The sequence below is a fragment of the Parahoeflea alexandrii genome, assembly GCF_027214025.1.
Classification (GTDB): Bacteria; Pseudomonadota; Alphaproteobacteria; order Rhizobiales; family Rhizobiaceae; genus Hoeflea; species Hoeflea alexandrii_A.
Map to the genome: position 1 here is coordinate 623192 of NZ_JAPWHB010000001.1, position 56218 is coordinate 679409.

Sequence of the window (56218 nt, forward strand, 5' to 3'; positions counted from 1 at the left end):
GCGGATAGAGCAGCTCAGCTTCTTCAACCGTTACGCCTCCCCATTCTGTTATGGGTTTGCCCTCGAGGACCGTTCCTCTGTCGCTGGTGAAGTGCCCTACAATCAGTCTTTCGCCATCAGGGATACACAGCTCCAATGGTCGCTCTCCGGCGGGCCGGACGAGGCGACGCTCGATGTGACCTCGCTTCGAACCGGCAAACTGATCGCCACAATGCATCTGAACTGCTTCTTTTGTTCCGGTGACGAGGACAATTGCTCCGCTGACGGGGTTTATGTGCTGCGGCAGAGAGACGTGCCCGAGGCCCCGGCCATTTTTGCGGTGTGCCACAAGGGGGCCCATTCGCAGACATTGCAGCTGGTTGATCCAACGCAATTTGGCTCCGAGATCAGGCTGGAGGTGACGGGAAACTATTACCTTGATTGGAGCATCAAGGACGGACGATTGCAGGTCCTGCCAGACGGGGAAATGCCGCGCGCGCAGCTTTGGCCCGGGGATTGATACCGTGTTGTTTCTCAAAATTCCCGGGCACCGCAAGAATCAGCCAAAAAATTATCGGCCATAGAACGCTACGCCGGACATGCAAAACGACAGTCTCAAACAAGTCTGCTTCACTGGATTGTGGGAACCGCCCGGAGCGGTTTCTTGCGGGGAACCAAGCCAATGCAACGTATAATCGCCGCCACCCTGATACTCATTGCAATGGCATCGCCCAGCGCAGCGCGCGATGGAGTTTGGCAATACCTCGCTCCAGGCCATGGCAACGGCCGGCTTGATCCGATGCATGGCGCAAAGGTCTCATATAACGGGTCTGCGGCAGGCGTTTTTTACAATGACGAAACAAACCGCTGGGAGTTTTCAGCTACTTTCAAAGGCAATGTCACAAGCGGGGATTTCTATTTGATTACGGAATACGACGCCAAGCAGGAAAGGGCGCGCTCATCTTCCAGTGTCAAATTGCATTATCAGCAAGGGACGTATTCCGTGAAATATCTGCCGTCTCAAAGAGCAACGACTTGGGGCGTTTATGTGTCCAACAGGTTTATTGAAGACCTCCAGAAAGCTGACCGGCTTATATTGAAGTCATCCGGCAGCGAGGTGGTATTTCCATTGCAAGGCTCGGCCAAGGCGGTAACCGATGTTTATGTGGGTCTTGGCGAAATCGAGCCCGATAATGGAGTTATCAGCAACCGTGAGGCGCGGGTCCAGGGCGAAGGTGCAGAGCAAGACTACACTGACTCGCACAGCCCAACCGACGAACCGGTCGGCGAGGCTGATGTGGCAGGGATGATCGCCGCCTTGAAGGAAAGCACCGCAGCGATGGATTTCGAACAGACATGCAATCGCGCCCGTCGCGGCGACACGGATGCTGCGGCGGAGCTTCGCGATTCTCGACTTTACTTCCAGTTCATGCTGCCAATGCCGAAGGATCCCACAGCCGTGTGCTCGGCCATCGCATCTGGCGCGCTCAAGACGACGTCAGATGAGATCAAGACCAAAGAGCCGGCATTTTCGGAATCCGGAGGAAAAATCTCCGCGAGGCTGGCTGCAAAGGCCCTTCGTAACGCGGGGATGGATAAGGATTACATGGCTCACTGCGGCGACTTCTATTCGTCATTGACAAGCGATGAGGTCACACGGATGAGCACGGAAGATCTCGCCGATGCTGCGGGACTTGATGTCGCGCACAGTGTGTTTGCGGACGAGGTGTTGCGGAAGGCCGGCATATTGAAAGAGAGAGAGCTCACCGAGAGCGGATCGCGCAAAAGAATTTGCGCCGAACTGGGCATTTTCAGGAAATAGCCAGCGTTATTTGTCGCGCTTCCCAAGACTTCTATTCGTTGATGTCGTGAAGCCCCGTGGCGTCGTAACGCCAGGTTTCGGTAGGGTTATCACAGCCATCGGAAATCTTGATATCAAGTTCGTCGGCTCGGTGCTGCGTGACTGTAACGGCCGCGCGACAGATCGGTATCGTCCAGGAAGCGAAGGATGAAGAAGGAATAATGAAAAGCGATGCACCTTTATCGGCCGACACCCAGATTTCCATGACCAGGACGCTTTGTGCGTCGCCCTCAATCACAACGTCATAGAGCCCATGGAACATCCTTTGTCCATGTGGCAGCAGCAGGTTACCGGTTTGCTCAGCGTGTTGCAGGCAGGCATTCGCAGATGTGTCCGGAAACGAAACCAAAAGAAACAAAGCGAACGGAGCTGCCCATTTCCACCAGTGGCGGGATGGTTCTCTTGGGCGCAACCGTCGAACTTCGCTCAGGATGGAGCCAATGGTTGCCGCGCCCGTGGAATACTCGCCCGCGGAGTTTTTCTGGCGCTCGCGCAGCCCTTCCAGCCCGATAATGATTGCATCAATTTTAACTGTTCCCGATTGACCGTTTCCGAGCAGAGGCTGGATGCTTTTGCGCGCAGCGAAAACCGCTTGGCGTCCAGTATTTGCGTCATAGCTTGCAGCTTCAATGGCGTCCTGCTGATCGAGAATGGCTTCTATTTGGTGATCTAACCTGCTTTGCTTCATTGCCCCGCCTCTTTGATTTCTCAGCACCGCTGACTAGTTCCGCAATAACGGACAGCAGCCTCTTGTATATCCACAAAAGCCTTCAGTTGGCGTCAATGCTGAACCGAAAAAATTGCTTTCTGATCGATTCGTAGGTTCCATTGGCCCGTATCAGGGTGAGAGCTGAATTCAGCATGTTCAGAAGGTCGGTGTCCTCGTGCCGTACAGCGATGCCGTAGCCTTGGGTCATTGCTTTTTCAGCATTGAAGTAGCCATTGGTCTGGCAGCAATTGCCCGCTTCTGTCTTGACCCATTCGTAGGCCACCACTGCGTCGACGAGACCCATTTCGATCTGTCGACTTTCCAAGGCGGACTCCAGGCTCTCCGGGTCGTAGAACGTCTTGAGATTGGCTTCACTGAAGTAATATTTGGCATAGGCCTCTTCGGCAGATCCTTCGATGATCCCGACAGTTCGGCTAGCGGTATCCCTCGATCTTTTTATCGTGAAACCTGAATCCTTTCGGATCAATATTGCATGCGGAACGAAATAATAGGGCTCTGTAAAGGCGAAGAACCGCTTGCGCTGGTCAGTAATGCCCATGGAGTTGACAAGGACGTCAACGGTCGGTTCGCTTACTTCTTTCTCTGTGATGTCGGACCCAATTTCCCACGCGCCATTGAGGGCGACATTGATCCGATCAAAAGAGACGGCATAGAACTCACAATCGACATTCATCTTGGCACAAAGCGCCAAGGCTATTTTGTAGTCGAAGCCGTCGAGGTTTCCGTTAGCATTTCTGTAGAAGAGTGGAGGGAAATTTTCGTCCACACCGATCCGGAGTTTTGTCCAGGTTTTTGCGGCAAGCGGGCCACTCGCGGCAAAAACGGCAACAAGCAAAACCGCAAGGCCACTGAGAATACGTTGCAACATCTAAATCCCCTTCATGAAGGCACAACATAACGATTCTGAGAAATGGAACAGTCGGTGGAACCAGCGCCTATCGCCCTCCGGTGAGAGCTGCGAACGTCAAAACCGCGACCACGATGGCTCCGAGAAGGAACATCCAGCCATTGCGAGTCATAAAGGGGACAGGGTCCTTTCCGAGCGCTTTCTCGGTTTCGGGAACATTCAATTCGGCGCCGCGCTGGCAGATTTCACATGCCAGGAAATACTGCCTCTTGGTCACCCATCGCAAATAATAGAGATGAGCGTAGCGGTAGCGAAGCAACAGGTTGAATGGACGATCTTTCTCACACACCGGGCATTCTTGAACTGATTGTTGCCCAAGGTCGGCTCCACCAGCTCCCGTGCCCCAGATGATCATTGCTTGTCTCCTTGTATTCTCGATGAGGCAGCTCAAAAGGCGTAGACGGATCGATTCCGCTACGCACAGCGCCGAGTGAATAATCCCTCACTTAGAAGCACTTACGGCACGTTCGCGCATTCCCCATATGGGGAATGCCAACGGTGCTCCGCTCATGTAGCCTGATCTTGACAGCGTGGGATGCGGTCTGTCGAGTTGGGTGGCCGAGGCGGGAATGTTGCAAACACGCGACTGTAAATTGGTCGCAGCACTCACAATGTTTGAAGGCCGGATTTTGAACGCCGGGAACCTTCAAGTCGAGAGTTTGACAACTCACTCACCAATGCAATGAGCGCTGATGTGACCTCTAATCACCTACCATCTGTTCGAACAAAGGAGACATGATGATAGCGCACGCAATTCTGCGCCCCTTCCGCTTCCTCTGCGTCATGGGGCTTATCTGCCTGACTGTCCCAGTCAACGCCACTGCCGAGGATGAATTGGCGGAGCTTGAAAGTTCACTCCGTCGCGGCCTCATTATGTTTACATTAGCCACCAAGGCCTTTGAGGACGACCAAAAGGAAGATGGCTATTATGAGAGGCTTGAGGCCATGCGTCGGGCTGCCGGCGAGGTCAAGCGTGATGCCAACTTCATCCTCAAGCGGAAACCCGGACACAGTATTGAACTCTCTGGCGAAATGGTCTCCGTCGAGGAGGCCAAGGCCTTTGCGATGCAGGGGCTGGAGAAGGGCAATTCCATTCTGCGATACGATATCTCAGAGGAAGTGGACATGCTGCAATATCGGCAGCCAACTGATGCTGACTATCCGCGGCTTGTGCAGCTGATGGTCGATGGCTCCATTGAAGACATAACGGCCGAGCTCGAGCGCACCCATTCTCCCGACGTCAACTTCAAAGGCTACACGGCGCTTATGGAAGCATCCAAACGTGGCCGCACTGATGTGGTGTCGCTGCTGGTCAAGGAATATGGCGCCGATCCGAGGTTCCGCTCCGCAACGGCAACTCCGATGTCCATGGCAGCGCAGAACGGCCATGTGAAGACCATCCGGCTGCTTGCCAAACTCGGCGCCGATGTCAACGGGCGCGACACCCGGACTCTGGCAACACCACTGATTGAGGCTACCATGAAGGGCAACGCCCATGTCGTTCTGGCGCTGCTTGAGGAAGGCGCAAAGCCCGAGGCGGCGAACTGGGAAGGCGCCACATCGCGTGCATGGGCCCGGCACGAGGGATACACCAGGATCGATCGGATACTGGAGCCTTACATTGCCGGACCGCTAGCTCGGGTCAAGCTTGCCGATGCGCTTGAGGGTTTCGACCGGTTCGATTCGAGAAACATTGCCTATCTCGAAGACGCCCTTCTTTCATTCTCCACGGATCTCTACACGTTGAAGTCTGCCGGCGGCGACATTTCTTGCGACACCGCCACCGATGTCGCCAAGCGCGGCGAGAAGCTTCGCGGCAAATTGGAAATTTACGGCAGCAAGAAGTTCATTGCCGACTTTGCCGGATATTTCGACGATCTCAAGGAGATGTGGCCGAAAGGCTGTCCCAAGCCGTGACCCGAATTATTTGTGCCTAGCCTATTGCAATGCAGAACGCCCGCATTTGCCACACGGCATATTGACGCCGGACAAGGCCTATGAGGCCAAAATAGAACCCATGCGAATGGCAGCCTAAACAACACCTTGATTCACCTTTATCAGGCTGCAATCTGGTCGGAAATGCAGGACCACCTCTGATGGATGAGCCGTTACGATCTTAACGAATTCGAATGGCGCGGTATCGTGCCACTACTTCCGAACAAGCATCGGCGTACAGCGTATTGATGACTGCCGAGTTCTGAACGGCATCGTCTGTGTGTCGCGTTGAGGGTTACCATCACGCCTGGCCAGACCCATGAAATCCACGCGGCGGGGGAATTGCTCGACGGGATTTAAAAGAGGTAGTTGGTACTCGCCGACAACGGCGTATGACAACGACTGGCTGCGCGATTTTGTGTCGCTGCAAGGCGGATGGGCAAACATCCCAACGAAATCCAACCGGACAAGCCTGACCTGCTACTTGCGTTGGCTTTTAAAAGCAGCGCAATCTGATCGAATGCTTCATCAACAAACTCAGATATTACAGACTCATAGCCATGCAATGCGACAAACTAGGTTCAAACCGCCTCGAAATGGCCCGGCTCGCGTGCGTCAGGCTACGCCTAAACCATCACGAGTCCATGGACTTATCTATGGCTATTCATTTTCCAGTTCCCGTGGAGCCGAAATGAACTTTTTTGTAAAGTCGCAAACTTCTGATACCAACAAATCGGTCTTACAAAATGCGTACAAAATATAATCATCAGCATAACTAACTGATTTAATGCATTTTTAATAGGTCAAATTCTCCAAGCGCTAATTCGCCCGGACGACATTGGAAACCAATTGGACGGGGCTTCGGCCCCGTTTTTTGTACCTGGAAGCAAGAGAGGATCCCGGCGCGCCCTGGCCGCCTGCCCGCCCGGCGTCTTGGCTATCGGCTGGGATCGGATGCCGCGATGGCCGGCTCGGTTGCCACAGCGACAGCCACGGGCCGCCGGCGCAGCAGGCGCAGGCTCCAGCGCGACAGTGGCGCCTCGATGATCATGTGATAGGCCGCAGCGCCCGCGACCGTGAAGACGGTCATGATCAGGTAATGCACCTGCCAGGGCAGTTCGACCGTGGTCACCGCCGAGATGACATGCTTGATGTAGAGCGTGATGACGAAGACATGGGTGAGATAGAGCGCATAGGACCATTCGCCCAGGCGCGCCAGCAGCGTGCTCCGGAAGGTGAGAAAACCCAACCCGCCATAGAGCACTGCCGCCGACGGTATGCCCCAGAACAGCACCCGCAGATCCCCTACCGGTCGTTCCCATTGCAGGAACAGCAGCACGGCGCCAGCGCCAAAGACCGCCAGCGGCGCCAGGCCGGGGCCTGGCTCACGGGTCCTGCTCCAGGTGGAGTAGACCAGAATGCCGAAGATGAATTCGAGCAGGATCGGATCGGTGTAGAAGGCAAGTGTCGGACCGGACGGGCGCAGCCACGCGCCCATTGCGACCAGGGAAATCATGATGAGCGACGTCCCGTACAGTCTGCGGTCGGCGAACAGACCAGCCGTCAGCGCCACGATCGCATAGAAGAAGATCTCGTAATTGAGCGTCCAACCCACCACCAGCAGCGGACCGGTGTTGCCATCGCCATGATCCAGCGCCAGGAAGGAAAGCGAAGCCAGCAAGGTGTGGAGATCGGCCGTGGTGGAATTGAACAGGGAAGGCCTGAACCAGGCCAGCGCGAAGACTGCCAGCGTGATCACCCAGTAGGCCGGAACCACCCTGGCAATGCGCCGGATCCAGAATTCGCGGCCATCGAAGGGCCCGGGCCGGGCCACGATCATCGCCATGACAAAGCCGGAGATGACGAAAAACAGATCCACCCCGGCGGCGCCGACATGGTCGACTCGCTCGGGATCCAGCCCCCAGGTCTGCTGCGACAAAGCTGAAATATGATAGAAAACCACCGCCAAGGCTGCGGCCGCACGCAAATACTGGACGGAATACAACGTCTCCGAAGAGGTAGATGAAGACTTTGCTTCGGCCATCGCCAATTCCGTCTCTTGTGGTTTTGAGACACTGTCCCGTTCGGCCATCCTCTATCAGACAAAGCTTTACAAAGCCTAGAACAGTCATTTTTCATGGTAAATTGCAGCGCCTGGCATCGTACGGGCAGCTTTATCCTGCCGCTCGATTGGGGTAGACAGGTCCGGCATCGATCTTTCGCGTCCGGGACCTGACCATGGCCAACAAATCCATCGACCACGCCTTCACAGCCCGTTCGCTGACCTCGGCTGCGACCGACCCGACCTATGCGGGCGCGTTGTCGTTCATGCGGCGCAAATACACCAAGTCGCTCAAGGGGGCCGATGCGGTGGTCTGGGGCATTCCGTTCGATGCGGCGGTATCCAACCGCCCCGGCGCGCGCTTTGGCCCGCAGGCGATAAGGCGGGCTTCCGTCATCATGGACAACGATCCGCAATATCCGTTCGACCGTGACCTGTTCGAGGCAATGGCGGTGATCGATTACGGCGACTGCCTGCTCGACTACGGCAATCACCAGAAGACGCCCGCCACGATCGAGCGCGAGGCGGCGAAGATCCTGTCTTCCGGCGCATTTCTGATGAGCATGGGCGGCGATCATTTCGTAACCTGGCCGCTTTTGAAAGCGCATGCGGCCAGGCATGGATCGCTGGCGATGGTACAGTTCGACGCCCACCAGGACACCTGGTTCGACGACGGCAAACGGATCGATCACGGCTCCTTTGTCGGCCGCGCCGTGCGCGATGGCGTGATCGACCCGACACGCTCGATCCAGGTCGGGATCCGGACCCACGCGCCCGAGGATTGCGGTATCCGCATCCTCTATGGTCACGAGGTCGAGGACATGACGGCTGCCCAGATCGCCAGGACCATTCTCGACCACGTCGGCGACGCGCCGTGCTACGTCACCTTCGACATCGACTGTCTCGACCCGGCCTTCGCGCCCGGCACAGGAACCCCGGTCGCCGGCGGGCCGTCCAGCGCGCGGATGCTGTCGGTGCTGCAGAAGCTCGGGGGGCTTGATATCAGGGGCGCCGATATTGTAGAAGTCGCTCCAGCCTATGACCACGCGGACATTACCGCGATAGCCGGAGCTTCCGTCGCCATGCACTATCTGGGACTGCTTGCAGAACGCCGATCACGACGATAACCCTCGCGACGCGATTCAAGCGCTTCGGATAGTGAGTCCGAAACGCTGCACAAGTCCCTGATTTTCATGCATGAACGGAGAAGCCCGATGGCTCCCAAGATTTTCATTGACGGCGAACATGGAACAACCGGCCTGCAGATCGTCTCGCGGCTGCAGACCCGGACCGATATCGAGCTGATGTCGATGCCGGCCGAGCAGCGGCGCGATCCCGAGGTTCGGAAGGCATTCCTGCGCGCAGCCGATATCGCCATCCTCTGCCTGCCCGACGACGCGGCGCGGGAAGCCGTGGCACTGGCAGCCGATGCCGGAACACGGTTCATCGACGCCTCGACCGCGCACCGGAGCAATCCCGACTGGGCGTTCGGCTTTGCCGAACTGTCGCATGCCCAGGAAAAACGCATCGCCGGAGCGCAGTTCGTTTCCAATCCGGGCTGCTATTCGACCGGCGCCATCGCCCTGATCTCACCGCTGGTGGGCGCAGGACTGCTGCCTGCGGATTATCCCGTGACCATCAATGCCGTGTCGGGCTACACCGGCGGCGGCAAGCAGCTGATCGCGCAGATGGAAGATGCAGGCCGCGACGATGCGATTACCGCCACCTATTTCGCCTATGCGCTGACCCTGGCGCACAAGCACGTGCCGGAAATCATGACCCATACCGGGATCTCGCGGCGGCCGATCTTCACGCCGGCCGTCGGCCGGTTTGCCCAGGGCATGCTGGTCAATGTGCCGCTGCATCTCGACCTGATGAATGGCAATCCGTCGATGACGGATGTTCACGCAGCACTCGCGGATCACTACTCGAGGGGTGGTGCGGTGAGCGTTGTCCCGCTTTCCGAGAGCGCCGGGCTCCCCCGGCTCGACCCGGAAGAGATGACCGGAACCGACCGCATGAAGCTCTATGTCTGCGGCACCGAGGGCACGGGCCAGGTCAACCTGGTCGCCTCGCTCGACAATCTCGGCAAGGGCGCTTCGGGCGCCGCGGTGCAGAACCTCGATCTGATGATCGGCGCCTGAGCGGCTTCAGGTCCTGACTTCCACGGCGGTCTCGAAAGGGTACGCGCCGTGGAACCCGCGCCAGTGGGCAACGGCAAATCCGAGAACGACAACAGCCCAGCCCTGATGCAGCAGCGCCCAGCCAACCGGCACCTGGGTGAGGATGACGACGATCCCGATCATCGCCTGAACCGTGACCATGGCGAACAATACCACCGCGCGGCGGCAATGGGTGCTGCCCCGGCCCCGCCGGATCGACGCAACCATGTGCCAGAGCGTCAGGGCAAAGAGCAGGTAGCCGCCCAGACGGTGGACAAACTGCACGGTCAGTTCGTTTTCAAAGAAATTGCGCCAGGCCGGCGAGATCTCCAGAAGTCCCGCAGGTACAATCGCGCCGTTCATCAGCGGCCAGGTATTTGACGCCAGGCCCGCGTCGAGACCAGCGACGAGGCCGCCGAGATAGATCTGCACCAGAACGAGGCCGGCAAGGGCCCCTGCCCCGCGTTGCAGGCCGATGCTGGGAACCGGATCGTCCGAATGCCGGGCAAGACCCCGCATCACCCAGACAATCGCCGCGAAAATCAGACAGGCGAGCGTGAGGTGGGTGGCCAGCCGGTACTGGCTGACATCGACCCGGTCGACCAGGCCCGAAGCCACCATCCACCAGCCGACGGCGCCTTGCAGCCCGCCCAGAACCAGAAGCCCGAACAAGGGCCAGCGCAGGCGCTTTTCAACACGTCCGGTAAACAGGAAAAACAGGAACGGCACGCCAAACAGCACGCCGACGCCGCGGGCCAGGAACCGGTGCGCCCATTCCCACCAATAGATGGTCTTGAACTCATCGAGGCTCATGCCCTTGTTGATCAGCTGGTATTCGGGGATCTGCCGGTAGAGCTCCAGCTCCTCCTGCCATTCGGCCTCACTCAAAGGCGGGATGACGCCATGGATCGGTTTCCACTCGGTGATCGACAGACCGGAATCGGTCAGACGAGTCGCCCCTCCTACCAGCACCAGCGCAAGAATGGCGACCAGCACGATGGAGAGCCAGACCCGCTGCGCCGCCCGGTTACGCCGGATGCGCTGCTGCTCGGCGATCACTGGACTGGGCACCGGAGTGGCGCCCGGCGACAATGTCTGCTGGTTTTCAGTGTGCGGAGCGGTGGTACTGGCAGTCATGGACGGCATCTTCCTTCAAACAACACGGCGGACATGTGCACCACAGCTTGGTGCAAGGCAAGGGCTTGGGCTTTGCGGCATGCCGTCGCGGCGCGACTGCCGATCCCGCTTTCCCTTGCGTTCGGTCGCAAAGCCGCTATGTCGATGGCTGCACCCGTTGGAACGCACACAGTCACAAGGCCTGCCCCATGCCCGTTCGTCTCAAGAAGCTCATCGGAATGGTGATCATCGTCGCGCTGGTGGTGATTTACGCGCTTGTCGCCACAACGATCGCCACCTACCGCCTGGCGGAATCGGCCTGGTATGTGCACCTGCTCTATTTCCTGTTCACGGGCGTTCTCTGGGTGGTGCCGGCCATGTTCGTGATCCGCTGGATGGAAGGCCCGGCGAAGAACAAGCAGGCCTGACGTCCTGCCGCATTCGCCTGCGCGCCCGGCCAGTGGACCGGTCGGGGCGTTAACCCCGCGTTAGCCTTCCGTCAGGCTTTTCTGCACCGGGCCACCCCTGTTTACCCGATTTTTGACACTCCGGCGTCATGCTCCGCGCGAGAACCAAGAACTCCCGAGAGCGTTGATACCATGGCAAATGCACAGGACATTCCCGCGCCGCTGGCCTCGGCCACAAAGCGCGCCCATCCGACTGCAGAGCGGCTATCCGCGCGGGTGACATCGAGCCTGGAACCCGTCGCCGACCTGTGGCAGGCACTGGAAGCCGATCCGGCGATGACGTTTCACCAGAGCCGTGCCTGGGTCGAGGCATGGGCTCAGGGGACCGGCGCCGAGCTCGCTGTCGTGACATTGGAGCAGGATGGCACTCCGTTTGCCATCCTGCCGCTCGAAATCGACAAGATGGGCGGCCTGAAAATCGCCCGTTTCGCGGGAACCGCCTATTCGAACGAAAACACCGGCCTGATCGACAACGCAAAACAAAACCGCATCGGAGCGGTTTCCGCTGCCCAGCTGGCCGCCGCGTTGAGCCGGGCCGGCCTGGCAGCCGACATCGTGCTATTTGACAAGATGACGCAGGAGGCCGCCGCCCGCGTTCCGTTTTCGGCGTTACCGCGGGTTTTCCACCAGAATCCGAGCTTCCAGCTTCCGCTGTTCGAGGACTTCACCGCGGTGTTGGCGCAGATCAATGGCAAGCGCCGCCGCAAGAAGTTCCGCGTCTCGGAGCGGCGGCTTGAAGCCATGGGCGGATACCGGCACATCACCGGCAATACCGATGCCGAGGCAATGCGGCTGCTCGACACATTCCTTGAGCAAAAACCGGTCCGGCTGACGGCCCAAGGGCTTCCAGACGTGTTTGCGGATCCCGGCATCCGCGCCTTCCTGCGCCGGCTTGCGACCACCCGGGACGCGGGAGGCAGGCCAGCGCTCGAACTTCACGGCATCGAGCTTGCCGGCGGCGAGCATGCGGGCCGGATCATCTCGGTTGCCGGGCTGACCATCAAGCACCGCCACGTCACCTGCCAGTTCGGCTCGATCGACGAAGAGGTCGCCACCGACGTGAGCGCCGGGGAACTGCTGTTCTACCGGATGATCGAGGGCGCTTCGGCGGCCGGTCACAAGGTTTTCGATTTCGGTGTCGGCGACCAGCTCTACAAGCGCTCCTGGTGTCCGCAGCGCACGGAACTGGTGGATTGCTACGTGCCACTCAACCTCAAGGGACGGCTGGCCGCCCCGTTGATCGCCGGCCTGATCCGGCTGAAGCGGACCGTCAAGACCTCACCGACGCTGCACAGGCTTGCCGCGCGGGTGCGCGGCCTGACGGTACACAAGCCGACAGCCGCGACTGAAGCCGACTGAGCGCAAGGATCCGCGCGTGATCAGCGCCGTCTGGGTTCAGGCCGCCGTGCTGCGGTTGCCAAGCGGGCTGACCGGCTGGCCAGGCGTCATCAGCAACACATCCGCAAAGCCCTGGGCGTTGAACTCCGCCAGCAATTCGGCGACTTCGGCTTCGTCGGAGCGCAGGATGGAAAGCACGATCTCGCCGCGTTCGGCGCGGGCGATGCGCGCCACCGAGGCCGCATCCGCAGCACCGCATTCGACAATGACCAGATCATAGGCCTCTGTCAGCGCATCGATGATCATCGGCAGACGGTCGATGGCGCGCATGGCGCGCCGGGCGTTGGAATTGCCGCGCGGAATGATGTGGGCTGCCGACAACCGATCGGGATGGATGGAGTCGGCAATACTGATTTCGCCGCACATCAGATCCGTCAGGCCCGGAAGCCGCAGGGATTCCGCCATCAGTTCGGTCGGGCACGCCGATCCGGTCAGATCGATCAGCAATGTCTTCAGGCCGTCGCCGGCGACCGTCCGGGCAAGCATGACGGCGGCCGCGGATCCTTCATCGCCTTCGGGCGAGACGCAGACAGCCACCGGGATCACGTCGGTGACCAGCTGCTCGGCAACCGCCTCGACACTGAAATCATCGGCGTCATTGGAGATATGCGGCAATGGTCGCGTGGCTTGCGCCGACGGCTGCACTGATGCGGCGCTTGAAGCCGCCGAGGCCGCCGTCTCGGCGGACGCCTGGTCGGCGGAAGCATCCCGCACCAGCCCGGATGAGGGCCGCAGGGCCCGGCCGGAAAAGAGTTCGCCCAGCATCACGCCGATCGATGACAGCAGAAATGCCGCGAGCGCCGAAACCACGATGATCGGTCCGGTTTTCGGGAAATAGGCTTCCGATGCCGGCACGGCGCGGGAAATCACCCGTGCATCGGCCGGCAAGGCCTTGGGTTCGGTACGCGAGGCTGCCTCGCGATAGCGGCCGAGATAGGTTTCCAGCAATTCGCGCTGGGCCGCCGCTTCGCGTTCGAGCGAGCGCAATTCGACCGCCTCCTCGCCTTCGCGGGCCGAGCCGGCTTTCAGCTGGTTGAGCTGGGCCGTCAGTTCCTGCTCGCGAATGCGCGCCACCCTGGCATTGCTTTCGAGGCTCGAGAGCACCTTGCGGATTTCCTTGAGGATCTGCTGTTCTACATCGGCCAGTTGCGCGCGCAGCCCCTTCATGCGCGGATGCGCTTCCAGCAGCGTGGTCGATAGATCCGCAAGCTGCGCCCGGACGTTGCCTTCGCTTTCGCGCAACCGCTGGATGACCGGTGAATCGAGCACATCGGACACTGCGTCGACGGCCTGACCGTTCTCAAGCGCATTGCGCACGGATTGCGCACGGGCTTCGGAGTCTGCCCGTTCCGCCCTGACACGGCTCAGTTCGGTCGAGATGTCAGACAGTTGCTTGGCGGCGATGGTGTCCTGCTGGTTGACCAGCAACAGGCCTGTGCGGGCGCGGTATTCGGCGACCTTGCTTTCGGATTCGCGAACCTTTTCACGCAACTTGGCAATTTCAGGCTCGAGCCAGGCGCTGGCGTCGGTGTTGCTTTCAAGCTTGGCGCCGGACTGGGATGCCAGGTAGGCGTCGACCAGGGCATTGGGCACCTGGGCGGCAAGCGCCTCGTCTTCCGAGGAGAACTCGATGCCGATCACGCGCGATTCGGGCACCGCATAAACATCGAGCTTCTTGTAGAATTCCTTGAGGATGCGCTCTTCGGCGGGCACATCGAGCGGGTTCTTCTTGAGGCCGAGCATGACCAGGAGATCGCTGATCGCCGAGGGATTGGCGGCGGGATCGAATTCCTCACGTGAGGAAAGATCGAGCGTGCGCGCCACCTGCTTGATCAGATCCGTCGACCGGAGAATTTCGACCTGGCTTGCGACCGCGCGGTCATCGAACGTGGTGTCTGCCGCCGGCTGGTTCTGATCGCTTGAATAGACCGGTTCCCGGGTTTCGATCAGAAGCCGGGTTTCCGACTTGTAGAGCGGGTTGAGCATGCCGGTGACGATGAAGGCCAGACCAGCCGCTGCGGCGGTGAGACCCGCCACAAGCGCTCTCTTCTCCCAGACCGCCTTTACCAGGCGCCCAAGGTCAATATCCACATCGGGTTGTGTCATTGGCGAGACAGACATGCGCAGCTACTCCGTACTTGTACTGACCGGCAAGCGTAAAGGAACATGGTAACGCAAGGGTTAAAGGCAAAGTCAGGGTTCCTTTACCTTTGACGCCCCTTCCCGCCAGACGTGTATTCGGGGGCGTTCCGAGCGGCTTGACGTAAAAAACACCGGAGTTTTACCAGCCGTTAACCCTAATGGATCGATAACGGGTTTCGAATTTTGCACGTTTCGCGTGGAGCACGGAAAAGAATGAAACCCGCCAAGTCCAAAGCGACACATCTTCTGGCGGCCGTCATGACCGCGGTCATGCTGGCAGGATGTTCCGGCTATCAGCCGGCGCCGCGGGCATTCCATGAAGCCGTGATGCAGCCCTACCGGCTTGACGCCGGCGACCGCCTGCGCGTCACCGTGTTCGAGCAGACCGGACTGACCGGCACCTACACCATCGACCAGTCCGGATACATCGCCTTCCCGCTGATCGGGGCGGTGCCGGCGCGCGGCCGCACCTTGCAGGAACTCGAAGGCAGCATTGCCGCAAACCTCAGGCAGGGCTATCTTCGCGATCCGGACGTGTCGATCGAGATCGACCGCTACCGCTCCTTCTTCATCATGGGAGAGGTTGGCCAGTCAGGCCAGTATTCCTACGTCGCCGGTATGACCGTGCAGAACGCAATCGCCATTGCCGGCGGCTACTCGTCGCGGGCAAACCAGCGCAATGTCGACATTACCCGCAACATCAACGGCAAGATCATGACCGGACGGGTCCGGATTACCGATCCGATCCTTGCGGGCGACACCATCTACGTGCGTGAGCGGCTGTTCTAACCTCATGGCAGCACACGAACCCTTGCGGATCCTTCATTGCTTCCGGTCGCCGGTGGGTGGAATTTTCCGCCACGTCCGGGATCTCGCGGAAGAGCATGCGAAGGCCGGACACCAGGTCGGAATCCTGTGCGATTCCACCACCGGCGGCGCCTATGAGGACAAGCTTTTCGAAACGATCATGCCACACCTGGCGCTTGGGCTGACACGGTTGCCCATTCGCCGGTCGCTGGGGCTATCCGACATCACCTCGGCGTTGAAAACCTTCGGTGAAGTCAAGAATTTGCAGCCTGATGTGTTGCACGGACACGGCGCCAAGGGCGGCGCCTTCGTGCGGCTGATCGGCTCACGGTTACGGGTATCAAGGTCTCGCGTTGCCCGTTTTTATTCCCCGCATGGCGGGAGCCTGCACTATGACGAGAAGACCCTGCGCGGTCAGGCCTATTTCGCCATAGAGCGCCTGCTCGAGCGCTGGACCGACAGCCTTGTGTTTGTCTCCGACTACGAGCGGCGTACCTACGAGAAGAAGATAGGGGTGCCGCGCACTGCCTGGCGGCTGATCCACAACGGGTTGCGCGATAACGAGTTCGAACCGGTGGCGAACGCCCCGGATGCGGTGGATTTTCTCTATATCGGCATGATGCGCGACCTCAAGGGCCCCGATGTCTTCATCGAGGCGCTTCGGCGTGCCGAACAGCTGACCGGGCAGCCCCTGCGCGGCGTCATGGTGGGCGATGGCGAGGACAAGCCGCGCTACCAGGCGCGGCTCGATCTGCTTGGCATGGGCGACCGGGTGAAGATGCACGACGCCATGCCGGCGCGTGAAGCCTTCGCGCTGGGCCGGACGGTCGTCATCCCCTCGCGGGCTGAATCCATGCCCTATATCGTTCTCGAAGCGGTTGCCGCGGGCAAGCCGGTGGTCTCCACCGAAGTCGGCGGCATCCCCGAAATTCTGGGCAAGGGGTTCGCCGGATTTGTCCCGCCGGGGGACATCGAGGCGCTGGCCGGCGCCATGGCCCACGCCATCGCCGATCCGCAATGGCTGCCGGACGCCATGCCGGAGATGACGGGCTTTCGCGCGAATTTCTCGGCCCAGACCATGGCCGATCGCATGGCAACGCTGTACCAGGATTGCCTGGACGGACGACTGCGGGACAGTCGGCAGCACGGAGCGTCAAGCCTTTCTTAGGGAGCGCGTGCTATCCCGGTGGAGTAAAACTCCGGGGAGAGTTCGACCGTGAACAAGTTCGACCGCGATGACGCGTTCAATTCCGAAGGCATCCGCAAGGCCATGGCCGAGATCAAGGTCAAGCCGAGCCTGAAAGGCGCGGACGGCCAACCGGTCGTGGAAATGAGCCGCCTGGCGCGCCAGACCGCCAACCGGCTGTCGCAGGAAAACTACTCCCCGACGATGATCATCGGCTCGCTGCGGCTGGCGGAATTCGCGCTGCTGGCGCTGACCGGCTTCATTGTCCATGCGCTTTATGTCGGCCTTTCCCTGGAAACGACCCTGTATCTGTACGCTCCGGCGATCCTGATCGGTTCGACACTGACCGTGCTGCTGATCCAGATTGCCGACGGCTACCAGGTCCCTGCCCTCAGAAGCGCGCTCAGGACATTGCCCAGGGTGCTCAGCGCCTGGTCCATCGCCTTTGCAATCATCGCGCTTTTGGCATTCTTCATGCAATACGGGCTGGTGTTCTCGCGGTTCTGGTTCGCCGCCTGGTACATCTCCGGAGCCATTGCCCTGGTCGTGCTGCGCAACGTCGTTTCCTTCGGCATCCGGCGCTGGGCCAGGAACGGGATCATGGAGCGGCGTGCAGTGATCGTCGGCGGCGGCGACATCGCCAAGGCGCTGATCCGCTCGATCGAGCAGGACGCCGACAACGATATCCGCATCTGCGGCTTCTTCGATGACCGCGACGAGAAGCGTTCGCCGCCGATCATCGCCGGCTATCCGAAACTCGGGAACATCGACGCGCTGGTGGAATTCGCCCGCATGGCGCGGATCGACATGCTGATCATCGCGATGCCGCTGCACGCGGAATCGCGGGTGCTGGAGCTTTTGAAGAAACTCTGGATCCTGCCGCTCGACATCCGGCTTGCGGCGCACGCCAACAAGCTCAGGTTCCGGCCGCGCGCCTATTCCTATGTCGGCGCGGTTCCGATGCTCGACATCTTCGACCGGCCGATCACCGACTGGGACTCGGTCGCCAAGCGGGCCTTCGACATCTTCTTTTCGCTGCTGGCGATCGCGCTTCTCTGGCCGGTCATGGTCGGAACGGCAATCGCCATCAAGCTCGATTCCAAGGGCCCGGTGCTGTTCAAGCAGAAGCGCCACGGCTTCAACAACGAAGTCATCGAGGTGCTCAAGTTCCGTTCGATGTACACCGAACAATGCGACCCGACGGCCCGCGCCGCAGTCACCAAGGGCGACCCGCGCGTCACCAAGGTCGGGCGCTTCATTCGCAAGTCCTCGATCGACGAATTGCCGCAATTCTTCAACGTGCTGCGTGGCGAACTCTCACTCGTGGGACCACGGCCGCACGCCGTTGTCGCAGCAGCGCATGACCGGCTGTTTGCCGAAGTCGTCGACGGTTACTTCGCCCGCCACCGGGTCAAGCCGGGCGTCACCGGCTGGGCGCAGATCAACGGCTGGCGCGGCGAGATCGACAATGACGAGAAGATCAAGCAGCGCACGGCCTGCGATCTCTACTACATCGAGAACTGGTCGCTGCTGTTCGACCTCAAGATCCTGTTCCTGACGCCGCTCAAGCTGCTCAACACGGAAAACGCCTATTGACCAGCGCCGCCCTGCCAGCCCCTGTCCTGTTTCAGCCGCAGCGCGCGGCGATCTCGATGCTGGCGTCGTTGCTGGTGGCTTTCGGCGTGTTCCTGTCCGGCTTCGTCATCAACGAGCCCGCGCCGTATGAACTCTTCCTGGTCGTGCTGATCGGCATCTGGGCGGTCTTCGGGTTGCGGCTGTCCAGGCACATCGCGCCGCTGATCGTGCTCTATGTGATCTTCAACATCGGCGGCATGTTCTCGATCCTGACGATGGACAACGTCAAGGACACGCCGATGTATATCGCCGTGTCGCTGTTTCTCGCCTTCACCTCGATGTTCTTCGCCGCCATCATCGAAGCCGACCAGCGGCGGCTGGCGCTGATCTTCCGGGCCTATGTGGCGGCTGCGATCATCACCGCGCTCCTGGGGATCCTTGGCTATCTCGGCGCAATTCCGGGCGGCGAGGTGTTCACCCGCTATGGCCGGGCGATGGGCGCGTTTCAGGATCCCAACGTGTTCGGACCCTACCTGGTGCTGCCGGCGCTTTACCTGATGTACGGGCTGCTGACCGGCACGCTGAAGGCGGCACCCTTGCGCGTCATCGGACTGATGATCCTGGCGCTCGGGGTGTTTTTCTCGTTCTCGCGCGCGGCCTGGGGCCTGCTGCCGATCACCATGGTGCTGCTGGTGACAACCATGCTGATCAAGGAACGCACCGGCGCCTTCCGGCTGAAGATCCTGGTGATGACGCTGATCGGAACTTTGCTGCTCGTCGCGGCGATCATCGTGGCGCTGCAGTTCGACCAGATCGCCGACCTTTTCTCAGACCGCGCCAAGCTGGTGCAGTCCTATGACGGCGCGCGGCTTGGCCGCTTCGAGCGGCACGCCATCGGCTTCCTGATGGCGATGGAGCATCCGCTCGGCATCGGGCCGCTGGAATTCGGCCTGATGTGGGGCGAGGACACGCACAATATCTGGCTCAAGGCGCTGATGGATTACGGCTGGCTGGGCTTTGTCAGCTACGTGACGCTGATCGTCTGGACCCTGGTGCTTGGCTTTCGCTTCCTGCTGCGCGACCGGCCCTGGCAGCCCTACCTGATGCTCGCCTACATCGTGCTGGTCGGGCACACGATCATCGGCAACGTCATCGACACCGACCACTGGCGGCATTTCTACCTGCTGATGGGAATCGTCTGGGGATGCATCGCGCTGGAAATGCGCTGGCAATCACGGCTGCGGGCCGAGACCCGCATACAGGCAAGCCCCCTGCCCGCCTGAGGTTGCGGCACGGCAACTGCCGGCACCGCCAACAGGCGGCGCTGGACAAGGTCATCAGACATTTTTGAAAATGGTCGGAGCGGCGGGATTCGAACCCACGACCCCTTGTCCCCCAGACAAGAATAGTGCGTTAGCTGGCTATTTATGGGATTGCACAGATCACAAATTACTATGTTTTTACAATGCTATCTAACCCTTGCCCACTTGATAAGTTCGCGCCGTCACCCTAAGTACTGGCTACAATGTGGCTACAAGGGATGATCTCATGGCGCGAATGCGGATTACTCAATCGGCCGTAACTGACATCATGGCCGGTGCGATTCCTAACAAGACATCCTATTTTTATGACGAGGATGTAACTGGCTTTGGCTTCTATAGAACGCCAGGGAACACCGGAACTTTTTTCGCGGAATACCGGCCGGTTGCAGGAGGATCTAAGAAACGGATCAAGCTTGGACGGGTGGGCACGCTAAAGGCGAGCGAGGCGCGCGAAGCAGCGCGGAAGGCGATCGCCAACGCAGCGCTTGGTAAAGACCTTGCTACGGATCGCGCCACCGAACGCGCAAGCCTTACGGTGAAGGAACTCGTTGAGCGATACATTCTGGAATACGTCGCGACGAAAAAGAAAAAGGCGTCCGCCGATTTTTATCGGGTGATGCTGTCAAAACATATTGCCCCGCACATCGGATCAAGCAAAGCCACAACGCTAAGCCGTACAGACGTACAGCGCGCACATACAGCCATGTCTAAGACAGCCAAGGTATCAGCCAACCGAGCAATAAGTTTGCTTGCTGCGGCCTACGTGTGGGGCGCTAAGAACGAGCTTATCCCCACCGGAACTAATCCTGCTCACGGTGTGGACCTGAACAAAGAGTCTGCCCGCGAGCGGTTCCTCACCGAAGCGGAAATGGTGCGGCTTGGCGAAGCGATGCGGGAAGCGGAGACGGTAGGGTTTGAGGCCAACACTACCGGAGCAAAACATTCGCCAAAGGGTCAGCGAACCGTCATGCACCCTTCCGTCACCGGTGCAATCAGGTTGATCATGTTGACCGGTTGCCGATTACGGGAGATCCTCCATTTGCGTTGGTCAGAAGTTGATCTGGATCGCGGGGTTGCGTTCCTGCCCGATAGCAAAACCGGCAGGAAGGCCGTCATTTTGTCCGCCGCTGCAATCGCGGTGATGCGAGACATGCCCCGTGTGGGCGAATATGTGGTTGCAAGCGATAGCTCAGGAACGCCGGAGGAAAAGCCCCGCGCCGATCTCAAGCGGCCATGGGCAGCGATCTGCAAACGGGCCGGACTTGAGGGCCTACGCATTCACGACCTGCGCCACTCGTTTGCCAGCGTCGGCGCATGGTCTGGTCTTGGATTGCCAGTCATCGGCAAGCTACTTGGACACGCAGACTCGAAAACGACCCAGCGCTACGCACATATTGCCGACGAACCGGCGCGGCGTGCCGCTGACCTGATCGCTGACCAAATCGCTACAGCCATTGGGGGGAAATGATGGCTAAGTTGCCAGACGCATTCAGTCTGCAGGCGATCCCCATTCAAACTGCGATTTCTGAAGGTCGGACCGAGGATGCCAAGACATTGATCGTCGCCATCCTTTCCGAAGGTCGCGCCGATAAAGCCGTGCAACGAATTGCGGCTTCCATGATCAAGGGGCCGAAAGCCAAGCGTGGGCGGAAGACCTCGTTACCCCGTCATTGGCTTGATATTGGACCGGACTTCCATTCTATGCGCGAAAACGGCAAGCGATATGAAGATGCATTGCGAGAACTTGCGAAGCGTTATGGATACTCGGAAACCCACATTCGAAAAGCAGTAGCCGTGTACGATCAAGCGATCGAGGATGCTGCCGAGGCTTCCCGCAGTTAAACAGCATTTGTTTGCCTAAGATGATTTGTAAGTCCGGTTTATCTATCTGGTTGCAACGTGATGAAACGAGGTAATCGAATGGCAAACTTTAGGACACGACAGGCAGCGGAATACCTTCAGGTATCGAAATCCCTGCTAGACAAGCTGCGATGCTATGGCGGTGGTCCGGTTTATGCAAAGCTGGGCTCTACCGTTATTTACTGTAGCGAAGATCTTGACGCTTGGCTGGCAACCAAAAAGCGTCAACCCGCAAACGATAATCAGGCGCGCTAGCGCCCTCCCCGCCTAACCACCACCTAACTCAACCACCCGCCGGCAAGTTGTCGGCGGCGCGCATTTTTGCGCGACAACCCAGGAGACAAAATGAGAGTTCTTTATTGCCACCCGGTCGAGGGCCGCGGTGATCGCAAGGCCGTGGCCTTTCTAGATGTCGAGCTTACTCCGGATGTGCGCCTGTATGGCCTGCGTTTAGTGCGACAGCCCGATGGCCGCCATATGGTCTATGCTCCCCAAGCTGGCCAGCGGCGCGTGGCGACCTTTTCAAAACCCTTGGCGCAATCCATCACAGACGCAGCCGTGGCGGCTCTTGAGGCGGCGCGATGAACGCGGCCGCAATCACGGCAACGCCCTATGAATGGAAAGATCCCAAGACACTGCCGTTGCGCGGCGAGCCATGGAGAATCGAAGATGAATTCGAGGATTACCCCGACAAAGCCCTGGCGATCGTTAAGCGCGCCGTCGAGAAATGGGCTAGGGAGAATCCCGAACCGCTTGCGCCGGCAAACGATAACAACTGTCTCTCACTCCTTAACCCCGCTGATCTTGAAGGCCAACCCGTCCCGCCGCGTGAGTGGTTCGTTCAAGAGCTGATCCCCGCGCGCCAGGTGACAATTTTGAACGGCGACGGTGGAGTCGGCAAATCGCTCTTGGCGCTACAGATTGCGGCAGCGAGCGCGTCGGCGTCCGACGTATGCGGATTGTCCCCAGCACCCGGCCGCGCGCTCTACGTGGGCGCGGAAGATGATGCCGACGAGTTTCATCGACGCCTTGCTGACATCGCGACGGCGCAAGGCCGCGCGCTTTCCGACCTTGAAAATTTGCGGGTCGTGTCGCTGGCGGATTCAGATGCGCTGCTAGCAATTCCAAACAAGGCGGGCAATCTTGAGCCGACATCGCTGTTTCAATCGCTGGTGGCCAGCGTTGGTGCTTTCGAACCGCGCTTTGTGGTCCTTGACACCGCGGCCGATATGTTCGGCGGCGACGAGATCAAGCGCGGCCAAGTTCGGCAATTTATTGGCATGCTTCGCGCTTTAGCGTTACAGGCCGATTGTGCGATTCTGTTATTGGCGCATCCATCAGTCAAAGGCATGGAGTCCGGCAGCGGCACCAGCGGTTCGACGGCCTGGTCGAATTCGGTTCGTTCGCGGCTCTATCTCACCAGCGACAAGGACGATGCCAGTCGCCGCATCTTGAAAACGGTGAAGGCTAACTACGGCACTACCGGCGACGAAATCAAAATCCAATGGCAGAGCGGAGCGTTCGTCCTTGATGACGGCAAGCCGTCCATTGGGAGCGCACTGGTGCAAGCGCGGCACGAGCGAATCTTTGTCGAGGTGCTGCAAAAACTGACCGAACAGGGCCGCAATCTTTCGCCGTCTCCTTCCGCCGCATATGCACCAAAACTGATTGCGGCGGACCCCGATGCCAAGGGGATATCGAAGAAGGATCTGGAGTCGGCGATGGCGCGGTTGCTGCATGCGGGCCGCATCCAAATCGAGACGATAGGGCCGAAATCAAGGGCAACAAAACGGCTGATTGTCACGCCTTCAGACGGAGATTCAGACTGACTTCAGACGCCTTCATACCCATTAAGACTGGGGGTTCAGACACACCCCCTAATACCCCCGTGTGCGTCTGAAGCACGCACACCGGTCTGAAACCGGTGAGCACTTCAAACCCACAATGAAGAAACCAGAGGAGAATGAAAGAATGAAAAATGTTTGCAATTGCCTCCCCGTTCACCGCTCGCCGGGAACGATACGAATCCGATGGCCCGAAGTTGAACCGCGTGCTTGAGCAGGTTCGCGTGGTCGGCGTCTCCACCGATGATGACGGCTCGCCGGCTTACGTTGTCGAAGTTCTGCAGGGCGACAGGATTAGCTTAGCGATCGAGCCCTATTTGATCCGAGCATAACAAGGAGATGCCAATGACTGACACCGATCGACCGTTCCGCGGCCGGCGCGTTTCGTGGGCCGAATTTGAACGAGTGACGGGCCGCAAGAAGCCCGATTACGCCAGGCTCAAAGCCGAGGCGGCGAATGATAACGATGCGCCTTTGCATGAAGATGTAACCGCCGAAAAAGCCACATAGCCGCTCACTGGTAACAAATACCAGTCAGACAAAGCTTCAGCCGCCGGCGCTGTCCGGTACGACGACATCAGGAACCTGCAATAATGAAACCTGCCAACGACAAGAAGCCACGCCTTGCGGCCGAATTTACCGACCTGGCCGCCCGGCGCGCGTGGCTGGACGGCTTGCCAGACACCCGATACCGCGGCCAAAGAACCAACCGCATTGAGCAAGCCCTTGTCGCGGAGGCAAGCCCGCTTGTTGCCACGTTGCGGCAGGTGCGCGAACTTATGCGGCCCGCGGAGATTTGCGCGGTTGATCTAGGCGATGGTGACGATGAGGATAGCGGCGATCGCAATACCGGCTTCGGCGCGGAGATGAAACATAACCAATCGAGCTTCACGCCATCGATTCCGAAGTTGCTAAGGGCTTACGCGGATGGCATCAGAATCGGCACCTCCTTCTACCGCGACAAGGGCGGAGAGACGGTGACGATCGGCGGCACGTTGCCGGGCGCATCTGGGCGAATGAAGTTTCGCGGCCTGCAATTCTACCGCGGCGCGCTTGTTGCCTATGGCGACGACAAGGGCCGAAAGCGCAAGCCAAAGTACGTCGGCACGAAGTCTGGCGTGATGTATGGAAAAGATAGCGAAACCGCCCGGCACATAGATGAGACACAGGCGAACAACGCAAGCTACTTAAAACTGACCGGCGCGCCAGCCAACGATAACGCCCCGCGTGCAAGGGAAGCACCTACGCCCACCAAAAGCGCCGCAGCGGCCCGTGTGGCGCTTGCTGGCGTGGCGAATGACAATGTGCAGGTTACTCACTGCCCAGATGGTATGGCATATGGCTACGGGCGTCTTGCCGGCATTAGCGACTCCGCCGGACATGGGGCCACAACCGCGCCGCGTCACGCCGCACTTGACGAACTAGATCGCGCGGAGACGTTCGCAAGCATGGAACTTGATAGCGCCGATGTTGAGTTGATTGAAGCGGTCCTGTCGGGCGAAAGCTTCCGCACGATCGGGTTGCGGTTTGGGTACGCAGAATCGTCGGCTCATCGGTCAGGTCGGCAGGTGGTTGAGCGCGCGTTGGAAAAAATCTCGAAAAAGATTGCAGCGTAGTACCAATTCGAACCATTTCCAGACCCCTGAAATAGAGGGGCAATTTCGATTGCCCCAGGCGGCCGGGAATTTGCAGGTTCCCCGTGCCGCCAAGTATCCCCGGGGTCGCTACCGGGTTGATCAACGGTCGGCCGTCGATCTCCAAGTGAACGGCCGGCCGTTTTGTTTCTCCAGCGCATTTAGCAGCCTTTGGGCTGCTTTTTTTGTGCCTCAACTCAACTTTTGCAATTGAAAAAGGAATCCCAATGGATGACTCCAAAATTCTATAATGATCCGGTCTTTTATGTGCCGGAAGCCGCGCAAGTCGCCGGCGCAACGGAACCGGCATTCCGATCGATGCTGGCCCGCGGCGGCGCAAAATTCATCGGCCTTCAACGCGGCGGGCGAACGTTGTTTTCATGCCATGAGCTTTTCATTGCCCGCCTGGCCGTCGCTCTTTCGCGATACGGCCTGACCGGCCAGGCGATATGGCAAACGGCTTACGACTTCGCGGGCGGAGATAGCGGCGATGCGCCCGAACCGGATGCGCATGCACGCATTCACCACAACGACGAAGGCGAGCTGGTTTTCGAGTGGTCTTACACCGGCGAACCGTTGGGGCCGATTGCAAAGCCAAGCCTGACAATACCGACCGCAGCAATCTGGCGGGACGTGGTCGAGCAGGCGGCCGAAATCTACGCGATGGGCGGCTGATGTCGAAGAAAATGGAACTGAAATTCAGCGCCGCGACTGGCGAGCTTTCCGGCTACGCCAGCACCTTCGGTGGCGAGCCTGACTCCTATGGCGACGTTATCGCGCCAGGCGCATTTGCAGCGTCCATCAAGGCGCACAAGGCCGCCGGAACCATGCCGCTAATGCTCTGGGGGCACGATGCGTCGAAAGTGCCGATCGGCGTCTGGAACGAGATCAGGGAAGACGCAACCGGCCTGTATGTCGCCGGCCGTTTGAACCTTGAAATCGCCGCGGCCCGCGAGGTCCATAGTTCCCTAATCGCGGCCAAGGGCGGCTCATTGTCGATCGGCTTTCGAACACCACCCGGCGGGCGCGTACCGCTTGGCAAGGGCGTCTATTCGCTGAAAGCAATTGACCTTTTCGAGGTTTCGATTGTGAACATGCCGGCGAACCGACGCGCGCGCATCACCAACGTCAAATCATCAAACAATAGCCTGGCCGACAAGATCGATCGGGCAATCACTCACATTAGGAATATGAAATGAACGCAATCAACACTGCCATTGAATTCAAAAACGACGCCGATCCTATCGAAACCAAAGAGGCGGTCGACGCCGACCTTGAGCAAAAATTCGGTGAGTATCATGAGGCAACCGCGGCCGCGCTGAAGGCAGCCGAGGATCGCGCCGATGAACTGGAAGCCCGCATGAATCGGCTTTCATTCGGCGGCGGCATGGACTCCAAAGCGGCCGGCGAATTGAAGGCAAAGAAGGAACACGAGGCATTCGGCCGCTTCATCAAGACCGGGGACGAAACCGAACTGAAATCGATGTCGGCGGGCAATGATACCGAAGGCGGTTATCTTGTTGGAACCAACCTGGCTACGACCATTAACAGCCGCATATTCGATCAGTCTCCGATCCGCCGACTCGCCCGCGTGATCCCGCTTACCTCCGGCTCCGAGTGGTCGGAGCCGACCGATTTCGATGATCTTGGCGCTGAATGGGTTGCCGAAAAGGCGGCACGCACCGAGACGGACAACGCCGAACTTGGCATGGTTACAATCCCGCTGAACGAAATCTTTTCGCATCAGACGGTCACGCAGAAGCTGCTCGACCTGTCTTTTGCCGATGTCGGCGGATGGATCGAAAACAAAATTGCCGACAAGTTCGCTCGCACAGAAGGCGTGTCGTACGTCACCGGCAACGGCGTGGGTAAGCCGCGTGGCTTTCTGGACTACGCCACCAGCGCCGACCCGGACGCAACGCGGGCCGCATGGACGCTGCAGTTCGTGAACAGCGGTTCGGCCACCACAGTCTCGGATGCGGACGGCCAAGCCAATGGCATCGTCGATCTGTTTTGGTCGCTGAATGCAGCGTATCGCCGCAACGCAACCTGGGTGATGTCGTCTGCGACAGCTAACGCGGTCGACAAGCTCAAGGACTCGAACAAGCAATACATTTGGCGAAACGGAATGACTGCCGGCGCGCAACCCGAGCTTCTGGGCCGACCTGTTGAAATCGATGAAAACATGCCAGCCCCGGGCGCGGGTACTTTGCCGATCGCATTCGGTGATTTTGCGAAGGCGTACACCGTCGTCGATTGGAGCGGGATTAAGAGCATTCGCGATATGTATAGCGACAAGCCGAATGTCATTTTCTACGCTTACAGGCGCACCGGCGGCGGGCTTTCGAACCCTTACGCGATCAAGTTGCTGAAGTGCGCATCGTCCTAACGACTACAGACGGGCCGCCTAGCCGCGGCCCGTTCCCTACCCGGGTAGGCAATGTCTGGGCCGCTCTGGCCGCTAGCCGGCGGTGTAACTTTCTTATATCGCTAATACAGTTTTTCCCCTCGCATGCGCGCGTGCGCGAGCGCGCGAGGGGTCATGATCCCAATTGCGGGAATGCGTGAAAAGGCCACCCGCCGGTTAGCTGAATGGGATGCCCCGAACATTGTCGGGGGGGCAAAGATGTCCAGGCGGCCCGCTTTCGCGCACCGGCGCGGACCCACAACGGGCGCGTTGCCGATTGAAAATATGGAGGGGGCAGCGTCCGAAGCATTGATCATCTTGCTTGTTTCAGTGACTTCGTTCACTTGCCAAGGCGTGTGGAGATTGGGGAATTCTCGCTTTTTTGTAATCGGACAGATCCAAATGCTGTACTGGTATTCCTGATGGGTTCATCCGGAGATTGAAAATGCGCTTTCTACCCCCAGACGAAGATATTGAGCTCTACACCACGGCGTTTGATGACGATATGTTAGGGAGAGCCAAGATCAGCAGGGCATTGTCCGATGTTCTTGAGCGCTTTGAGGATCCGCTTGTTGTCGCTCTCGATGGCCGCTGGGGCACTGGTAAGTCGTATTTTCTCAAGAGGTGGGTGGGCGCACATCGCCTGCAAAACGACGGGAATGCGCTGACAATTTATTTTGATGCATTTGCTCATGATTACTTATCCGATCCTTTAATTGCACTTGTTGGTGCATTGTCGCAAAGGATTCCTCGGACCGAGAAACATAAACTTGATCGCGTAAAAGAGGTTGCATTCAAGTTTGTTAAACCAGCAGCCCGAATAGCACTCGCTATTGCCAGTTACGGTGCAACGGAAGCACTTAACGGAATTGGAGATGCGGCCGCCGAAGCAATTAAAGGCGAAGCGGGTAAAGCGATGGATGATTTCTGGGCGAGAGAGGAAGGGCGGCAAGCGGCGATGGAAGAGTTTCGCAGTGCAATCCAGACACTCAGTTCTCCGAGCCATGACGGGCTCGCTGCGCCCTTAATCATAGTGGTAGATGAACTTGATAGATGCCGTCCAGATTATGCATTAGAGGTTCTGGAGGTAATAAAGCACTTTTTCTCAGTCGCCAACGTTCATTTCGTGCTCGGCGTAAACCTCAAGGCGCTCGAGAATAGCGTAAAATCTAGGTACGGTTCCGAGATTGACGCCACATCGTATCTGCAAAAATTCTTGAGCTTCACAGTTAATCTACCAGCGCATATCGGCGATCATAATCGAACGCCTTCCATATTGAAGTACTTGGACCAAGTCGGCGAGAGCATGTCTATTCCGGCCGTACTGCGCACTGAGTTGAAAAACCAAATTTCTGTAATATCTAGATCAAATAATATTTCAATAAGAGATATAGGAAAAATACTTTCTTCAACCGCGCTACTTCCAAAGGAGGTATCGAGTGATGGAGTATTCATCGGATATAGAATGGTAGCTGTTACACTTTTGATTACGAAGGTAGTTGACGTTAATATATTTGAAAAGCTTCTCAGAGCATCGATCAGCAATGATGAACTTTCTTCGTATTTAAGTGCCACAGACCAGTACATAAACAGAAGAAAGGAAAACGGCGATATCAATCCTGATTTTCATCATCCTTCGTTACTCTTATTCGGGATTTGGTCATATCTCTGCAATGACGGATTGCTGGATCCCGACAGGGAGTGGCCAAAAATTGAGTCGGCTTTCGATAATTTCGGACGGCCCGAACACCCAAAGAGGATACCCCTAAGCGTTTATGAAGACTGGATTCAGGTGTTCCGCTTATCCAATTAGAGTGACGGCTCATTGAAAAGCGGCAAGCCTTGACATCTGGGCGCTCATGCAACCCGACGAACATATCGTGCCTTAATCGCCGGCGCACCACCTTGCCTGTGCCGCCTGAATCATTGAATAAGGTCTGCGGGGCGTAATAGGAATTTTTTCCATGCCCGCGGACCAGCCCATTGACCTATCGACTTTTGGCGGCGCGCTACAGCACGGCTTCCGCATCACTGCCCATTGCGGCCCGTGCGGAACTCACCGTGAACTTGACCTTACCCGCTACCCGCCTAGCCAAGTCTTCGTAGGAAAGCGATTCCGTTGCGCAAGGTGCGGCGCGGTCGGTTCGATTTCTGTAAGCCAAATTTCGACCGGTGGCGGCGGTAATTCGCCGGCGCTGGATAGCTGGCGGGCGAAAGCGAAAAAATAGTTTTGCAGGTTGCTTTCAGGAATATTGTTTAAAATCAATCATTGCTTATCTTTGACAAATTTGTAAATGTTTTTAAGCACTTAAATTGATTTTTTGCTGTTGACTCGTTGCGTTTTTGCTTGAATGATACCTGCACAAACAGCATTCGGCGCGTTAGCTCGCGCCGACAAGTCGCGCCATTTCACCACCAGGCGCGCACCACCACCGGAGACTGCCACCCGCCTCGTCGTCCAATTGCGGCGGGGCGGGATTCATTCCGGGTGCAAGCGGATCGCCATGCGTAAACCCGTGGAACACCTGCCGCGGCTGGGGTGAATTGCATGCATGTTCTTCCGCAATCAATCATCGGCAATTTTGCCGAGACCGACGACCGCAACGCCAGTTAGCTGATGTAAGGCTGTCTTATCTGTTAATCTAACCCCACTTGGCTGGATCGAAAATCACGTTTCTGCCTTGCGGGTCTCTTTTGACGCGCCAATCTGCGCCCAGCTTCTCAAGTTCCGCGTTGACCCACTCCGAAGGCGGGGATTCTAAGCCCACTTGCATGCGTCGCGTAGATTCGGGATGCATGCTGAGATACTGACCTTCTAGGTGACCTAGTATGATGTACCGGCCATCTCCATTCACTTCCCCTGCGGATGAGGTCAATTGTTCCGTCAAGCTAGAAATCTTATCATCGCGCGCCGCTAAACGGCTCTCTAGGTTGGCGACTTTCTCGGCTACAATGTACTTGGCAAGACTGAAGCCGCTAGCGAAGAAAATTACCGCGAGGCCGACGAACACCCACGGCGCTCGCTCAATCACCGTCCAATTTTCTTTTGCGAAATCTACCAGTTCCATGCTCGATACATATCAGATTGTTCATGGCGCGCTAGCACGTATGACGCATGCTGCATGGGCCACAGTATCCTAGTTACCTCGCGGAGGGCGATGCCGAAAAGATGAATGGATATTCTGATTCCGCGCAGGAGTGACGTAGGATGCCTGGCTACAGTGTGGCTATAAGAAAAATAGCCACTTCGCTGGAAGTGGCTATCCTATTGAATTTAATGGTCGGAGCGGCGGGATTCGAACCCACGACCCCTTGTCCCCCAGACAAGTGCGCTACCGGGCTGCGCTACGCTCCGACTGGGGACAGGGCTTAGATCATCAGTGTTTGGCGGGCAAGAGCAAAATGTGCTGCCCGAGGGAAAAACCGGGAAAAGCTCCCCCGCCTCAATCGTCGAAGCCGAGGAACCGGGTGACGTTCTCCACCGGGCGCCGGCGCGAGATAACGGAATTGGCGACGAATTCCTCGTCGGGCCAGCCGAGCGCCACGCAGGTCAAGATCACCTGGTCTTCTGGAATGCCCGCCACTTCGCGCACCACCGGGCTCTGCATGATGCCCTGGCCGTTGATCACCGCGCCGAGCCCCCTGCTCCAGGCGGCGAGCACCAGACCGTAGGTCATCGCGCCGGTGTCGAAATGGGCGATGGTGTTGCCCAGGAGACTGCGGTCGAAGCAGACGACGACCGAGACCGGCGCATCGAACTGGCGGAAGCCGCGCATGACCCAATCCTGCCGGCGCTCTGCGTCATGGCGCTCGATGCCCATGGCTTCAAACAGCTGCACGGCGATCTCGATCTGGCGTTTGCGGTGCTCGCCCTCATAGGCGGCATAGTCCTCGATCTCGCGGCTCGGCGTCACACCGCCCAGCATGCGCTCTGTATTGCCCCTGCGCACCCGTTCGAGCGGTTCGCCGGTCAGGACGTGCAGATGCCAGGGCTGGGTGTTCATCGACGAAGGCGCGCGGTTGGCGAGCGCAATCACCTCTTCCAGCAAAGCCCGCGAAACCGGTCTGTCGAGAAAACCACGGATGGAACGCCGTTCCTGCATCGCCTGATCAAGGTTCATGAAATTGCCTTCTTGCTGGAAAGGGATCGGACCGGACGGTCGCGCGAGGGTGCATCGGTAGCCGATACCGGGCTTGCATTCAAATGGCCGGGGGCCGGCACATGATCGAAGGCGCCCCTGTCGATGGTTCGCCCAGGCCACCGCGCCTCTTCCAGGCCCTCCCGCCGATGTCGTATTGTGTCGCGGGATCATCAAATATGACCGGCTTGCACGATCAATCAGCGGGACCTTAACCCATGTTAATTGACTCGCTTACGGTTGTGTTCGAGTCTCGAACGCTCTTGATCACAGGCGGAATCTGCGTTGCGAAGGTACACAATATCGACATGGCTGACAGTGGCGCTGTTCGGGATAATCGCTCCGTTCAGCCTGTTCCTGTGGTTTCTCGCAGCGCAGTTGCAGTCGAGCGAAGCCCTATCCGTCGAAAGGCAGACACTCAGGTCCGCGCAGAGCATTGCGCGTGCGGTCGAACCAGTCATCGACGGCATGACGACCACGGTGAACCTGCTGGCATCGACGGAGGAACTGGCAAATGGCGATCTGAAAACCTTTCACCGCAGGAGCCAGTTTGCGCTGCGCGAAACGGGCCAGTTCGTCATTCTTGTCGACGAGGCCGGAAACCAGCTCCTGAATACACGCGTGGAGTATGGCGCGCCGCTCGGAACGATTTCCAACAGCGACGGTTTCAACAGCGCCCTGGAATCCCGTCGTCCGGTCGTCTCCAGCTTCTTCATGGGAAAGACCAGCGGGAAGTGGGTGTTCAACGTTCTCAAGCCGCTTGATGTTTCCGCGACCTCCGATGCACGCGTACTGGTGACGACCATGAACGCCGACGATCTTGCCAGTGCGGTTGCGGAACTGCCGCTTCCCGAGGGGTGGACAGCTGCCATCATCGATGGCAACGGCAACACGCTCGTGCCCGAAAGCCCCTCATCCATAAAGATGACCGCGCCCGACTTCCTGCCCAACAGGATCGATGCCGAAGATTTATCCAGCTTGCCTTTCATCACGCATTTCGATGACCCCGAAGAGCAGATTCTGGCCTATGCGCCAATCAGAGGAACACCGTGGAACGCGGTGATCTCGGGCCCCTTCGCCTCCGCGCAGGCCTCGATCCTGAAGACATGGAAGATCCTGATCACGGGAACACTTGTGCTGCTCGGCGTGTGCATCATTGTCATCTACGCGGGGTCAAGACTTATCCAGAATGAGGTACGGGGAATTGCCCGCATGGCGGAGGGCGTCGGCGAGGGCCGCATTGTCGCTCCAATCCAGACCCGCATCCGCGAACTCGACCAGATTGCACGGGCGCTGTCGAACGCATCCTACGACCGGAGCCAGAAGGAAGAGCAACTGACAATGGTGATGCGGGAGCTCGCTCACCGGACCAAGAACCTGATTTCCATCGTGTTGGCGATGGTGCGCCAGAGCTCCAAGAAAGCAAAAACGCCTCAGGAGCTGGTTGCTACGACAGCCGACAGGATCACGGGGCTCGGCCGGTCAATCGACTTGCTGACAGCGAGTGAATGGAAGGCCATTACGCTGCGGGATCTGATCGAGAACCATTTGCATACCTTCGGTGCGATCGGCACGACCATCGTGCTGGACGGGCCCGAATTCTATCTGGGATCGGATGCGGTTCAGAATCTCGGAATGGCGGTTCATGAGCTTGCCACCAACGCGTCCAAATACGGTGCTCTGAGTGTCGACACCGGCAAGGTTGAAATCAGCTGGAGGACGGAGCAATCCGAGACCGGGGAACGGCTGGAGTTGCGCTGGCAGGAAACCGGAGGACCGCCGGTGACGCCGCCCGAGCAGACCAGTTTCGGCACACAGATCCTCGATCGTCATCTCAGTGCGGCGCTGAACGGCAAGACCGACATCAACTATCATGCGTCAGGGCTGGTCTGGACCCTCAACGCGCCAGTGACGACCTTGAACCGGGCAGTTCTCGCCTAATCGTAAAATACCCGCCGGCGGCATGTTTTCGTTTCCCTGCCCACGGCACCGCTGAAACGCACTGGAGGAATGGCGTTCCCCTTTCGGTCATGAGCCGTGGGCATGTTCCTCGGCAAACATAGAGCCCCCTAAATATGTATCTATATTAGAAACCGGTTTTTTAACCCTTGCTGCTAGAGTCCTGATCAGAAACGAACTCGTCAGAGATGGTCGAGGGCAATTGAAATTGTTCCGTTTCCGAGCCGATGCCAGAGAGTCCGGAGTCAAAGCATGCATAAAAAAACCTCCTTCCATCGCGACACTTCCGGAAATTTCGGCCTGACATTTGGAATTCTCGCGGTGCCGGTGATGCTCGCAGGCGGGCTTGCGGTTGATTACGTCGGATTGAGCCTCGAGAAGAGCGGGTTGCAGAATGCGGCGGACGCCGCCGCCCTGGCCGTTGCCCGCGAGGGCAACATCACCCAGCAGCAGGCAGATGCAATTGCCAGGAGCATTGTCAGCGCCAATTACGGCCTTTCCGCTGCTCAGGTTTCCGTCGAGCTGAAGGATGGGGTTGCCGGCGTTCAGGCCAGCGTCGACCGGCCGCTGGTCTTTGGCGGCATATTGGGCAAGTCAAGCATGCCCGTGACCGTTTCTTCGGAGGCAACCTATGCCTTCACCAAATACGAGATCGCTCTTGTGCTCGACACAACCGGATCGATGGCCGGCGGCAAGCTGACCTCCATGCAGAATGCGGTGATCGGCCTGGTTGACGGGATGATGGACCTCGGCATGCAAAAGGACCAGATCAAGTTCGCGCTCGTGCCCTATGCCGGGTTCGTCAATGTCGGGCCCGAATATGGACCGGAGATAAACGGCGCCGGCAAGGTCATGAAGCCGGCGGCCGCATGGCTAGACCAGGACGCCAAGGCACCGATTCCGCAATCAGACCTGCCGTCGGAATTCAGCCGTTTCGCCATGTTCAGGCATCTCAAGGTCGATTGGCCGGGGTGCGTCGAAACCCGTGTCGCCAATGGCAAGGCGTTGCATGATGTTGACGATACCGTTCCGGATCCGGCGGACAAGAACTCATTGTTCACGCCCTTCTTCGCCGTGGATGAACCTGACACACCCTACAAATATCCCAACTCCTATCTCGCGGATGCGGGCAAGAGCATGGGCAAGAAGAACCCCTCGGAAGCCGACAAGGAAGATCAACTCGTCCGCTACGGCCGTACCGGCAAATATGTCAAACCCAAGGATACCGATGACGCCATCGCGCAAGTGATGAAATGGAAGAACCCGAAGACCGACTTTTCGCCCTCGAGCTTCTATTCCAACAAGAACGATCCGAAGGGGCCCGGCTTCGGGTGCGAAGTGGAACCGCTGGTGCCGCTGACCGACAACGCATCCGAAATCACCACGACCGTGAAAAAGCTGAAAGCCAACGGTTCGACCAACATGCTTGAAGGCGTGATGTGGGGATGGCGGGTGCTGTCGAGCCGCGAACCGTTCAGCGGAGGCGCCAGCGAAAGCGACAACTCGGTCGAAAAGATCATGATCTTCCTGACCGACGGGCAGAACTCGTTCGGCAATCTGAACAATGATCTCGGGTCCGGCTACACCAGCATGGGTTATCTCGTCGACGGGCGGCTGGACAATCTGACCGCCGCCTCGACCGGCCAGACCAACGACGCGCTGGACAAGAAGACGCTGGCGGCCTGCACGAACGCGAAGGACGACGGCATCGAGATCTTCACGATCAGGCTGGAGGAGCCCGACATCGGCACCGGGACATTGCTCTCGGAGTGCGCGTCGAGCAAGAGCCACTATTTCGACGCTCCCTCGCGCAGCCAGCTGGCGCCGATCTTTGACGCCATCAAGAAGGGCGTGGTCAAGCTCAGGCTCACCTCCTGAGACCAACTGTCGAGTTGACTCCTTTCGAGCTGCAAAAGGGCCGGGATCGGGTGGCTGGTCCCGGCCCTTTCGTGACGAAAGCATGCCCCGGCACATGACGGGAGCGAGAGAACAGGAAAACCGGGCGGGCGCGCCGCGTGCGGTGGCGTCAACCCTGCGCCCACCCGGATAAACCGCAGGTCGTTAGGCTTCCCCGGCGGTTTTAGAGTTCAGAACGAAGACGTTGTCGCTTCGCTCCGAGAACGCGAGTTTCATTTTCAGCCGCAACAGCGCCTCAAGGCTCGAATCCGACACACGGGAGGGTTCCTCTCCCTCCCAGTCGAGTGCGGTCTGCAATACGGCCATGTTGATCAGGCGGCTCAGATCGCCGAGCTTCAGTCGATCCGCCTCGTCCCGGCAGGTCACGAGCGTGCGGATGATCCAGGCATAGGAACCGGTGTCGGATGTCATGACCGTTCCCCCTTCAAGCCTGCCAGCCAAGGGCGTCAGGCTGCCGCAGCGCCGATGCCTCGAGCGGTCCCGGTGCATGCCAGGCGCCTTCGGGCCGGATCAGCCGATAGGGGGCATCCTTGAGCGACAGTGCGGTCGGCGACGGCTCGATGTCGTCCACCATCTCGACGAAGACATGATCGGAGAAGGCGAACGGGGCGCCGTTCTCCTTGAGCTTGAAACCGAAGTGCTGCCAGAAACCGAGGTAATCCTGCCGTGCATGGCCGTAGATGCGCCGGAAGCCCTTTTCCCGGCAGAGCGCAACGCTGGCCCGCACCAGTTGAAATGCGGTCCGGGAGGTGCGGAACTCCCTGCGCACGGCAAGGCGCTCCAGCTTGGCAAAGTCGCCGAAGAACCGCAGCCGCATGCAACCGGCCGGCTCGTTGTCGACCAAGGCCAGAAGATGGGTGGCGGCAAGATCGTTGCCGTCGAACTCTTCATCATAGGGACAGGCCTGCTCGCCGATATAGACCGCGGAGCGGACGGCGGCGACGCGCATCATGTCTTCGAAACCGTTGACCACCCGGATCCCGGTCGGACGCAGGACGGGGTCGTAGGTGGCATAACTCGGCTGGCGCGACGCCAGCGTCTCGGGCCTGCGCGGGATCATGTAGAAATCCTCGCGGAGCTGGCCTTCGTGCCAAACCCCCTGCTCAAATCCGCGCCTAACCATGGCGCGGTGACCACGCAGGGTGAACGAGGTGGAGATGATGTCGGCCTGGGCGTAGTGGGGAGAATCAAACCGGTCCATCACCCGGTTGATGCCGGCGGCGAGAATACCCGGCGTGAAGCTTGCCCAGACATAGATCGCGGCGGGGCGTTCATGCTGGCTGACCAGGTACTCGTTCTGCGGATCGAGCAGGTTGAGGGATCCGTCCAGCAGCGCCGAGCGGCCTGCTTCGTTGAGCAGCAGGGCGGACATGAAGCCTTCCGGACGGGCCCTGCCTCGGCGGGTGAACAACCAGACCGCGTCGGCGTTCTTCTCAGCGACGCGAATGACCGTCTCCGGTTCGGCCAGGCGGCCGATGATCTTGCCGGCGGCTTCAAGCAGGCGCGGCACCTCGGCCTGTTCCAGCCGGTTGGTGACGCTGACCATAGCAGCGGCGCGATGCATGCGCTCGGCTTCCAGAGCCGTCTCGTCGGCCAATGCACTTGCATTTACTGATGAAAGACTATTTTGTGGTGTGGCTGACATGGCGGGCAATCCCTTTTTATCCGGATAACCTAGCCGCGGCGGTCCGATTTGACTTTGGCAAAGAATGTAACAGAGAGTTCCCCCCATGGAACACCAATGGCGCAACGCCGATTGGAACAGCATCAGGGTCTTCCTGGCCGTGGCGAGACTGTGCAGTTTCCGCAAGGCATCGGACGAACTCGGCATGTCCGTCAACACGTCACGGCGCACCATTTCCCGTCTCGAGGACCAGCTTGGCTATCTGCTCTTGTTTCGCGAAGCCGAGGGTGTGCGGCTGACCGATGAAGGGCGCAGGGTGGTGCTTGCGGCGCGCGATGTCGAAAGCTCGGTGTCCGACATGTGGCGCGTGGCGGCGATGGCCGAACGCGAAGCAAGTGGACCAATCCGGCTCGCCATCACCGAGGGCCTGGGCAGTTTCTGGCTCACGCCACGCATTGTCGATTACATGAACGACACCGGCGCGCAGAACCGGATCGAACTGCAATGCGCCATGCGTTCGGTCGATGTCCTGCGCATGGAAGCCGACATATCCGTACAACTGGAGATGCCCAACCGGCCTGAACTGAAGGTCAAGCGGCTTGGCTACCTGCATCTGACCCCGTTTGCCAGCACCGCTTATCTCGAGAAGTTCGGGCGGCCGAAAAGTGTCGCCGACATGGTCAACCACCGGGTGGTCGAACAGCAGACGGACCAGCTGCGCGGCTATGAACTGGACAAGGTCTTCGGACCCAAGATCGCCGAGCGCATGGTGCGGATGAAGACCAATTTCTCGTCGGCGCATTACTGGGCCGTCGCCAAGGGCGCTGGCATCGGGCTGATGCCGAATTACGCCAGAGCCATCGGCGGCGATGTGGAACATGTCGATCTCGGCTTCGATTTCCGCGTCGAGATCTGGCTTGCGATGCATCCCGAAGTGGCCAAGAGTGCGCGGCACAGGGGATTCATCGATTTTCTGAGCGAGAGTTTCGACGACCGGAAATTCCCATGGTTCGGGGCCGAGACGATGAACCCCGCGGATATCGAGAAGCAGTTCTCGCGCGAGGATCTCAAGTCCTATTTCGAGGGGTTCACAGCCCGCTCATGACACTGCGCCGCCTCTCCCGACCTGCCCCGGAAATCGTGACCTTGGCGACGCAGGACGAACACGACCGTATCGCCATGGTCATCATGCAACTGGAAATGGCTCTGGCCCTGGCCAGGACAAAAGAGCTTGGGCAACTCGAAGCGCATCTTGAGGCAGCGATCGCCGAAGCGCGCAGCCTGCATGACAGATTGCTGAACTAGGGTCCGGCTTGCCCTCATGAAAACTGCCTCAGCCTGAATGGACATGCTCCGGCGAACCCCGCCGTTGCCGACCTCAGCGCACCTGGTCGAGCAGACGCTTGCATTCCAGCAGATCGTAGAGGGCTTCCTGCAGCAGCGCGCGGTCATCACGTTTGAGCCCGCCTGCCCCGTTCTCCGGCGCCTCGGCCTCCGGCTTTCCGGCGTCGCCGCCCAGCCCGAAAAACCGGCGGGTGGAAGGCAGTCTCGGCTTGCCGACCAGCTGATCCTCTTCGGCCGCAGGCGCCCGGGCTGCGGGCTGCTCTTCCATCATGGCGGCCGAGAGCGCTTCCACCGCAGCCATGTCGCCGCTGCCTATGGCAATGACGAACTTGTTGCCGTTCTGCTTGAGCAGCTTCTGGACGCCCTTGATCGTGTAGCCCTGATCATAGAGAAGGATGCGGATCCCCTTGAGCAGCTCGATGTCGTCGGGACGGTAGTAGCGCCGGCCACCGCCGCGCTTCATCGGCTTGATCTGGGTGAACCTGGTTTCCCAGAACCGCAACACGTGCTGCGGAAGATCCAGATCTTCCGCCACTTCGGATATCGTCCGGAACGCGTCAGGGCTCTTGTCCATTGGGCCACTCCGATCTCAAATAACGCCGGGCGCCCACGCAAACGGACAACCGACGCCGGAAATGCTGCAGTCTGATGCGCCCCACCCGCTTTGCCGACGGAACCGTCCGGGCGCTGTGTGGGAGCGTTGCATCCATGCCATCACGAATCGCGGTCAGGCAACGTCAAGCGAACATCATTTCAAAGCTTTGCGGCAAGAATATCAAGTGCTGCTGTAGCCTCAGCCGGCTTCCGCACAGGTTTGCGCTTGGTTCGGCGCTCACCGCCGAGGCTGAAAACCGCTCAGGGTCTGGCCTTGGCCTTGCCCTTGCGTGCGAGATGGCCCTTGAGAACACGGTTCTTGAGCACGTTGGATGCCTTGAAGGTCATCACGCGGCGCGGGCTGATCGGAACTTCCTCGCCTGTCTTGGGATTGCGGCCGATCCGTTCCTTCTTGTCGCGTACCTGGAATGTAGCGAACGAAGACAGCTTGACGCTGTCGCCCCGGACAATCGCGCCGCACACTTCATCTATGACCATCTCAACGAGTTCCGCTGATTCAGTTCGAGAAAGCCCGACTTTACGGAAAACCGCTTCCGCGAGATCAGCTCTGGTAATCGTTTTACCACTCATTTTTTCCAACCAAACTGGTCAGCTTCCCCGCCGCCCATAGATGCAGTTCGGTAACATTATGGATCATGTTCCTCAAGGTCAAGCAACTCCCGCAAATGGCTTCGATTTCCCTCGCGGGCAGCAAGACAGCGGTGCAGAGATGGTTAATTGTTTGTTGCGCGGGCGATGCGACTACCAGCGCAAAAGCACCGAACCCCAGGTGAATCCGCCACCCATGGCCTCGAGCAGAACCAGATCACCTTTCTTGATTCTGCCATCGGACGCGGCTTCGGCAAGAGCCAGCGGAATCGAGGCCGCGGAGGTATTGCCATGGTGATCAACCGTGACAACGACCTTGGAATCATCGATCCCGAGCTTGCGGGCAGATGCGTCGATGATGCGGCGGTTAGCCTGGTGGGGCACGAACCAGTCAATATCCTCGGAGCCAATGCCGGTGGCGGCATAGGCCGCCTCGATCACATCGGTGATCATGCCGACCGCATGCTTGAACACTTCCCGGCCCTGCATGCGCAGATGCCCGACCGTGCCGGTGGTCGACGGGCCGCCATCGACATAGAGCTTGTCGCGATGCGCGCCGTCAGAGCGTAAATGCGCGGTCAGAACGCCGCGATCAGCTGTCGTCCCCTCGCCTTCGGCGGCTTCCAGGACGATGGCGCCGGCGCCGTCGCCAAACAGAACGCAGGTGGTCCGGTCGTTCCAGTCGAGAATCCGGGAAAAAGTCTCCGCGCCGATGACCAGGACGCGCTTGGCAACACCGGACTTGATGTAGCTGTCGGCCGTCGTCACGGCGAAGATGAAGCCCGAACAGACCGCCTGGACATCAAACGCCGCACCATGGTGCATTCCCAGCCGGTTCTGGATGTTGACCGCAGTGGCGGGAAAGGTGTTGTCCGGCGTGGACGTCGCGCAAATGATGAGATCGATGTCGGCCGGCGTCATATTGGCGCGTTCAAGCGCCTGACGGGCCGCCATCTCGCCAAGGGATGCCGTTGTTTCGCCCTCGCCGGCAATATGGCGCTGGCGAATGCCGGTCCGCTGGACGATCCATTCATCGCTGGTTTCAACAACGCCCTCAAGATCGCTGTTTTTCATGATGCGATCTGGGAGGTGGGCCCCGAAACCACGGACAACGGAACGGATCATGCTGGCATCCTAGCTGGAAGAACTGTCCACGACCGGCACAGCAAGCGCTGAGCGGCGGGTATGATAAAGGTTGAGATCATGTTCGATTTTGGCTTTGAGACCATTGCGGGCCATGTCATAGCCAACGTCAACGGCCGCAGCGAAGCCTTCCACGTCGGCACCGCCGTGGCTCTTGATGACAATGCCGTTGAGGCCGAGAAAGACCCCGCCATTGACCTTGCCGGGATCCATTTTCTCGCGCAACAGGTCAAATGCGCCCTTGGCAAACAGGTAGCCGATGCGGGCCATCAGGGTTCGCGACATCGCCGCGCGCAGATAGCCCGCAATCTGGCGGGCGGTGCCTTCCGCGGTCTTGAGTGCGATGTTTCCGGCGAACCCCTCGGTCACCACCACATCGACGGTTCCCTTGCCGATATCGTCGCCCTCGACGAAACCGTAATAGTCAAAGCTCGGCATCGCCGCCTCGCGGATCAAGCGTCCGGCTTCCTTGACCTCTTCCTGGCCCTTGATTTCTTCGACACCGATGTTGAGCAGCCCGACGGTCGGCTTTTCGATCTCGAACAGCGCGCGGGCCATGGCGGCCCCCATCATGGTGAAATCGATCAGCTGCTGGGCATCCGCACCAACGGTCGCGCCGACATCGAGAACGATGCTTTCGCCGCGGATGGTCGGCCAGATCGCGGCGATGGCCGGCCGGTCGATGTTGGCCATGGTGCGCAGGCAAAACCGCGACATCGCCATCAGGGCGCCGGTGTTGCCTGCCGAAACGCAGACATCGGCATCGCCGGTCTTGACCGCTTCGATGGCGCGCCACATCGATGAGCGGTAGCGGCCGTGCCGAAGCGCCTGGCTCGGCTTGTCGTCCATGCTCACGGCCACTTCGCAGGCCACGAAGGTGGAGGCCTCGCGCAGTGCCGGGAACTTGTCGAGGACCGGCGTACATTCGCCTTCGAGGCCAAACAGGGTAAAGCGGATGTCCGGATGGCGCTCCAGCGCCTTGGCGACGCCGGGCACGACAACCTTGGGGCCATGGTCGCCCCCCATCAAATCAACCGCAATCCTGATCACGCCCCGTCCTTTGTCCCCGGCTCTATAGGCCGGATTTGTGGGCCGAAAATACCCGTTTTCGCACGGTGTACAACCGCTTTGTCATCACATGTGAAGCTAGCCGGCGGATTCGTCGCGCTTGAGACCCTGCAAAACCGCAAAAGGTGACGGTTTTTTGTCCGAAGCCGGATCGCTTTCCACATGATCGGTATATTCAAGGCCTTCCTTGCGCGGGTAGGCATCGATCGAAAGGGCTGCGAACTCGGCCGCTACCGCCCCGACATCAATCGAATCGCCGGTAAACAGTTCAGGCAGATCCGGGCCGTCGGGATCGAGAAACATCTCGCCATTGCGATCGACGGGCCGCTGCGCCAGCCGCGAATTCTCGGGAAGGAACACCGCTTCCAAATCCTCTTCAATCTGCTGCTCAACCGGATCCAGGGTGACGACGCATTCCTGCACGATCGCGGAGCTGACATGGCCTTTCACCCGGATCCCGTCGCGTTTCCAGCGACCGAGGACCAGTTCGGCTTCAAAACTCCGGACTTCAGTCACGCTCCACTGGCGGCCAAGCCGCTTGAGATCGGTCGCATCGGCGGAAATCCGGACCGTGATCGGGTTGGTCGAAACGTGGCTGACCTTGACCTCGTAGGAAAACAGATCCTTGTCCGGAGCGGTCATCGGATCACCTCCCGATCCATGGACTTGAACGTGAGTTGCCCGGCCGCCAGCTTTTCTTCAGGCACATCGCCAAGCGACCGTGCCGTGGCGATCATCCAGTCCGACAGCGCCTGCATGGGCGGCGCTTCGTCTCCGCTTTCCGGATGAAGATTGCGCCTGAGCGCATCGACCAGGCCCTGGCGATCACCAGTGTCCAGCGCCTGTCCGTAGGACTTCACGCGGCCATAGAACATCTTTGCCAGCTTTTTCATCCGCTTGGGCACACCCATGTCGCCGATACCGAGCTCACGGATCGAATGGTCGACATCCTCGAAGAAGGCGTCGACAAGATCCTGCGCCAGCCCCCGGGCCGCCTCGCCGGCGGAGCCGGTGCGGCGCAGATATAGAATGAGATGGATCGAGATCATTTCGAACCGCCCCATGACGGTATCGGGCACACCCATGGCCTCGTAGAAAACCGGCGACCGAGCTGCTCCGGTGATCTCGGCATATTGCCTTTCAACCAGAGCCTGATTGGATTTTTTTCGCTTGAACAGGTTCCAGATCATGAAAATGCCTTCAATGGCCGATGGATATCATCGCAACTGCGAGAGACTGGTGTGTTGCATCCGTGCGGAAGCTGGTTTACCGAATGGGACGCAAAACGCAATGGCTGCGGCTTTCGAGCCTGCGTGCCAAAGGGAGATGTCGTTGACGATAAGAGTTTTCAAGGCAACCGGACGGAAATTGCGTCTCGGCGCTGCAATTGCGGTCATCTCAACGGTCGCGCTCGGCGGCTGCACCACCGGCGAAGTCTTCCATCAAGGGTACGTCGTCGACCAGACCGCGCTCGAACTGACGCCTGTCGGGTCAAGCCGCGAACAGGTGCTCTTGTCGCTCGGCACGCCGTCGACCACGGCAACCTTCGACAACGAGGTCTTCTACTACATATCCCAGAAGCGTACCCGTCCCGCCATGTTCATGAAGCAGAAGCTGGTCGATCAGACGGTGCTGGCGGTTTATTTCGATGAAGAGGGCACGGTCAAGCAGATCGCCAATTACACGCTGCAGGATGGAAGGGTGTTCGACATGATCTCCCGGACAACGCCGACCGGCGGTGTCGACAAGTCCTTCCTGGCGCAGGTGATGGCGGGCGCCACCAGTTCGGAATCGGCAGCAAACACGGCCCGCAACATTCTTGGTGGCAACAACTGATCCTTCCTGTTCGGGATCGCTGAGGCCAATCCATACAGGACCTGACATTTAAAACCCCGCGGAGATCGCTCTCCGCGGGGTTTTTCAGTCTGAGGCAATTGCCTTGCGCTGGATCAGTGCGCCAGCACTGCCAGCAACAGAAGTGCTACGATGTTGGTGATCTTGATCGCCGGGTTGACGGCCGGGCCGGCGGTGTCCTTGTACGGATCGCCGACGGTGTCACCGGTCACGGAAGCCTTGTGGGCGTCCGATCCCTTTTCGTGCTTGACGCCGTCCTTGTCGACGAAGCCGTCTTCAAAGGACTTCTTGGCGTTGTCCCATGCGCCACCGCCCGAAGTCATCGAGATGGCGACGAACAGGCCGTTGACGATCACGCCCAGAAGCGAGGCGCCGAGGGCGGCAAAGGCGGAAGCCTTGGAGCCGGAGATCAGCAGCACGCCAAAATAGACGAACAGCGGAGCCAGGACCGGCAGCAGCGACGGCACGATCATCTCGCGGATCGCGGCCTTGGTCAGGATGTCCACCGCACGGCCGTAATCGGGCTTCTCGGTGCCTGCCATGATGCCCGGCTTGTTGCGGAACTGCATGCGCACTTCCTCGACGATCGAGCCGGCAGCACGCCCCACGGCCGTCATGGCGATGCCGCCAAACAGGTAGGGGATGAGACCGCCGAAGATCAGGCCGGCAACCACGTAGGGGTTGGAGAGGTCGAACGAGATCTCGCCCATGTCCTTGAAGTAAGGATAGAGCGTCGAGCCTTCCGCGTTTGCCTTGGCGGCAAAGAACTGAAGGTCGTTCGAGTAGGCTGCGAACAGCACCAGTGCGCCAAGACCAGCCGAACCGATGGCGTAGCCCTTGGTCACGGCCTTGGTGGTGTTGCCGACCGCGTCGAGCGCGTCGGTGGCCTGACGGACTTCAGGCGGAAGGCCCGACATCTCGGCGATGCCGCCGGCATTGTCGGTGACCGGACCGAAGGCGTCGAGTGCGACGATCATGCCGGCGATGCCGAGCATGGCGGTAACCGCGATGCCGGTGCCGAACAGGCCTGCCAGCTGGTAGGTCGAGATGATGCCGCCAACGATGACGATCGCCGGCAGAGCCGTCGATTCCAGCGAGATGGCGAGACCCTGGATCACGTTGGTGCCGTGACCGGTGACCGATGCCTGGCTGATCGAGTTGACCGGGCGCTTGTTGGTGCCGGTGTAGTACTCGGTGATGACCACAATCAGCGCGGTGACGATCAGACCGACGACACCACAGATGAACAGGTTGGTCCCGGTGATCGCCTTGCCGTCGATGACGGCGATCTCACCCCAGCCGATGGTCAGCGAGGTGGCGCCGCCCAGACCAATGATCGACAGCACGCCGGTAACGATCAGGCCCTTGTAGAGGGCGCCCATGATCGAACCGTTGGTGCCAAGCTTGACGAAGAAGGTGCCGACGATCGAGGTGATGATCGAAGCGCCGCAAATGGCCAGCGGATAGAGCATGGCCGAGCCAAGCACATCCATGCCGCCAAAGAAGATGGCGCCGAGAACCATGGTGGCGACCACGGTCACCGCGTAGGTTTCGAACAAGTCGGCGGCCATGCCGGCGCAGTCACCGACATTGTCACCGACGTTGTCGGCAATGGTTGCCGGGTTGCGCGGATCGTCTTCCGGAATGCCGGCTTCGACCTTGCCGACCAAGTCACCGCCAACGTCGGCGCCCTTGGTGAAGATGCCGCCGCCGAGACGGGCGAAGATGGAGATCAGCGATGCGCCGAAGCCCAGCGCCACCAGCGCGTCGATCACCTGACGGCTGTCGGAGGCAAGCGCCATCGGACCGGTGAGGACATAGTAGTAGACCGCAACACCCAGAAGCGCGAGGCCGGCCACCAGCATGCCGGTAATGGCGCCCGCCTTGAAGGCGATGTCCAGGCCGCCGGCAAGATTGACCGCCGAAGCCTGCGCCGTGCGCACATTGGCGCGAACCGACACGTGCATGCCGACATAGCCCGCCATACCCGAAAGAACCGCGCCGATCAGAAAGCCGATGGCGGCGGTGGCGCCGAGCAGCACCCAGGTGATAACGAAAACAACCGCGCCCACGATTGCGATGGTGGTGTACTGGCGGTTCAGGTAGGCCTGAGCGCCTTCACGAATATAGCCTGCGATTTCCTGCATGCGTGCGTTGCCCTGGTCGGCGGCCATCACCGACTTGGTCGCCCAGATGGCGTAGACAACGGAAAGCAATCCACAGGCGATCACAGCAAAAAGAATTGTCATGCTGATATCCCTCCAATGCGGCCGGAATCCTCCCTCCGGCCAGATACTGCGCAGCGAAAGGCGCACGAACCACACGTCCGGGCACCCTGCCGCATCGCGGCGGATGATTGCGACACAGGCGGGGTGTCGTCAAGGGCGCATATAGTGTTATTGCCCCAACACGGCCAATAAGCTCTGGGAAACGCTGCCGGATTGGAAAGCTCGCTGCAGCCCGCAAGGAAAACCGGCAATTCGAGCGGGACCGACCGGCGGTCTGGACCCGGCCGTGATCAGAACGACCGGCGGCGTTCCCAAAGGATCTGCGCGCCAAGCGCCAGCAGGCAGAACAGCGCCACCGGCCAGAACAGCGTATTGAGTGCATCCCAACCCCAGGCGTTGAGCACCTTGCCCGACATCAACGACGAAAAGGCGACGATGCCGAACAGGGTGACGTCATGAAACCCCTGCACCTTGTTCTTCTCCGACGGGCGATAGGTCATGGTCACCATGGTGGTGGCGCCGATGAAGCCGAAATTCCAGCCGACGCCCAGAAGCACCAGTGCCAGCCAGAAGTTCCAAAGCTCGATGCCCATATGCGCGACGATGGCGCAACCGAGCAGGATAAGGAGGCCGGTGGCGGTGATGGTGTCGCGGCCGAAGCGGGCGATCAGCTTGCCGGTGAAGAAGCTCGGTGCGAACATCGCCATCACATGCCACTGGATGCCGAGCGTGGCGAGTTCGGGCGAGAAGCCGCAGCCGACCATGGCCAGCGGCGCACCGGTCATCATGAAGGTCATCAGGGCATAGGATCCGACGCCGCAGATCATGGCGGTGACGAAGCGCGGCTGGCTGATGATCTCGAAAAGCGGACGCGCCGGCGTCTCGTCGTGGCCAGCGTCGCCGGGCTTGGTGTCGTTGGGGATGCGCAGGAACCACAGGATCGACATGGTGATCATGGCCAGCGGCACGAGGGCCACGAAGGAGCCGGCGAACATCACCGGATCGAACAATTCGCGCGTGAAGATCACCGTCTGTGGCCCGATGATCGCAGCGAAGACGCCGCCAGCCAGCACCCAGGAGATGGCCTGCGCCTTGAAATTGGTCGGCGATCCATCGGCGGCGGCGAAGCGGTACTGCTGCACGAAAGAGCCGCCCAGACCGATGAAGGCCATGCCGAAGGCAAACAGCCAGAACTCATGACGGAACAGCGCAATCGCCGCGATGATGCCGCCAAGCGCGGTCATGACCATGCCCGACAGGAAGCCGTGACGGCGGCCGATCTGGCGCATCAGCCAGGCAGCAGGTAGAGCGCCGACCGCCACGCCGATGTTGAAACCGGTCACCGGCGCTGTGGCGAGCGACTTGTCGGTGCCGAGCAGGTAGAAACCCGCCAGCCCGCCCATGGAAATGGCGATGGGCGCGGCAGCGCCGCCGAAGGCTTGCGCACCGGACAGCAGCAGCGCGTTGCGGCGGGCCAGATTTTCGGCGTCCGTCGCCCCGGCCAGTCCAACCTTGTCGAGAAACGCCATAGGCTCAGTCCTTGTCAGTCCTTGCCGGGCTTGGGGTCGCCACGGTACTTGCGCGCCAGGCGGTCGAGCACCGCATTGACGATCTTGGGTTCCTCGCCATCAAAGAAGGCCCGCGCCACATCGACATATTCATTGACGATGACGGCGACCGGCACGTCCTTCTTGGCGGAAAGCTCCCAGGCCCCTGCCCTGAGGATGGCACGCAGGGTCGCGTCAAGCCGCGACAACGGCCAGTCCTCGGTCAGGCCGGAGCGAATCACCGGATCAAGCGCCCGCTGGTTTTCGACAACGCCCGAGACGACGGCGCGGAACCAGGCCGGATCGGCCGGACGGTACTGCTCGCCATCGATCTCGCTGCCGAGACGATGGGCTTCGTATTCGGCAACGATCTCGAGCACGCCGGCGCCGCCGATATCCATCTGGTAGAGCGCCTGGACCGCGGCCAGCCGGGCAGCGCCGCGTTGGTTGGCGGCCTTGACTTCCGGCTGGGACGCCGGTTGCGGGGAGGTATCTTCTGTCGCCACGATCAGCCTGCCAGCTTGTCTTTCAGCGCGATCATCGACAGCGCTGCGCGCGCCGCGAAGCCGCCCTTGTCGAGCCGGTCCTTGCTGACCCGCTCCCAGGCCTGCTCGGCGTTCTCGGTGGTCATGATGCCGTTGCCGAGCGCCAGCGATTCGGAAATCGACAAGGTCATCAGGCCACGCGCCGATTCATTGGCGACGATATCGAAATGGTGGGTTTCGCCGCGAATGACCACGCCGAGGGCGACAAAGCCGTCATACTCGGCGCCGCCTTCGTCCATCGCGTCGAGCGCCATGGCGATCGCCGGCGGGATTTCCAGGGCACCCGGGACGGTGACGACATCGTAGGTGGCGCCGCCCGCATCGAGCGCGGACTTCGCACCATCCAGCAGGGCATCGGACATATCATCGTAAAAGCGCGCTTCAACGATCAGAAGATGCGGGATCTTGGGCTTTGCCATGACGGCTTTCCTTTTTGCGGACAGAATTGCCACGCGTCTGGGTTCCTGACTGGAACCTGAGAATTGGGTCGGATCAGAGCGCGGTCAAATCACTTTGTCCGCGGCTTGGCAAGCGGAAATGGCTGTTTGAGCGGCCGCAGCGGCCATTTGTCCGCTCCCGCGACGGCTGTGCGTGGGGGCGCTCCCACTGAATGCTTTTCAATCCCGGCTCGGACGGTGGGCCGCGCCGGCATCTTTGCGCGGCGGGACGACTCCGATATGCAGGCAATCATGAGCGCAGCCAAACCCCGAGAAACCGACCTTTATCCGCCGGTCAAGGCCCTGCTTGAAGCCCAGGGCTATGCGGTCAAGGGCGAGATCGGGGCGGCCGATATCGTCGCCGTGCGCGGCGACGAGGATCCGGTCGTGGTGGAGCTGAAGACCGGCTTCTCGCTGTCGCTGTTTCACCAGGGCATCGAACGGCAGGCGATCACCGACGTGGTCTATATCGCGGTGCCGCGCGGAACCGGGCGGGCGTTTCAAAAGGCGATCGCCGCCAACACCTCGCTCTGCCGCCGGCTCGGCCTCGGGCTGATGACGGTGCGGCTGAAAGACGGGCTGGTGGAAGTGCATGCCGACCCGGGGCCCTACAAGCCGAGGAAATCCAGCATCAAGAAGGCAAGGCTGCTGAAGGAATTCGCCAAACGCACGGGCGACCCCAATTCCGGCGGCGCCACACGGCAGGGATTGATGACCGCCTACCGGCAGGACGCCCTGCGCTGCGCCCGGGTTCTCCTGGAACTCGGGCCGACGAAGGCCGCGCTGGTCGCCAAGGCCTCCGGCGTTGAAAGAGCGAGGGCGCTGATGGCCGACAATCACTACGGCTGGTTCGAGCGGGTGGCGACCGGCATCTACGGGCTCTGTCCGAAGGGATCGGAGGCGCTGGCGCAACTTGGCGATCCGGACGCCGGGACGCGGGCGGCGACCGGGACCGGCGGTTGAGACGCCGGCAGCGTTTCAAACCCCTGAGTTTCAGGCCCCTGCCCTTCAGCCTCTGCCATCATCGCCCGAGGCCTGCAACGTTTACGCTCGGTTAACCATAAATGCGGATGCTCGGAGCCTGACACCTCTCGCCCGGGCAATGGCATGCGCCACGTATCAACCTACACTGCCGGACCGCTGCGCCGGCCGGTCTGGCCACCGCTGCAGGACCGCCTGGACTTCGCCCGGCCCGGAATCATGACCCCCGGCGTCTTGCGGCTGTCGGCGATCGTGCTCTCCGCGCTCGGAATGGCACTGATGCTGATCTCGCTTCGGCCGTTCGTCAGCGTCAGCCTGGTCAGCGAAACCGCCGGCGATGGCGGCAGCGTCATCAACCAGGTCGGATTTCTCGCCGCCGGGTTGGTGTTTGCCGTGGCGATGATGTGCCTTGCCAGCCGCAAGGTGCTCACCAGCCTGCTCACCCCCAGCTACCTGCTTCTGGCCGTCATCCTTGCCTACTCGGTGGCGCGGGCGCCGGATCCGGATTCCACCATTCGTGCCGTGGTGCTGACCGTGATCGGCATGTTCATCGCGTTCGCGACCATCGTCCTGCCGCGCAGTGAAAAGGATTTTCAGCTGGCCCTGCTCGCCGGGGCGGCGGCGGCGCTTGCGATGTCCTATGGCGGGCTTGTGCTGGTGCCCGATCTGGCGATGCACGGCTACGATGCCTACGAGCCACAGCATGCCGGGCTGTGGCGCGGCCATTTCAGCCACAAGAACGTTGCCGGCCCGGTGATGTGCGTGATCGCGATCTTTGGTGTCTACTTGATGCGGTCAGGTCATCGTCTGGGCGGGCTGATCGTCTTTCTGGCGGGCACCCTGTTCGTGCTGAAAACCGGCTCGAAAACCACCAGCGGCTTTTTCCCGTTGTCGATCATGATCGTACTGATGGCAGGCCTGTTCGGGCGCAGCGGAGCGGCGGTCCTCGCCTTCGTCACCACGCTGGCGGGCGTGGCGGTAATGACACTGGGCTCGCTCTACAGCGGGCGCATTTCCTATCTGATCGAGGATCTGCTCGGTGACCGGACCTATACCGGGCGGACCACCCTTTGGGAGTTCAGCCTGTCAAAGATCCCCGAGCATAAGTGGATGGGTTTCGGCCTTTACAATTTCTGGAACACCGACAACGTGTTCCTGCTCGACAAGCCGTTTGAATCGGCATGGGACTACCGGTTCATTGTCCATGGCCACAACAATTATCTCGATATCCTGCTCAATCTCGGCTTCATCGGCGGCTCGGTGCTGCTCTGGATCCTGTTCATCGGCCCGATGATCAATTACAGCAAGGCACGGAAAATCCCGGAAAACCGCAAGATCGCCGACATGTTCTTCATGATCATCGTTTTTGCAGCACTGCTGTCGTTCCTGGAAACCTTCTTCCTGGCGCGCAATGATTCACTCTGGCTGATGCATGTGTTCGCCGTGTTCGGGTTGCACCTAGCCGCCCGGTTCCGCCTCGGCGATCCCCAATTTCGACGATGAAGCCTGATGCGGGCCGAGACGGCGATCATCCGAGCCTGGCGGTCTCGGCGAGACGGGCGGCATAGCGCGCCATCTGGTCGACCTCGAGATTGACGAGGTCGCCAACTTCGCGTTCACCCCAGGTGGTGACCGACAGGGAGTGCCTGATCAAAAGGACGTCGAAATCCGTGTCGTTGACGGCATTGACCGTCAGCGACGTACCGTCGAGCGCCACCGAGCCCTTGGGCGCAATGAACCGGGACAACTCGCCTGGCGCGCGCAGGGTGAAGCGGCGGGCTTCGCCCTCGTCCTTAATGGCAATGATTTCGGCCTGACCGTCGACATGGCCGGAGACCATGTGCCCGCCAAGCTCGTCGCCGATCTTCAGCGAGCGCTCGAGATTGATCCGCGTACCGGCCGTCCATGTGCCTATGGATGTCAGCCGCAGCGCTTCCTCCCAGGCCTCGACCTCGAACCAGCGGGAATTGTCGCCCTGGGCCGGAAGTGCCGTTACCGTCAGGCAGACCCCCGAACAGGCGATCGAGGCGCCGATGTCGATCGTGGCGGGATCCCAGGCGGTCTCGATGCGCAGGCTCACGCCCTGATCGCGCGCACTGACGGCGGCCACTTGGCCGATATCGGTGATGATGCCGGTAAACATGGTCTCAGGCCCTTTCGTATTCATCCATCTGGTCGGCCCCGTATCTCATGGATGCGACCGGCCGGAAAGCCTTTGGCACGGTCGTCCTGGTGACCGGAGCGTTCACCGCTTCCCCGTCGATGTCCGCATCCCCTGTCAGCAGGATGATACGGTCAACGAGATCTTCGGCGAGAAAGGCCTGGGCTACTTCCGCGCCGCCTTCGACAAAGACGGTCGAGAGGCCGCGGGCGGCAATATCCTCGAGCAGTTCGGGCAGCGCTATGCGGCCGTCATGGGCGTCACAGGCGATAAACTCCACGCCAAGCGCCGCAAGCTCGGACCGGCGCGGATCATCGGGTGCGGCAGCCGTGGCGATCCAGAGCGGAACGTCTCGCGCCGTTGCCGCCAGCTTCGACCGGGCCGGCAGCCTGAGATGGGTGTCGAGCACCAGGCGGACCGGAGACCGGTCTTCGAGCCCGGGAAGCCGGCAGGTCAGTTCAGGGTCATCATTGATCGCCGTGCCGGCGCCGACCAGGATGACATCGGAACGGGCGCGCAACGCATGAACCTGGTTGCGGGAGATCTCACCGGTGATGGCCACCTGGCTGCCGTCGCGCCGTCCGATCTTCCCGTTGTTAGATATCGCTAATTTAAGGGTGACATGGGCGCGGTTCTTGACCCGGCGCGTGAGGTAGCCGGCAAGATCGCGCGCAGCCTCGCCTGCCAGCACACCCTCGTCCACCTCGATGCCGGCGGCGCGCAATATGGCGTAGCCGCGGCCGGAGACACGTTCGTCCGGATCGGTGGCGGCCGCCACGACGCGGGCCACACCGGAAGCGACCAGAGCCTCGGCGCAAGGCGGCGTGCGGCCGTGATGGGCGCAGGGTTCAAGGGTGACATAGGCGGTAGCGCCGCGGGCCAGTTCGCCTGCCTCAGCCAGCGCCTGCGGTTCGGCATGCGGGCGGCCGCCAAGGGCGGTCACACCTCGGCCGACGATCACCGGCGCGCCGTCGATCTCGCGCACGATCAGCGTTGCCACTGACGGATTGGAGCCGGTGCGGCCTTCATGCCAGCGGGCAAGACGGATGGCCGCCGCCATGTAACGGCGGTCGAGCGCGCTCACCGCCATGGCGTCACAAGTCTCCGCCGACAGAGCTGTCACCGGCGATCCGCGCGGTCAATTCAGCGATGGTGCGCTCAAAATCCTCGGGCCCGGAGAAATCCCGGTAGACCGAGGCGTAGCGGACGAAACCGACATCATCGAGGGCTTTCAGCGCTTCCAGCACCAGCAGGCCAATTTCGTCGGTGGCGATCTCGGTTTCTCCCGAACTTTCCAGCCGGCGGACAATGCCGGAGACCGCCCGGTCGATGCGCTCGGGATCAACCGGGCGCTTGCGCAGCGCGATCTGGAATGATTTCGCCAGCTTGTCGCGATCGAACGGCACCCTCCGTCCAGTCTTCTTCAGCACCTGCAAGTCACGCAGTTGCACCCGTTCGAAGGTGGTGAAGCGGCCGCCGCAATCGGGACACACCCGCCGGCGCCGGATCGCGGCACCGTCCTCGGCAGGCCGCGAATCCTTCACCTGGCTGTCTTCGGAACCGCAATAGGGACAGCGCATCAGCCCTATCCCAGATACGGATAGAGCGGGAACCGGTCGGTGAGCGAGATCACCTTTGCCTTGACCGCGGCCTCGACAGAGGCGTTGCCCTCTTCCGAATTGGCGACCTTGAGGCCGTCGAGCACTTCGGCGATGAGATTGCCGATCTCGGTGAACTCACTGGCGCCAAAGCCGCGCGTGGTACCGGCGGGCGTTCCGAGCCGAATGCCGGACGTGACGAACGGCTTTTCGGGATCAAACGGAATGCCGTTCTTGTTGCAGGTGATGTTGGCGCGGCCGAGGGCTGCTTCGGCCTTCTTGCCGGTGGCGTTCTTCGGGCGCAGGTCGACCAGCATAAGGTGGTTGTCGGTGCCGCCGGAGACGATGTCGAGACCGGTCGCCTTCAGGCTGGCGGCAAGGGTCTTGGCGTTGTCGGCCACGGCCTGCGCATAGGCGCGGAACTCCGGCGTCAGGGCCTCGCCGAGGGCCACCGCCTTGGCGGCGATGACATGCATCAGCGGACCGCCCTGCAGGCCGGGGAAGACGGCGGAGTTGATCTTCTTGGCCATGGCCTCGTCGTTGGTCAGGATCATGCCGCCGCGCGGGCCGCGCAACGACTTGTGGGTCGTCGTGGTCACGACATGGGCATGCGGCAGCGGCGAAGGATGCACGCCGCCGGCAACCAGGCCGGCGATGTGGGCCATGTCGACCATCAGCCAGGCGCCGACGCTGTCGGCAATCTCGCGGAAGCGCTTCCAGTCCCAGACCCGCGAATAGGCGGTGCCGCCTGCGAGAATGAGCTTCGGCTTTGTCTCGTGCGCCTGCTTCTCAATGGCGTCCATGTCGAGCAGATTATCGTCTTCGCGCACGCCGTAGGAGACGACGTTGAACCATTTGCCGCTCATGTTGACCGGCGAGCCATGCGTGAGGTGGCCGCCCGAGTTCAGGTCAAGGCCCATGAAGGTGTCGCCCGGCTGCAGCAGCGCCAGGAATACAGCCTGATTCATCTGGCTGCCGGAGTTCGGCTGGACGTTTGCGAAATTGCAGCCGAAGAGCTTCTTGGCGCGCTCGATGGCCAGTTCCTCGGCGATGTCGACGAACTGGCAACCGCCATAGTAGCGCTTGCCGGGATAGCCTTCGGCATATTTGTTGGTCATGATCGAGCCCTGGGCTTCGAGCACCGCGCGGGAAACGATGTTTTCCGATGCGATCAGCTCAATCTCGTGCCGCTGACGGCCCAGTTCGCTCTGGATCGAGCCAAAGACTTCCGGATCGGCGTCAGCCAGGGGACGATTGAAGAAGGCATCCGCGAAGCGGGCGGCAGAAGTCGCGTTGGACATGTTCCAGGTTCCTTGTATGGCTCGGGTCTGACGGAGCGCCTGCGCTGTCGGCGGCGGCCCGGGAAACGGCGCGAATCCGGAGAACAGCGTGCCCTGCCGGATGCGGCTATTTAACCGTGTCGCATGGCGAGGGCAATATCCGCAGTCCCGATTGCGTCATTGCAGCGCGCCGATGAAAAAGCCGCCCGTCGCGGGCGGCTTCAAGGAGCATCGACCGGGATTGCCAGGCCGCTCAGCGCAGCGCCAGTTCGTCCACGCCGTCGCGCTGGTAGACGTCGTCGCGGAACTGGACAATCCCGTCCTCGGATGCCCACGCGGAGAAATAGACGAAATAGACCGGCACGGGTTCGGCCAATTCGATGACGGTGTTTTCACGCGAGGCGATTGTGGCCTCGATGGCCTGGCGGTTCCAGCCGGGCGTGTCCCTGAGCAGCCAGGTGTTGAGATCGCGCACGTTCTGGACGCGCACGCAGCCCGAGGATTCAAACCGCATGAGCTTGTTGAACACGCCCTGCTGCGGCGTATCGTGCATGTAGACTGCATGCGGGTTGTGGAAATTGATCTTGGTCGAGGACATGGCGTTGCCCTTGCCCGGATCCTGGCGGAACATCAGATCCGGGGCCTTCTCGGCGTTCCAGTCGACCATTTCCGGCGCCACTTCCTCGCCCTTGCCGTCGAAAAGGCGGATATTGTTGCGCGCCAGATAGGTCGGGTCCTTGCGCATCAGTGGCACGATATCCTTCTCGATGATCGAGCGCGGCGAGGTCCAGTAGGGATTGAGTATGATCTCGTGGATCTTGGAATTGAGGATCGGCGTCTGGCGATCGATCTTGCCGACGATCGCCGTATGGCGCAGCACAACAGAGCTATTTTCCACGGCTTCGATCTGCGCCGCCGGAATGTTGACCATGACATAGCGGTCGCCGAGGAAACCCGACATCGAGCGCAGGCGCACGAGATTGGTTTCGAGCTGGCCAAGACGCACCTCGGCCGACACGTTGAGTGCCTGGTAGGAATAGTTGCCCAGAACGCCATCCGGCGGCAGGCCATGGCGGGCCTGGAACTTCTTCACCGCGCCGTCGACATAGGAGTCAAAAGCGTTGGAAAGCCCTGCGTTGCGGTCGAGATCGCCCGAAGCCATCAACCGCTGCCGCAGGATCCGGACCTCGGGCTCTGACACGCCCATGCGCAGCTTCTTGGTCGCCGGGACAAATGGCCAGCCACCGCGGGCGATGAGATTCTGATAATCGAAAATGGCCCGCTCAACGAAGGCGATGGTATCGGCGCTTGCGATCGGGTGGCGGGTGGCGGTCTCGGCCACGGACCTCGAACTCTTGGCATCGAACTGGTCATCCCAGCTGCCGCGCCGGGGAGAATTGATGATGTCTTCAATGGCGGTCTGAGCCAGGGCGGGACCTGCAGCGACAGTCGCGGCTGCCAGCGCGGCGGCACGGCCGATGAACCGGCGACGGGAAAGAGTGTCAGGTCGGGTTGGCTTGTTCATGCGTCATCCACCGTGCAATCGAATCTAGCGTCAGGTCTGGCTTCAATACCATTGTTAACGTTAAGAATTGGGGACCAAAACCGGCCCGTCAAGCTTGGCGCAACACTTTTGCGTGAGCATGCGGCGATACAATACACCGCAAGCCCGCTCGGTGTTTTCAAGCTTGTGCTTACCACATCCGATTTCACGGCAATATGGCTAATTCATGGTCCGTCGCCGGACCCGGGCCGGCCACGGCTTGCGGCGACGTGGTCAGCGTCCCGTCCGGACG

At 60.1% G+C, this 56218-nt stretch carries 54 protein-coding genes, 1 tRNA gene and 1 pseudogene (1 of these 56 only partly in view); 30 read left to right on the forward strand and 26 right to left on the reverse strand.

All coding sequences use genetic code 11. The features are described from left to right. Positions 1 to 499, forward strand: partial view of a lysozyme inhibitor LprI family protein gene (locus O4H62_RS03085; protein ID WP_269385652.1) — the 3' portion only. It extends 371 nt beyond the left edge of the window; the window shows 499 of its 870 coding nt (coding positions 372–870); its start codon lies off the left edge, out of view; the stop codon is at positions 497 to 499. Positions 500 to 661: 162 nt separating this feature from the next. Further along, on the forward strand, positions 662 to 1801 hold the full coding sequence (locus tag O4H62_RS03090) for a hypothetical protein (protein ID WP_269385653.1): 1140 nt from the start codon (positions 662 to 664) through the stop codon (positions 1799 to 1801). Positions 1802 to 1832: 31 nt separating this feature from the next. On the opposite strand, the gene O4H62_RS03095 is transcribed toward O4H62_RS03090, so the two are convergent. The 3 genes from O4H62_RS03095 to O4H62_RS03105 form a co-directional block, all read right to left on the reverse strand. Further along, positions 1833 to 2528 (reverse strand): hypothetical protein, encoded by a 696-nt coding sequence (locus tag O4H62_RS03095; RefSeq protein ID WP_269385654.1) that lies wholly within the window; start codon positions 2526 to 2528, stop codon positions 1833 to 1835. A gap of 82 nt (positions 2529 to 2610) precedes the next feature. Beyond that, positions 2611 to 3438 (reverse strand): substrate-binding periplasmic protein, encoded by an 828-nt coding sequence (locus tag O4H62_RS03100; RefSeq protein WP_269385655.1) that lies wholly within the window; start codon positions 3436 to 3438, stop codon positions 2611 to 2613. Between the two features lie 67 nt (positions 3439 to 3505). Then, complete coding sequence (locus tag O4H62_RS03105; RefSeq protein WP_269385656.1) at positions 3506 to 3832, reverse strand: hypothetical protein; 327 nt, start codon at positions 3830 to 3832, stop codon at positions 3506 to 3508. 383 nt (positions 3833 to 4215) lie between these two features. Here O4H62_RS03105 and O4H62_RS03110 point away from each other — a divergent pair, with 383 nt between their 5' ends. After that, entirely contained in the window at positions 4216 to 5394 is a 1179-nt protein-coding gene (locus O4H62_RS03110) for an ankyrin repeat domain-containing protein (protein WP_269385657.1), read from the forward strand. Positions 5395 to 5577: 183 nt separating this feature from the next. After that, positions 5578 to 5701: pseudogene (locus O4H62_RS26495) on the forward strand (IS5/IS1182 family transposase); the annotation flags it as partial. A 648-nt stretch (positions 5702 to 6349) separates the two neighbouring features. Here O4H62_RS26495 and O4H62_RS03120 read toward each other — a convergent pair. Beyond that, positions 6350 to 7456 carry an acyltransferase family protein gene (locus tag O4H62_RS03120; protein WP_269385658.1) on the reverse strand — a complete coding sequence of 369 codons (1107 nt, stop codon included), beginning with the start codon at positions 7454 to 7456 and terminating at the stop codon, positions 6350 to 6352. A 194-nt stretch (positions 7457 to 7650) separates the two neighbouring features. Between O4H62_RS03120 and speB the strand changes: the two genes are divergently transcribed. Together speB and argC are read left to right on the forward strand one after the other, a co-directional pair. Then, entirely contained in the window at positions 7651 to 8601 is a 951-nt protein-coding gene (gene speB, locus O4H62_RS03125; RefSeq protein ID WP_269385659.1) for an agmatinase, read from the forward strand. 87 nt (positions 8602 to 8688) lie between these two features. Continuing rightward, entirely contained in the window at positions 8689 to 9618 is a 930-nt protein-coding gene (gene argC / locus O4H62_RS03130; protein WP_269385660.1) for an N-acetyl-gamma-glutamyl-phosphate reductase, read from the forward strand. A 6-nt stretch (positions 9619 to 9624) separates the two neighbouring features. Here argC and O4H62_RS03135 read toward each other — a convergent pair whose 3' ends face one another. Then, entirely contained in the window at positions 9625 to 10773 is a 1149-nt protein-coding gene (locus O4H62_RS03135) for a COX15/CtaA family protein (RefSeq protein WP_269385661.1), read from the reverse strand. A gap of 188 nt (positions 10774 to 10961) precedes the next feature. Between O4H62_RS03135 and O4H62_RS03140 the strand changes: the two genes are divergently transcribed. Together O4H62_RS03140 and O4H62_RS03145 are read left to right on the forward strand one after the other, a co-directional pair. Further along, on the forward strand, positions 10962 to 11180 hold the full coding sequence (locus tag O4H62_RS03140; protein WP_269385662.1) for a DUF2842 domain-containing protein: 219 nt from the start codon (positions 10962 to 10964) through the stop codon (positions 11178 to 11180). 171 nt (positions 11181 to 11351) lie between these two features. Beyond that, a complete protein-coding gene (locus O4H62_RS03145; RefSeq protein WP_269385663.1) occupies positions 11352 to 12578 on the forward strand; it encodes a GNAT family N-acetyltransferase in 1227 nt (408 codons plus the stop codon). Positions 12579 to 12614: 36 nt separating this feature from the next. On the opposite strand, the gene O4H62_RS03150 is transcribed toward O4H62_RS03145, so the two are convergent. After that, complete coding sequence (locus O4H62_RS03150; RefSeq protein ID WP_430538362.1) at positions 12615 to 14738, reverse strand: GumC family protein; 2124 nt, start codon at positions 14736 to 14738, stop codon at positions 12615 to 12617. Between the two features lie 279 nt (positions 14739 to 15017). Between O4H62_RS03150 and O4H62_RS03155 the strand changes: the two genes are divergently transcribed. From O4H62_RS03155 to O4H62_RS03225, 15 genes are all read left to right on the forward strand, one after another. Further along, the gene (locus O4H62_RS03155; RefSeq protein ID WP_430538385.1) at positions 15018 to 15548 is read left to right on the forward strand and encodes a polysaccharide biosynthesis/export family protein; all 531 of its coding nucleotides are present in this window, start codon (positions 15018 to 15020) and stop codon (positions 15546 to 15548) included. A gap of 4 nt (positions 15549 to 15552) precedes the next feature. After that, a complete protein-coding gene (locus tag O4H62_RS03160; RefSeq protein ID WP_269385665.1) occupies positions 15553 to 16734 on the forward strand; it encodes a glycosyltransferase family 4 protein in 1182 nt (393 codons plus the stop codon). A 48-nt stretch (positions 16735 to 16782) separates the two neighbouring features. Then, positions 16783 to 18348: an undecaprenyl-phosphate glucose phosphotransferase gene (locus O4H62_RS03165; protein WP_269385666.1), complete on the forward strand. Its 1566-nt coding sequence runs from the start codon at positions 16783 to 16785 to the stop codon at positions 18346 to 18348. Next, a complete protein-coding gene (locus O4H62_RS03170; RefSeq protein WP_430538363.1) occupies positions 18345 to 19610 on the forward strand; it encodes an O-antigen ligase family protein in 1266 nt (421 codons plus the stop codon). Before O4H62_RS03165 ends, O4H62_RS03170 begins: the two co-directional genes overlap by 4 nt. Before the next feature lie 265 nt (positions 19611 to 19875). After that, on the forward strand, positions 19876 to 21117 hold the full coding sequence (locus O4H62_RS03175; RefSeq protein ID WP_269385667.1) for a tyrosine-type recombinase/integrase: 1242 nt from the start codon (positions 19876 to 19878) through the stop codon (positions 21115 to 21117). Beyond that, a complete protein-coding gene (locus O4H62_RS03180; RefSeq protein ID WP_269385668.1) occupies positions 21117 to 21491 on the forward strand; it encodes a hypothetical protein in 375 nt (124 codons plus the stop codon). Before O4H62_RS03175 ends, O4H62_RS03180 begins: the two co-directional genes overlap by 1 nt. A gap of 363 nt (positions 21492 to 21854) precedes the next feature. Further along, on the forward strand, positions 21855 to 22094 hold the full coding sequence (locus O4H62_RS03185; protein WP_269385669.1) for a hypothetical protein: 240 nt from the start codon (positions 21855 to 21857) through the stop codon (positions 22092 to 22094). Further along, positions 22091 to 23338, forward strand: a complete 1248-nt coding sequence (locus tag O4H62_RS03190; RefSeq protein WP_269385670.1) for an AAA family ATPase — start codon at positions 22091 to 22093, stop codon at positions 23336 to 23338. The genes O4H62_RS03185 and O4H62_RS03190 overlap by 4 nt, the downstream gene beginning before the upstream one ends. 149 nt (positions 23339 to 23487) lie before the next feature. After that, positions 23488 to 23685 (forward strand): hypothetical protein, encoded by a 198-nt coding sequence (locus tag O4H62_RS03195; protein WP_269385671.1) that lies wholly within the window; start codon positions 23488 to 23490, stop codon positions 23683 to 23685. Between the two features lie 13 nt (positions 23686 to 23698). Further along, on the forward strand, positions 23699 to 23863 hold the full coding sequence (locus O4H62_RS03200) for a hypothetical protein (protein ID WP_269385672.1): 165 nt from the start codon (positions 23699 to 23701) through the stop codon (positions 23861 to 23863). A gap of 83 nt (positions 23864 to 23946) precedes the next feature. Next, the gene (locus O4H62_RS03205) at positions 23947 to 24969 is read left to right on the forward strand and encodes a hypothetical protein (RefSeq protein WP_269385673.1); all 1023 of its coding nucleotides are present in this window, start codon (positions 23947 to 23949) and stop codon (positions 24967 to 24969) included. 189 nt (positions 24970 to 25158) lie between these two features. Then, the gene (locus O4H62_RS03210; RefSeq protein ID WP_269385674.1) at positions 25159 to 25662 is read left to right on the forward strand and encodes a hypothetical protein; all 504 of its coding nucleotides are present in this window, start codon (positions 25159 to 25161) and stop codon (positions 25660 to 25662) included. Continuing rightward, positions 25662 to 26186: an HK97 family phage prohead protease gene (locus tag O4H62_RS03215; protein WP_269385675.1), complete on the forward strand. Its 525-nt coding sequence runs from the start codon at positions 25662 to 25664 to the stop codon at positions 26184 to 26186. The genes O4H62_RS03210 and O4H62_RS03215 overlap by 1 nt, the downstream gene beginning before the upstream one ends. Next, positions 26183 to 27376, forward strand: a complete 1194-nt coding sequence (locus O4H62_RS03220) for a phage major capsid protein (RefSeq protein WP_269385676.1) — start codon at positions 26183 to 26185, stop codon at positions 27374 to 27376. The genes O4H62_RS03215 and O4H62_RS03220 overlap by 4 nt, the downstream gene beginning before the upstream one ends. Positions 27377 to 27839: 463 nt before the next feature. After that, on the forward strand, positions 27840 to 29207 hold the full coding sequence (locus tag O4H62_RS03225; protein WP_269385677.1) for a KAP family P-loop NTPase fold protein: 1368 nt from the start codon (positions 27840 to 27842) through the stop codon (positions 29205 to 29207). Positions 29208 to 30036: 829 nt separating this feature from the next. On the opposite strand, the gene O4H62_RS03230 is transcribed toward O4H62_RS03225, so the two are convergent. From O4H62_RS03230 to O4H62_RS03240, 3 genes are all read right to left on the reverse strand, one after another. Next, positions 30037 to 30462 carry a hypothetical protein gene (locus tag O4H62_RS03230; RefSeq protein ID WP_269385678.1) on the reverse strand — a complete coding sequence of 142 codons (426 nt, stop codon included), beginning with the start codon at positions 30460 to 30462 and terminating at the stop codon, positions 30037 to 30039. Between the two features lie 210 nt (positions 30463 to 30672). Beyond that, positions 30673 to 30749: transfer RNA gene (locus O4H62_RS03235), tRNA-Pro, on the reverse strand. An 88-nt stretch (positions 30750 to 30837) separates the two neighbouring features. Then, complete coding sequence (locus O4H62_RS03240; RefSeq protein ID WP_269385679.1) at positions 30838 to 31515, reverse strand: nitroreductase; 678 nt, start codon at positions 31513 to 31515, stop codon at positions 30838 to 30840. A gap of 303 nt (positions 31516 to 31818) precedes the next feature. On the opposite strand from O4H62_RS03240, the gene O4H62_RS03245 reads away from it, so the two are divergent. Continuing rightward, the gene (locus O4H62_RS03245) at positions 31819 to 33474 is read left to right on the forward strand and encodes a sensor histidine kinase (protein WP_269385680.1); all 1656 of its coding nucleotides are present in this window, start codon (positions 31819 to 31821) and stop codon (positions 33472 to 33474) included. A gap of 270 nt (positions 33475 to 33744) precedes the next feature. After that, the gene (locus tag O4H62_RS03250; protein WP_269385681.1) at positions 33745 to 35370 is read left to right on the forward strand and encodes a TadE/TadG family type IV pilus assembly protein; all 1626 of its coding nucleotides are present in this window, start codon (positions 33745 to 33747) and stop codon (positions 35368 to 35370) included. 183 nt (positions 35371 to 35553) lie between these two features. Here the strand turns inward: O4H62_RS03250 and O4H62_RS03255 are convergent, their stop codons facing one another. After that, entirely contained in the window at positions 35554 to 35820 is a 267-nt protein-coding gene (locus O4H62_RS03255; RefSeq protein WP_269385682.1) for a hypothetical protein, read from the reverse strand. A gap of 13 nt (positions 35821 to 35833) precedes the next feature. Further along, positions 35834 to 37054, reverse strand: coding sequence for a GNAT family N-acetyltransferase (locus O4H62_RS03260; protein ID WP_269385683.1), 1221 nt, complete (start codon positions 37052 to 37054; stop codon positions 35834 to 35836). An 85-nt stretch (positions 37055 to 37139) separates the two neighbouring features. On the opposite strand from O4H62_RS03260, the gene O4H62_RS03265 reads away from it, so the two are divergent. Next, on the forward strand, positions 37140 to 38138 hold the full coding sequence (locus tag O4H62_RS03265; protein WP_269385684.1) for a LysR family transcriptional regulator: 999 nt from the start codon (positions 37140 to 37142) through the stop codon (positions 38136 to 38138). Next, entirely contained in the window at positions 38135 to 38338 is a 204-nt protein-coding gene (locus tag O4H62_RS03270; RefSeq protein WP_269385685.1) for a hypothetical protein, read from the forward strand. Before O4H62_RS03265 ends, O4H62_RS03270 begins: the two co-directional genes overlap by 4 nt. 73 nt (positions 38339 to 38411) lie before the next feature. Here O4H62_RS03270 and O4H62_RS03275 read toward each other — a convergent pair whose 3' ends face one another. The 6 genes from O4H62_RS03275 to O4H62_RS03300 all read right to left on the reverse strand — a co-directional run bounded on the left by O4H62_RS03275 (position 38412) and on the right by O4H62_RS03300 (position 42981). Beyond that, on the reverse strand, positions 38412 to 38951 hold the full coding sequence (locus tag O4H62_RS03275; RefSeq protein WP_269385686.1) for a MerR family transcriptional regulator: 540 nt from the start codon (positions 38949 to 38951) through the stop codon (positions 38412 to 38414). Between the two features lie 281 nt (positions 38952 to 39232). After that, on the reverse strand, positions 39233 to 39562 hold the full coding sequence (locus O4H62_RS03280) for an integration host factor subunit alpha (RefSeq protein ID WP_269386287.1): 330 nt from the start codon (positions 39560 to 39562) through the stop codon (positions 39233 to 39235). A gap of 171 nt (positions 39563 to 39733) precedes the next feature. Continuing rightward, on the reverse strand, positions 39734 to 40705 hold the full coding sequence (locus O4H62_RS03285; protein ID WP_269385687.1) for a beta-ketoacyl-ACP synthase III: 972 nt from the start codon (positions 40703 to 40705) through the stop codon (positions 39734 to 39736). Between the two features lie 9 nt (positions 40706 to 40714). Continuing rightward, complete coding sequence (gene plsX / locus O4H62_RS03290; protein ID WP_269385688.1) at positions 40715 to 41773, reverse strand: phosphate acyltransferase PlsX; 1059 nt, start codon at positions 41771 to 41773, stop codon at positions 40715 to 40717. Positions 41774 to 41869: 96 nt separating this feature from the next. Then, entirely contained in the window at positions 41870 to 42433 is a 564-nt protein-coding gene (locus O4H62_RS03295) for a YceD family protein (protein ID WP_269385689.1), read from the reverse strand. Next, positions 42430 to 42981, reverse strand: coding sequence for a ubiquinol-cytochrome C chaperone family protein (locus tag O4H62_RS03300; protein WP_269385690.1), 552 nt, complete (start codon positions 42979 to 42981; stop codon positions 42430 to 42432). Before O4H62_RS03300 ends, O4H62_RS03295 begins: the two co-directional genes overlap by 4 nt. Before the next feature lie 136 nt (positions 42982 to 43117). Here O4H62_RS03300 and O4H62_RS03305 point away from each other — a divergent pair, with 136 nt between their 5' ends. After that, the gene (locus O4H62_RS03305) at positions 43118 to 43627 is read left to right on the forward strand and encodes an outer membrane protein assembly factor BamE (protein ID WP_430538364.1); all 510 of its coding nucleotides are present in this window, start codon (positions 43118 to 43120) and stop codon (positions 43625 to 43627) included. Positions 43628 to 43740: 113 nt separating this feature from the next. Here the strand turns inward: O4H62_RS03305 and O4H62_RS03310 are convergent, their stop codons facing one another. The 4 genes from O4H62_RS03310 to ribH form a co-directional block, all read right to left on the reverse strand. After that, a complete protein-coding gene (locus O4H62_RS03310; protein ID WP_269385691.1) occupies positions 43741 to 45894 on the reverse strand; it encodes a sodium-translocating pyrophosphatase in 2154 nt (717 codons plus the stop codon). Positions 45895 to 46163: 269 nt separating this feature from the next. Further along, positions 46164 to 47402: an MFS transporter gene (locus O4H62_RS03315; protein WP_269385692.1), complete on the reverse strand. Its 1239-nt coding sequence runs from the start codon at positions 47400 to 47402 to the stop codon at positions 46164 to 46166. 14 nt (positions 47403 to 47416) lie between these two features. Next, complete coding sequence (gene nusB, locus O4H62_RS03320; protein WP_269385693.1) at positions 47417 to 47926, reverse strand: transcription antitermination factor NusB; 510 nt, start codon at positions 47924 to 47926, stop codon at positions 47417 to 47419. A gap of 2 nt (positions 47927 to 47928) precedes the next feature. Next, on the reverse strand, positions 47929 to 48384 hold the full coding sequence (gene ribH / locus O4H62_RS03325) for a 6,7-dimethyl-8-ribityllumazine synthase (RefSeq protein ID WP_269385694.1): 456 nt from the start codon (positions 48382 to 48384) through the stop codon (positions 47929 to 47931). A 270-nt stretch (positions 48385 to 48654) separates the two neighbouring features. Between ribH and O4H62_RS03330 the strand changes: the two genes are divergently transcribed. Both O4H62_RS03330 and O4H62_RS03335 read left to right on the forward strand, forming a co-directional pair. Continuing rightward, entirely contained in the window at positions 48655 to 49365 is a 711-nt protein-coding gene (locus O4H62_RS03330) for a DUF2161 domain-containing phosphodiesterase (RefSeq protein WP_269385695.1), read from the forward strand. 144 nt (positions 49366 to 49509) lie between these two features. Further along, positions 49510 to 50886, forward strand: coding sequence for an O-antigen ligase family protein (locus O4H62_RS03335; protein ID WP_269385696.1), 1377 nt, complete (start codon positions 49510 to 49512; stop codon positions 50884 to 50886). 25 nt (positions 50887 to 50911) lie between these two features. On the opposite strand, the gene O4H62_RS03340 is transcribed toward O4H62_RS03335, so the two are convergent. The 5 genes from O4H62_RS03340 to O4H62_RS03360 form a co-directional block, all read right to left on the reverse strand. Then, the gene (locus O4H62_RS03340; RefSeq protein WP_269385697.1) at positions 50912 to 51526 is read right to left on the reverse strand and encodes a riboflavin synthase; all 615 of its coding nucleotides are present in this window, start codon (positions 51524 to 51526) and stop codon (positions 50912 to 50914) included. 4 nt (positions 51527 to 51530) lie between these two features. Beyond that, a complete protein-coding gene (gene ribD, locus O4H62_RS03345; RefSeq protein ID WP_269385698.1) occupies positions 51531 to 52634 on the reverse strand; it encodes a bifunctional diaminohydroxyphosphoribosylaminopyrimidine deaminase/5-amino-6-(5-phosphoribosylamino)uracil reductase RibD in 1104 nt (367 codons plus the stop codon). 4 nt (positions 52635 to 52638) lie between these two features. Beyond that, complete coding sequence (gene nrdR / locus O4H62_RS03350) at positions 52639 to 53124, reverse strand: transcriptional regulator NrdR (protein WP_269385699.1); 486 nt, start codon at positions 53122 to 53124, stop codon at positions 52639 to 52641. 5 nt (positions 53125 to 53129) lie between these two features. Continuing rightward, entirely contained in the window at positions 53130 to 54443 is a 1314-nt protein-coding gene (gene glyA / locus O4H62_RS03355) for a serine hydroxymethyltransferase (protein WP_269385700.1), read from the reverse strand. Between the two features lie 232 nt (positions 54444 to 54675). Continuing rightward, positions 54676 to 55947: a L,D-transpeptidase family protein gene (locus O4H62_RS03360; RefSeq protein WP_269385701.1), complete on the reverse strand. Its 1272-nt coding sequence runs from the start codon at positions 55945 to 55947 to the stop codon at positions 54676 to 54678. Positions 55948 to 56218 lie beyond the last annotated feature (271 nt).

What these genes read in the sequence shown, in the direction of transcription:
- O4H62_RS03090 (WP_269385653.1), top strand. Translation starts at nt 662, where the DNA reads ATGCAACGTATAATCGCCGCCACCCTGATACTCATTGCAATGGCATCG.
- O4H62_RS03095 (WP_269385654.1), bottom strand. Translation starts at nt 2,528, where the DNA reads ATGAAGCAAAGCAGGTTAGATCACCAAATAGAAGCCATTCTCGATCAG.
- O4H62_RS03100 (WP_269385655.1), bottom strand. Translation starts at nt 3,438, where the DNA reads ATGTTGCAACGTATTCTCAGTGGCCTTGCGGTTTTGCTTGTTGCCGTT.
- O4H62_RS03105 (WP_269385656.1), bottom strand. Translation starts at nt 3,832, where the DNA reads ATGATCATCTGGGGCACGGGAGCTGGTGGAGCCGACCTTGGGCAACAA.
- O4H62_RS03110 (WP_269385657.1), top strand. Translation starts at nt 4,216, where the DNA reads ATGATAGCGCACGCAATTCTGCGCCCCTTCCGCTTCCTCTGCGTCATG.
- O4H62_RS03120 (WP_269385658.1), bottom strand. Translation starts at nt 7,456, where the DNA reads ATGGCCGAAGCAAAGTCTTCATCTACCTCTTCGGAGACGTTGTATTCC.
- speB (WP_269385659.1), top strand. Translation starts at nt 7,651, where the DNA reads ATGGCCAACAAATCCATCGACCACGCCTTCACAGCCCGTTCGCTGACC.
- argC (WP_269385660.1), top strand. Translation starts at nt 8,689, where the DNA reads ATGGCTCCCAAGATTTTCATTGACGGCGAACATGGAACAACCGGCCTG.
- O4H62_RS03135 (WP_269385661.1), bottom strand. Translation starts at nt 10,773, where the DNA reads ATGACTGCCAGTACCACCGCTCCGCACACTGAAAACCAGCAGACATTG.
- O4H62_RS03140 (WP_269385662.1), top strand. Translation starts at nt 10,962, where the DNA reads ATGCCCGTTCGTCTCAAGAAGCTCATCGGAATGGTGATCATCGTCGCG.
- O4H62_RS03145 (WP_269385663.1), top strand. Translation starts at nt 11,352, where the DNA reads ATGGCAAATGCACAGGACATTCCCGCGCCGCTGGCCTCGGCCACAAAG.
- O4H62_RS03150 (WP_430538362.1), bottom strand. Translation starts at nt 14,738, where the DNA reads ATGTCTGTCTCGCCAATGACACAACCCGATGTGGATATTGACCTTGGG.
- O4H62_RS03155 (WP_430538385.1), top strand. Translation starts at nt 15,018, where the DNA reads ATGACCGCGGTCATGCTGGCAGGATGTTCCGGCTATCAGCCGGCGCCG.
- O4H62_RS03160 (WP_269385665.1), top strand. Translation starts at nt 15,553, where the DNA reads ATGGCAGCACACGAACCCTTGCGGATCCTTCATTGCTTCCGGTCGCCG.
- O4H62_RS03175 (WP_269385667.1), top strand. Translation starts at nt 19,876, where the DNA reads ATGGCGCGAATGCGGATTACTCAATCGGCCGTAACTGACATCATGGCC.
- O4H62_RS03180 (WP_269385668.1), top strand. Translation starts at nt 21,117, where the DNA reads ATGGCTAAGTTGCCAGACGCATTCAGTCTGCAGGCGATCCCCATTCAA.
- O4H62_RS03185 (WP_269385669.1), top strand. Translation starts at nt 21,855, where the DNA reads ATGAGAGTTCTTTATTGCCACCCGGTCGAGGGCCGCGGTGATCGCAAG.
- O4H62_RS03190 (WP_269385670.1), top strand. Translation starts at nt 22,091, where the DNA reads ATGAACGCGGCCGCAATCACGGCAACGCCCTATGAATGGAAAGATCCC.
- O4H62_RS03195 (WP_269385671.1), top strand. Translation starts at nt 23,488, where the DNA reads ATGTTTGCAATTGCCTCCCCGTTCACCGCTCGCCGGGAACGATACGAA.
- O4H62_RS03200 (WP_269385672.1), top strand. Translation starts at nt 23,699, where the DNA reads ATGACTGACACCGATCGACCGTTCCGCGGCCGGCGCGTTTCGTGGGCC.
- O4H62_RS03205 (WP_269385673.1), top strand. Translation starts at nt 23,947, where the DNA reads ATGAAACCTGCCAACGACAAGAAGCCACGCCTTGCGGCCGAATTTACC.
- O4H62_RS03215 (WP_269385675.1), top strand. Translation starts at nt 25,662, where the DNA reads ATGTCGAAGAAAATGGAACTGAAATTCAGCGCCGCGACTGGCGAGCTT.
- O4H62_RS03220 (WP_269385676.1), top strand. Translation starts at nt 26,183, where the DNA reads ATGAACGCAATCAACACTGCCATTGAATTCAAAAACGACGCCGATCCT.
- O4H62_RS03225 (WP_269385677.1), top strand. Translation starts at nt 27,840, where the DNA reads ATGCGCTTTCTACCCCCAGACGAAGATATTGAGCTCTACACCACGGCG.
- O4H62_RS03230 (WP_269385678.1), bottom strand. Translation starts at nt 30,462, where the DNA reads ATGGAACTGGTAGATTTCGCAAAAGAAAATTGGACGGTGATTGAGCGA.
- O4H62_RS03240 (WP_269385679.1), bottom strand. Translation starts at nt 31,515, where the DNA reads ATGAACCTTGATCAGGCGATGCAGGAACGGCGTTCCATCCGTGGTTTT.
- O4H62_RS03250 (WP_269385681.1), top strand. Translation starts at nt 33,745, where the DNA reads ATGCATAAAAAAACCTCCTTCCATCGCGACACTTCCGGAAATTTCGGC.
- O4H62_RS03255 (WP_269385682.1), bottom strand. Translation starts at nt 35,820, where the DNA reads ATGACATCCGACACCGGTTCCTATGCCTGGATCATCCGCACGCTCGTG.
- O4H62_RS03260 (WP_269385683.1), bottom strand. Translation starts at nt 37,054, where the DNA reads ATGTCAGCCACACCACAAAATAGTCTTTCATCAGTAAATGCAAGTGCA.
- O4H62_RS03265 (WP_269385684.1), top strand. Translation starts at nt 37,140, where the DNA reads ATGGAACACCAATGGCGCAACGCCGATTGGAACAGCATCAGGGTCTTC.
- O4H62_RS03270 (WP_269385685.1), top strand. Translation starts at nt 38,135, where the DNA reads ATGACACTGCGCCGCCTCTCCCGACCTGCCCCGGAAATCGTGACCTTG.
- O4H62_RS03275 (WP_269385686.1), bottom strand. Translation starts at nt 38,951, where the DNA reads ATGGACAAGAGCCCTGACGCGTTCCGGACGATATCCGAAGTGGCGGAA.
- O4H62_RS03280 (WP_269386287.1), bottom strand. Translation starts at nt 39,562, where the DNA reads ATGAGTGGTAAAACGATTACCAGAGCTGATCTCGCGGAAGCGGTTTTC.
- O4H62_RS03285 (WP_269385687.1), bottom strand. Translation starts at nt 40,705, where the DNA reads ATGATCCGTTCCGTTGTCCGTGGTTTCGGGGCCCACCTCCCAGATCGC.
- O4H62_RS03295 (WP_269385689.1), bottom strand. Translation starts at nt 42,433, where the DNA reads ATGACCGCTCCGGACAAGGATCTGTTTTCCTACGAGGTCAAGGTCAGC.
- O4H62_RS03300 (WP_269385690.1), bottom strand. Translation starts at nt 42,981, where the DNA reads ATGATCTGGAACCTGTTCAAGCGAAAAAAATCCAATCAGGCTCTGGTT.
- O4H62_RS03305 (WP_430538364.1), top strand. Translation starts at nt 43,118, where the DNA reads ATGTCGTTGACGATAAGAGTTTTCAAGGCAACCGGACGGAAATTGCGT.
- O4H62_RS03310 (WP_269385691.1), bottom strand. Translation starts at nt 45,894, where the DNA reads ATGACAATTCTTTTTGCTGTGATCGCCTGTGGATTGCTTTCCGTTGTC.
- O4H62_RS03315 (WP_269385692.1), bottom strand. Translation starts at nt 47,402, where the DNA reads ATGGCGTTTCTCGACAAGGTTGGACTGGCCGGGGCGACGGACGCCGAA.
- ribH (WP_269385694.1), bottom strand. Translation starts at nt 48,384, where the DNA reads ATGGCAAAGCCCAAGATCCCGCATCTTCTGATCGTTGAAGCGCGCTTT.
- O4H62_RS03330 (WP_269385695.1), top strand. Translation starts at nt 48,655, where the DNA reads ATGAGCGCAGCCAAACCCCGAGAAACCGACCTTTATCCGCCGGTCAAG.
- O4H62_RS03335 (WP_269385696.1), top strand. Translation starts at nt 49,510, where the DNA reads ATGCGCCACGTATCAACCTACACTGCCGGACCGCTGCGCCGGCCGGTC.
- O4H62_RS03340 (WP_269385697.1), bottom strand. Translation starts at nt 51,526, where the DNA reads ATGTTTACCGGCATCATCACCGATATCGGCCAAGTGGCCGCCGTCAGT.
- ribD (WP_269385698.1), bottom strand. Translation starts at nt 52,634, where the DNA reads ATGGCGGTGAGCGCGCTCGACCGCCGTTACATGGCGGCGGCCATCCGT.
- nrdR (WP_269385699.1), bottom strand. Translation starts at nt 53,124, where the DNA reads ATGCGCTGTCCCTATTGCGGTTCCGAAGACAGCCAGGTGAAGGATTCG.
- glyA (WP_269385700.1), bottom strand. Translation starts at nt 54,443, where the DNA reads ATGTCCAACGCGACTTCTGCCGCCCGCTTCGCGGATGCCTTCTTCAAT.
- O4H62_RS03360 (WP_269385701.1), bottom strand. Translation starts at nt 55,947, where the DNA reads ATGAACAAGCCAACCCGACCTGACACTCTTTCCCGTCGCCGGTTCATC.